Raw genomic sequence first — 49,315 nt, 5'->3', positions numbered from 1 at the left:
GAACTTCTGAAAATTTACTGTTTTTCATAGTCTTCCAAATTTAAAAACTATATTTTTAAATGTTCCTGTTTTTGGGGAAGATTACAGTAACACTTCAGAAATAATAAATATTAACGTCAAAGATTCTGTAAAGACTCAAAACTCTACTAAAGTAAATGACAATTCTAAAGAACTAAGTGATTCTTTTGTTATAAGTTGTGGTTCTGGTTGTGCAATGACCTATAATCTTAAAAATGTAAAAGATTTAGGGAATATAAAAGAAGTGAAATTTGAAATAGAAACTTATATTGACGATGTACTTTCGGAAACAAATGATGAAACCTATCTTTTCTACTACAATCGCTCCAATCAAATTGAAAAAATACAGCATAAAGGAGAAAAGGAAAATATCTTGGAAAACTTATTACCAAGTGCTGTTGAATCTTTCAAAAATTTTGCGGGTAAATTAGTTAATGATACTAAAATCAATGCTAATAAGGTATCTTAAAGTAATTAAATGAATAGAATTTGTTTTTTTACTAACTTGTCAAGATTCCATTTTATAAATTTAACTTCCATCTGATAGAATAAAAGTTTGAAAACTTATATAAAAAATTGAAACACAGAATGAATAAAATTAAACCATGTTCAGAGTCAATATTTTTTTTAGCATTATTAATCTTATTAATCATATCTTGTAAACAAGAGAAACAAATTTCCCAGGAAATAATGGTTAGTGAAAAATCTGATTCTTTAAATTCGAAAACAATTATCGAAGCCAAAACTTCCCCAAAAAGTTTTTCCTGGCTTGGAAATTATTCCTGCAATTTTTTGAGGATGAAAGAAGAATCAGGAGATCCGAGAGGTTGGGGAATGATAAGGCTAAAAATTAAAAAAGATTCTATGAAGTTTGGATTAGATACTTACATTGAGAATTTTGAAAAAGATGTAGTGATTTTAAAACAAACCGAAAATGAAATTATACTTTCTCTGAAAAATAAAAAAGATTCCACTTTTGTAATCACAAAAAACAATAACAAATATTTTTTGAAAAGTAATTTTATTAATGAAACAGTTGGGGAAACCGAAACTTACGAATTAAAAAAAGAATGACTGGCTTAAAAATAGTATTCAAAGAAAGATGAAAACCTATGATGATCCATTTTATACTTCCCGGAGATACCGTCGAAAATATTGCTAAAAAAATCAGGCTTGAAAATCCTGTTTATCTTAAAGAATTTCATAATCAACATTGTCTGAAAGAAGATCTTATTATAGATGATTTGATTCCCGGAAAAAAACTGTTGTTACCCGATCTTGCAAAGATCAAAGAATATAATGATAAAAATGATGCCCCTTTTAAAAGCCCTGAATTAAATCCGAAGATCAGTTTTAATCCGATTGGTTTTAACGAAAAATTTAAAATTACAATTAAAGAATCATCGAATGTAGAAGATAAAATTGTTGAAAACCACTTTTCTTATATCGCATCTTTACAATGGATAAAAAATGAATTGGGTGAACATCTTTTTCATTTTACCAAAGATCAGTTTTCAAATCAGAATGAGATAAAAATGGAAAGTCTGGCGATTGAAAGTATGAGATTTCTATATCCGATTGAAGTTTTTGTAAACGCTAAAGGTGAAATTTTGCGAGTTGCTTTAAAGAAAGAAATTTTAAATAATTTTAATCAGATCAAAGAAAAATTATTAGATCTTTTTCCTGACAAATATGCTAAAATATACCTTGAAGAATTTGAATATGCTGTTTTGAATGCCCATATTTTTGATGAAAAAATGAAAGAAGATTGGTTTTTGAAAAATTACTTTTCATCTTTCCGAGATCCTTTTGAAAACGGGAAGTCTTTCTTTGAATTGAATTTAGATAAAACCTTATTAAATGTTCAGCAAACTGTAAAATTAACAGATAATAAAGAAGAAATTTTATTACATCAAACTTTAAAAAGTAAAGAAGAAAACCAAGATGATTTCATTGGAAATGTAACGGTTTCTAAAAACGACGGAATGATCAGATCTTTAAATCTATCATATTCTTACAATGAATTTTCAGTTTCCTATTCCACAGAATTTTCAATTGAAAATATTTAAAATTATTGGTTTCTTTTAAAAAGATGTCTACAGTCTGTTAAATTTGAATACCTTTCTATTCTTTGCTGAGTGAAACGCCTTTGCGAACTTAAAAAAGGTTAATTATTTAAAAAAAACTTTGCGAACTTTGCGTTAAAACTAAGCGCTATAATAGATAATGGTAAATCAAAAAGACTGCTTCAAAATTGAAACAGTCTTTTTAAATATTTTATTTGAAAAACCTATTTGATTACAAATTTTAGACTCGATTCGTCAAGTTTCAAAATATAAACTCCCTGCAAAAGGCTTTTTATTTTAATTGATCTCCCGTTTTTAAAAGGATTATTGATTGTTTGCATTACTTTTCCTTGAAGATTATAGATTTCCGCTTTTTTAATATTTTGCGTATCTCCTTTTACAAAAATTTCTTGATTCGTAATAGGGTTGGGATAGATCTGTAATTCTTTAGGCTCAGCAAAGATATTTGTTGTCTGGCTTTGTCTTGAAGAAGAATTATTACAAGTCCAGCTCAGATCATCGATCGCTACTCTGTTGCTTGTAGAGTTATTCACTAAAGTCACCACTACATTACCTGAAACGTTGATGTTATTAATCGTCGTTGTCGTAGCCGTCGTGCTGTAAGGAACTGTTCCAACATTTACTCCATTTACCTGAACCGTAAAATTTCCATTACTTCCACTGAATTTAAGCTGTGTCGTAACCGTTAAAGACCCAATCCCGTTTGCAGAGCTGCTCGATTTTAATGATCCGTCTCTTACGGTAATTGCTTTGTTAGAAATAGTTTGATCACTTCTTGAATCTGTTGCCGTCCATGTAATTCCATTGCTCGTCCATGTTTTTGTTGAATACGATGATGAACTTGCTGTTGGAATTGTTTCAAAAGTTTCATTCACACAACCTGTAGGATTCGGATTGGTTGTTCCTGCATTCGTCGTAACAGAAACGGTAGAACTGTTTGCTGAAGAATTTCCTGTAGCGTCTTTAGCTTTAATATAAAAATTATAATTTGTAGAAGCATTTAATCCTGTAACAGTTGTAGAAGTTGAAGAAACATTCGTTTTTAAACTTCCATTCATATAAACATCGTAAGAACTTACAGCTACATTATCAGTTGCGGCATTCCATGTAAGAGAAACGGTGTTTGATGTTTTTCCCGAAACCGTCAAATCAGTAACCGTTGACGGAGCTTGAGTATCGGTTGTTGGAGCCTGTCCTCCCCAAATTTGGTTCACATAATTAGGATTATCGATAAATGGGTTTCTGTTTCCCTGAAAAGTATAGGAAGCATTATTTCTGTTGATTTCTGCCTGCGAAACTGGATCCTGATTATGCCAGGCTAAAAGTACATTCAGTTCCCAAGTTTGTAATCCCGGAAATGCAGAACTTCCAATCATATTTCCAGTGGAAAATGTTGAGAGTTTGCTTTGGTATCTTGTCACAAAATAGAAAACCATTCTCGCGACATCTCCTTTAAATTCATCAATAGGTTCAAAAACGGTTCCCGAAAATCCTGAAGATGACGAGCTTCCCAATTTTGAACCATTTAAAGAAGTGAAACTTGCGCTTCCTACTTTTCCGAAAGGGTAATTAGAACGCATTCCATTTACTTTTCCATCAGTAGCTCTGATGAAATGAATATCGTTTTTCATCGGAGAAGCTTCATTGAAAAGACTTTGAGGAACGATGTGTTCACGATTGTAGCAATTTCCTTCAGTAGAGTAGGTGCCACACTGATTACTTCCCGGAGTGAATTTGTAAGGGTCTGTAGAAGTTGGTCTTTCTGAATAAATATCAAGAATAGAACCATCATTTTCGTAATTCTTATCGATGTCGGTGGTTTTGTAGGCCGTCCAAAGTCCGTTATAACCTTTATCTTGATGTCCGTTTGTAATAATATTGCTTAAAGCAGTTTTTAATGAAGCTCCAGACAATCCGTTCGCCGAGTTGTAATATCCTGCAGGAGCTTGTGCATTAGCGACTTGCGAGAATACAACACATAAAAGTAGTTTTTTCATAATAATATAATTTTTGGTAAGAATAGAACAATTTGGTGAATGTAAAATTACATTATTATTAAATTTAAAAGCAATTATCTTTTCCATAAACAGGTTAAGTTTATGTGAAATTTTACACAAAAAAAGTCAACACAAATTTTGTATTGACTTTTAATATAATTTAAAATAAAAATTTTATTTCTTCATTCCCGGAGGATAGTTTGCCATAATTTCAGCAACCATCTGAGGGATCTGTTTTTGTTTGGCTTTCGGTCTGTCTACGTCAATTCCGCTACCGATTCCCTGCCACACCAATTTTTGAGTTTGAGAATCTACAAGGTCTACAATGATGGCACCTTCGTTATAATTGCTCGTCCAGGTTCTGTTCATTCCGATACCCCAGCCGAAACCGCCTCCCCAGCCCCACATTCCATATGGGTTGGTACTGTTGATCTCAGTAATCTTTTTGTGATTTGCTTTTACGTTGACGATCAAATCCGGATTTTCTCCTGGTTGAAGGCCTTTCATCTGCAGCTGCTTAGACAATTCATTCAAAACTCTTTCTTTATCGATATCATTTAATTTCAAATCGTCGATTCTGATTTTGTAGGTTTTATAAGTAGTAAAATTAGCAGTTTGAGCATAATCTGAACGTACTTTGAAGGGGCTACAAGACGACAAACCTAAACTTGCCGCAAGCAAAATAAAAATATATTTCTTCATTTTATTTATTTTTTTTATTGGTTTTTATAAATGTGTCTGTCTTTTTATCGTATCCGTAAGGACAGTGTCTACAGCCGCTTTTACAGCAATGTCCACGTTTAAGATGGAATTTTTCGGTAAAAACTTTGTAACCCTGTTCGTTGTAGTAAAAGTCTTCACCTTCTTTGATTTCAAAAAGAGCCATAAGTTAAATCAAAACTTTTATATTTGTTATCATGATAATTGTGTGCCAAAGGCTTCTCAAAAATACAAAAATAAATGGTATTACACTCTATCCTTTTATATTCATTAAAAATCCTGATGATAAGAAGAATAGAGTTTTGATTAATCATGAAAAAATTCATATCAGACAGCAATTAGAGCTATTAGTAGTTTTCTTTTACATTTTATATATTGCCGAATATTATTATCATTTTTTCAGACTAAAAAATGCACATGCAGCCTATCACGCAATTTCATTTGAAAGAGAAGCTTATGCAATGGAGCATGATTTAAATTACCTAAAAAATAGAAAATTTTGGAGCTTTAGAAAATATTTATAATAATTCTCAATTTTTAATTATTTTTCTACTAAACGTTTCAAAATTCCCATTCTCTGGAGGGTATTGGAAATTCAAAGAATTTTTGACGGGTGATTCAAAAAAACTATTTTTGTTAAAATAAATATCATTTAAACTAAGAAATGCTATTACAACTTCCGACAGAAACCATTCCGATTCAGGAAATTTTAATTAATAAAAAAGTAAAACTTTTCATCAAAAGAGAAGACCTTATTCATCCGCAAATTTCAGGAAACAAATACTGGAAACTTTTTTATAACATTAATAATTATTTAGAAACGCTGCCGGAAAATCCTTTGATCATAACATTTGGCGGAGCTTATTCTAATCATATCTCTGCTGTTTCTGCAACAGGAGATTTTTCTAAAATCAAGACATTAGGTATTATAAGAGGCGAAGAATTAGAACAAAAATGGCGGGATAATCCAACGTTAGTTTTTGCCAAAAGAAACGGAATGAATTTAAAATTTGTCTCCCGTGAAGAATACCGCCATAAAGAAAAATTAACCGAATTTTTACAGCATGAATTTCCTGAAGCCTTAATAATTCCAGAAGGCGGAACCAATAAAAACGCTGTTCAGGGCGTAAAAATGATGCTCAATGACGATACAAAAGATTTTGATTATCTTTGCACAGCAGTTGGAACCGGAGGTACTTTGGCGGGGATTTCAGAATTTTGCGAAGATAATCAGAAAGTTATAGGTTTTAAGGTAGTTGAAGACTCTTCTTTAGAAAGCAAAATTTCAGAATTAACCTCTAAGAGAAATTTTCATCTAACCGATGCTGCTTTTGGCGGTTATGGTAAAATAAATGATGAAAATATTCGTTTTATCAATGATTTTAAAGCGAAATTTAATATTCCTTTAGAACCAATGTATACAGGAAAAATGATGCAGAAAGTTTTTGAAATGATCGATGCTGATTATTTTCCTGAAGGAAGTAAAATTCTGTGTTTTCATACCGGAGGTTTGCAAGGAATAGAAGGGGCCAATTTGCTTTTAGAAAAACAAAATAGAAATTTAATAATGTAAAGCCGAAAAAGTATGATGAATTCATACGACCATTTTAAAATACAAGTAAATTACTTGTCTGGCTTTAAAAATCAAAAAAACATGAAAAGACTTTTCTTACTAATTAGCCTTTTAGTTTTATCAAAATTCTCAGCTCAGACCTGGGCTACAGAAGATCAATACATCCAGAAATTTGCCCAATATGCGGTGGAAGAAATGGAAAAATACAAAATTCCGGCTTCAATTACGCTTGCACAAGGACTTTTGGAAACCGGTGGCGGACAAAGCCGTTTGGCGCAGGAAGGAAAAAACCACTTCGGTATAAAATGTAAAGAAGAATGGACCGGAAAAACAATGAAGCACACCGATGATGCTCCAAATGAGTGCTTCCGAGTGTATGACGATCCTAAACAATCTTACGAAGACCACTCTATATTTTTGGCAACAAGAAAATATTACACCAAACTTTTTGATCTTGATATGAAAGATTATAGAGCTTGGGCACATGGTTTAAAAAAAGCAGGTTACGCTACCAATCCTCGTTATGCATCAATTCTTATCGGTAAAATTGAAAAATATAAGCTGTATGAGTTTGATGAGGTAGGTTCTAAAGAAGTTTTGTATGCCGTTTTGAAAAAATATCCTGATTTGAAAGACGACCGTACTTTCATGGCAAGAATGGAGCCTGCAAAAGCCACAAAAAAAACGACAACACCTGTTACTGTAAAAGTTCCTTACAAAGCGACTTCTTATGCACAGCAACAACAGAGAGTGGAGAGAATAAAAACCAAAGCAGAAATCCTTAATTCAATTTTAATCAAAAGCCATCCTAATGGCGGTTTAAAGTATATTGTGATTCCTGAAGATACTGATGTACAGTATATAGCTAAGAAATTTAAAATTAGCGAAAGCAAATTAACCAAGTGGAATGAGCTAGAAGGAACTGCATTAGTGAAAAATGAGGTCGTTTTCTTGGAATCTAAAAATTCTGAAGGAAATACAGCAACCTACAAAGCCGAATCTGGCGAAGATATGTATGATATCGCACAGAAATTTGGCATTAAACTCCATAAATTATACGCTAAAAACAGAATGGATGAAGGTCAGAAACCATCCGCTGGACAGCTTATTTATCTGATTGACAAAAAACCTAGAAACTAAAATCAGTTGTTAGGTTTTAGTTGATGGTTGTTAGTTTTAAGAACTGACAATTAATTGCTATCAACTAATTACCATCAACTATCAACTAAATAATAATGAAATACCAAAGAAGTTCAGCTTTATTTGAAGAGGCTTACAAATATATTCCGGGAGGTGTAAATTCTCCGGTTCGTGCGTTTAAATCGGTGGGTGGAGTTCCCGTTTTTATGAAATCTGCGAAAGGTGCTTACCTTACGGATGCCGATGACAACACGTATGTAGACTACATTAATTCTTGGGGACCTGCAATTTTGGGTCATACACATCCTGAAGTTTTAGAAGAATTAAAAATTCAGGCAGAAAAAGGCTTCTCTTTTGGTGCACCCACTGAATTGGAAACTGAGATCGCAAAATTCATCACTGAAAATGTTCCGAATATCGACCAGATCAGAATGGTCTCTTCAGGAACAGAAGCTTGCATGAGCGCAATCAGACTGGCAAGAGGTTTTACAGGAAGAGATAAATTCATCAAGTTTGAAGGCTGTTATCATGGTCATTCAGATTCATTTTTGATAAAAGCGGGAAGTGGTGCAGCAACTTTTGGAAATCCAAATTCTCCGGGCGTAACGGCTGGAACAGCAAAAGATACTTTGTTAGCAAGATATAATGATTTTGAGCAGGTAAAAGATCTGTTCAGACATAATCAGGGTGAAATTGCAGCGGTAATTATTGAGCCGGTTGCAGGAAACATGGGTTGTGTACTTCCTGAAAATGATTTCTTACAAAAATTAAGAAAGATCTGTGACGAAAACGGAGCTTTATTGATCTTCGATGAAGTAATGACAGGTTTCAGATTGGCATTTGGTGGCGCTCAGGAATTGTTTAATGTGAAAGCCGATCTGGTAACTTATGGAAAAGTGATCGGAGGTGGACTTCCGGTAGGAGCTTTTGCTGGAAGAAACGAAATTATGGACCATTTGGCTCCAAAAGGTGGCGTTTATCAGGCAGGAACACTAAGTGGAAATCCTTTGGCAATGAGAGCAGGTTTAAAAACTTTGCAAATTATTAAAAATGACCCTGAATTTTTCAACAGATTAGCTAAAACAACAGAAACGTTAGACTTTGAAATCGGAAAAATTTTAAGTGAAAAAGGAATTGAGCACAGGATCAACAGAAAAGGCTCAATGATGTCGGTTTTCTTCCACATCAATGCGGTTTCTAATTTTGATGAGGCACAGAATGCTAATCATGCATTATTCAATAATTTCTTTCATCAGATGCTAACCAACGGAATTTATCTTCCGCCAAGTGGCTATGAAACGTATTTCATCAGCGATGCGATCAAAGACAAAGAAATCGATATGACTTTAGAAGCTGTAAGAAAATTTCAGTATTCTTAAGATCATAAAACATAAATTTACAAAGGATGAGGTTTAAAACTTCATCCTTTTTTGTTTCTCTAAAATCAAAAATTCATACAAGCAATGTGATAAATGATACAATTCTAAGACCTTAGTTCTTACTAATTTTGTATCATAGAAATTGAATATGGAAAGGTCTAATAATATTTCGCGAAAAGATTTTTTGAAAAGCTCTGCTTTAGCAATGGCTGGAATTACTTTAACGCCTAAAGTGATGAGTGCAAAAACGCTTTCTGAAGATAAAGTTTTAGGAGTAAATGGTAAATTAATTCTTAAAAATGTCCGCCTTGAAACCGGTTTTGAATATGAAGAAGGCGAAGTGATTTCTACAAAGACAGATTTGTTTTTAGTGGAAACAGAAAACGGAAAAATTACAAAAATAGCTCCAAATAATCCGAAAGCGAAAGCGGTGGATGCAAAGGGATTTCTGATGCTTCCGGCTTTTAAAGATATGCACATTCACCTCGATAAAACTTTTTATGGCGACAAATGGCAGGCTGTAAGAAAAAGAAAAGGCGGAGTAAAAGGAATGATTGCTTTGGAAGAACAGATTATGCCGGAAATTCTGAAAAACTCTACCTACAAAGCAGAAAAAATGATTGAATTGATTCAGTCTAAAGGAACTGCTTTTGCAAGAAGTCATGTGAATATTGAACCAACTTCCAAGCTCGATTCTTTGAAAAATCTACAGAAAGCTTTAGATAATAAAAAGAAAAGTTTCGGAGCAGAAATTGTAGCTTTTCCGCAACACGGAGTTTTTTACAAAGATTCTGTTCCTTATTTGAAAGAAGCGGCTCAGATGAATATCGATTTTATTGGTGGAGTAGATCCTTACACGATTGACGGCGCGATTGAAAAAACAATTGATTTTACGGTACAACTCGCTTTAGACCATCAAAAAGGAATTGATATTCATTTGCATGAAACCGGAGAATCAGGTTTGAAAACGGTTGAATATCTTATCGATAAAGTGAATGAAAACCCTTCTCTGAAAGGAAAAACATTTTTTAGTCATTGTTTTGTCTTAGGAAAATTAGATAAAATAAAACAGGAAGAGATTGCAGAAAAATTAGGTAACGCTCAAGTGGGAATTGCTTCAACGATCCCTATCGGAAATCTGATCATGCCGCTTCCGACTTTACAAAAACATAATGTAACCGTTTATACCGGAAACGACAGTATCGTCGATCATTGGAATACGTACGGAACCGGAAGTGTTTTGGAGAAAGCCAATCTTTTTGCCCAGCTTTACGGTCAGTCGACTGAATTTTTGCTTTCAAGAAGTTTAAAATTAGCAACGGCAAATCTAACTCCTTTGGATGATAAAGGCGTTCAGCAATGGCCGAAAACCGGTGATAATGCCGATTTTGTTCTGCTCAATGCAAGCTGTTCTGCAGAAGCGGTATCAAGAATTTCAAACGTAGAATCTCTTATTTATAGAGGGAACGTGGTATTTTAATTAAATAAAAATCAGGCGATGAAAGTTTTGTTTTTTCTGTTGTGTTTTATCAGTGTAAATGCTTGCGAAAAAAGCTTTTCTCAACCTGTAAAAGAAATTATGAACAATGATGAAAATGTGATTGAGCTTGTAAAAAGCAATAATGCAGAAGGATTAAGAACGGCTTTGGAAAACGGAGCCGATGTGGATACGAAAGATTCGAGAGGAAGGTCTTTGCTGCTTCTTGCAGCCGTAGGAAAAAAGATAAAAATTGCGAAACTTCTTGTAGAATATAAAGCGGATGTTAACCTGCAGGATCAACAATTGGACAGTCCGTTTTTGTTTGCGGGTGCAAACGGACAGACCGAATTGGTGAAATTATTTCTGAAAAACGGAGCCCGTTTTGACGTTTTCAACAGATACAACGGAACGGCTTTAATTCCTGCCTGCGAAAGAGGCCATGTAGAAACGGTAAAAGTTTTGGCGAATACAGAAGGTTTTCCTATTGATCATGTAAACAGATTGGGATGGACAGCTTTGATGGAAGCGGTGATTTTAGGTGACGGAAGTTTAAAATATCAGCAAATCGTTCAGATCCTTAAAGATAAAGGCGCAAAAGATATTGTAGACAAAGATGGAATTACTGCATTAGAACACGCAAAATCTTTGGAATATAAAGAGATCATAAAAATTTTAGAATCTTAAAACTCTTACTATCTACATGAAACTTTGAAAGGATTTTTCCAATCAGTTTTTATATTGTTCTCGCAGATTGTATAGATCAGGCAGATAAAATAAATACATAAATCTGGTCAATCAGTAAACAAAGATTGTAAGTCTATTATCTGTCATCTAATATCTAAATCTATCTAAAAATGATTTCCTGCATAAATTTTACTAATTTTAGGCAAAAATCATTTGGAATGAGTCGTCGTTCAGATCATTTTCCGGTTTTGGGTATTCAGGATTTCAAGGATGATCATTCTTTGGAAACACACCTCTTGTTCAATAATCTTTATGATGAACGTTCTATCGATGATCCGCACAAACATGATTTTTTTATCATTAATATTTTTGAAAAGGCAAAAGGTAATCATACCATCGATTTTGTAGAGTATGAGGTGAAAGATCATCAGATTCATCTGGTTTTTCCCGATCAGGTGCATCAATGGGATATTGAAGCCGGAACAGTGGGATATCAGTTGATGATAAGCAGAGCTTGGTTTGAAAGTTTAATTCCTGCTTTGAGATTTTCACAATTATTTTACCAGGATCACCCTGTAATAGATCTTTCAGATGAACGATTTAATTTTTTGGTTTATGAATTTAAGACCATCAAAAAGCTGTTGAATGACAAAAATGTTTTTTGGGAAATGATCCAGAAGCGAAGCGAAATGATTGGATTACTCATCAGTGAAGCAGTCGAATTTATTTTTAAGAATGATGAGCAATACCATTCAAATCCTGTTTTTTCAAAATTTTTAAACCTTATTGATGAACATTTCAAGGAAGAACGTTCAGTTTCTTTTTATGCTGAAAAGCTTAATATTTCACCCAATTATTTAAATATTATTTGTAAAAAAAGCATTAATTCTTCAGCTTCATCTCTTATTCAGGATAGGATTTTACTTGAAGCCAAACGTCTTCTGAAAGTTTCAGAAAAATCGGTGAAAGATATTGTTTTTGATTTGGGATTTTATGATCAGGCAAGTTTTTCAAAATTTTTTAAGTCACACACAGGAATGACGCCTTCTCAATTCAAAGAGTAAGAAAGAATAATTCTAGCTTTTTGAAATCAACTAGTTGATTATTCTTTGCTCCTTAACTTTGAATATCGAAAATTAAATATTTGAGTAAAATTTAAACGCAAAGATTTTTTAGAAACTGTTTAGATAAGCTGCAAAGGCAAATAAATTTGCTGCGCGAAGCTTACGCACTATCTATATTATAACCTCTCATTTATTAAGGTAAATTCTAGCTGAAAATAATATAAGTTAATTGTTTAAAGAAAAAAATTCCTCAGAAATATTTCTAAGGAATTTTATATCGAATTTAAATTTAATTATGGTAATCCAGACCATCCGATTGCCCAAGATGGCGTTAAAACTCCATTCCCGGCTCCGGTTGCATCAGGTTTTTTAGTATAAGTGGTGTCTACAACAGGAACTGTCGCACCTGCAGAAGATTTTAAAGAAACTTCGCTTGTTGTATCTTTAAACAAAACATTTGTGATTCTTTTTTTACCGTTGAAACGAGCGACTGTAGAATCACTTTCAATATTAATTCCAGTTGACCAATCAGAAACGACAATATTATCTAACGTTGCGAAAGTTCCTTGTTTTAGTTTTATTCCGTTTGATTCACCGGACGCTCCACCGATAAAGGTGACATTTTTAATAGTAGGATTTGATCTTGGTGAGGCATTGTCGTTTCCTGCATTATTAATCCCTATAATCCCAGTATTTCCAGTACCATCAGCTTTTCTTTTAGTGAAAATATTGGATGCGCTACCAATCCATCCGTCTTTATAGCTAAATGCATTATTCGTATTCCCAATCGAAACAATATATGAAACGTTTACTGTTCCGCCATAAATTTCAATACCGTCATCCGCATTATTTAAAACTGCTACACTTTCTACTCGGGTTTTGTTACCAATTCCGAAAAGCGAAAGACCATTGAATTTTTTACCCGCAGCGAATTCGGCACCGGCATATTCTATTCTTACAAAGTTCAGAGATCCTGAATTATCTTCAGCTTCGGAACCTCCGTAAGTTAAATTTCCTATCTCTGATAAACCTGTACTTCCTGTATTAACCGGAGCTTTACCACAAATTACGATTCCGCCCCAATTTCCGGCTTCGGCTGTAGCAGATGTGAATAAAACTGGAGAACCCGCAGTTCCGTTCGCATAAATCTTTCCGCCCTGCTCGACAAGAACATAAGATAAAGCTCCCGCTGTAGCGGTAATTCTTGTTCCGGCAGGAATAACGAGAGTTCCGCCATTTTTTACCGTAACAATGCCCGTGAGTTTATAAGACATCATCGGATCAAGAGTCACCACTTGCCCGTTGGTAACGTCACCTTTAAAATTGTTTGGATCCTGAGCGATTCCTATCACGGCAATTTCAGAACTTATATCTTCATCTTTACTGCACGAATGAATAATAAATGATGAGCCAATTATAAAGGCTGCAACGATTATTTTTAAATGATTTTTCTTCATAATTCTCAGGTTACTCTTCTTCAACGAGATTTTTATCAATCTATTTTGAATGAGAAGACCAAATTACCATTTTTCTGTTTATTATCCCAATTCAAAATCTGATGAATTGATTTTAATTTAAATATTTAAAAGAAAATTTAAGTTTATGGTAAAAAATAACCACGCCTGGAAAATAAATTCCGGGCGTGGTTTTCAATTTGATATGAAGAAACTAATTACTTACTAATTTCCTGCATCAGTTGCAGTAAAAGTAGAAACCCCAGTCCATCCTTGTGCCCAAGTTGGAAGAGATGACCCATTACCAGCACCATTTGCTGCTGTATTAACAAGTACTGCGGCTGTTAAATCAACAGCTGTACCAGCTGTATTTTTAGCTTTAATATTAGTTCCGATACTTTCAAAACGAACATTTTTCACATATGAACCTCCTTGGAACCAAGTAAGAGTTCTGTTAGTTTCAAAATCAATTCCTGTAGAGAAATTAGCTAAAACAATATTATCGAATTTTCCTTGAGAACCTGCTCTGATTTTCATTGCCTGAGATTCAGTACCTTTTGTATTTCCTAAGAATGTTGCATTTTTAATTGTAGGATTAGAAGCTCCATTTCCGAAAGTTGTATCATGATCTGGATCTTGAGTATCAGCTTCAACGCCTCTGTTACCTGGTTCAGCATCGTTTGCATACTCTTTTTTTCTAGCAGCATAAATATATTCAGCTGTACCTTGCCATCCTTCTGTCCAGTCAATACTATCATCTCCTACACCAAGTACAACGATATGATCTGCATTTACATTACCACCGAAAAATTCTACACCATCATCAGCTCCATCGTAAATATATACATAAGAAACTTTAGTTCCGCTACCTACTCCGAAAAGAGAAAGACCGTTAAATTCTTTTGAAGGGTTATATTTAAATCCACTGTTTTTGATTTTAACATACTGAATTGATCCAGAGTTATCATCTTTGGTCGTTCCACCATAAGTTAATTCTCCAAGTTCTGAAGTAGAAGTTCCAGCAGCACTTCTGTTAGATGGTGCTTTTCCTAAAACTACAATTCCTCCCCAGCTTCCTGGCTTGTTTACTGCTCCTTCAAAAACTACTGGAGCAGCAGCTGTACCGTTGATAAAGATTTTAGCACCTCTATCTACGATTAGGTAATTTGCTCCTTCACTTGCTACAATTTTAGTTCCTGCAGGAATGATCAAAGTAGCTCCTTCTTTTACCCAAAGTTTTCCAGTTAGTTTATATGTTTTTGTAGCATCTAATGTAACGGTCTGTCCAGATTGGATGTCACCTTTGAAATCGTTCGGATCAAGAGTTGAAGATACTTCTTCCGTATCATCATTGTTACTACAAGAAACAGCTACCGATGTAAAGCTTACTGCTAATGATAAGCAAAGTGCAGCTCTTAAAAATGTTTTTTTCATTTTATTTATTGATTTATTTAGAATTTATAAGAAAGATTTAACCCAATCGTTCTACCTTTTGTATAGTTTTTATGAACGAAAGTACCTGCTCCATTCATCTGATCAATTTTATAATCAGGATTTAAAAGATTTCTCACATTAACACCTACTCCAATATTTTTTAAAGTAAAGTTTAAGTTAGCATCGAGAATATTTCTTGACAATTCGTAGAAATTACCTGTTTTATTGGTGCCCAATGCATAAAGGTTTTTCCCGACATAAGAATAAGATACTACGAAATCGAGTGTATTATCATTCCATTTATAATTGTAGCCTAAGTTTGCATTAGCAATAAAGTCTGCTACACCTTGTACATCATCTTTAGTCTGACCGCTAAACTCTGCTCTTTTTCCTTTGTTTTCTGCAGCTAACTCATCGGCAGTTTTCAATTCTTGTTGAGAATGCATATAAGTTGTATTAATGAATGTGTATAATTTAGAATTACCCCATTCGTGAATATCTTTTCTGAATTCTGCTTCTGCTCCTACAATATAACCCCAGTTTGCAATATTGAAGTAAGTCATATCACTTGAAGCTGCAGTTGAGAAAGTTGTTCTGGCAATTGGATTTTGAATGTACTTTCCGAAAGCTGTTAAAGAGATAACTTCGCCTGCTTTAGGGAAATACTCCCACTTTAAATCAGCATTATAATTGTCTGATGGAACAACATTTGAGTTACCATAAACGTTGGTTGTAATGTCATAATAAGCAATTGGAATCAATTCTTTCGGCTGAGGTAAAGTGTAAGTTTTTGATAATGATAATCTCAGATTAGATTTATCATTTACACTGTATTTTGCATTAACAGCTGGTAAAAACTTATTATAGCTTTTTTGTTTTTTATCCGTTTCCAAAGGATCTCTCCAGTTCATATCCCAATTAATATAATCGAATCTACCACCTACTTGAACCACAAATTTATCTGAGATGTTGTAATCTACGTTAACAAAACCTGAATGCAAGTGTTGTTTAATATCATAACCCCAAGGTTTGTATAAGTTTCCTGAATCACGAAATGTTTGATAACTAAACTGATAAAGTGGGCTGTTTTGTGGATTGAAAAAGCCGTCGATATTATTAGGATCTAAAACAATCTGAGTATCATAAGGATTAAATCCATATTTGATACCGATAGATGTATAATCAAAAGTTCTGTTCTTATACGATCCGTCATAACCAAAGTTAACTTTAAAATTATTGAACTTCTTACTCAGATGTAAATATCCTAGAAAAGTATCATCAATTAACTCATCAAAATAACGGTGATTATCTACTGCACTTCCAGCAACAATTATTTTGCTGTCTGCAAGCATTGTATTCTGAAGTCTGTCTGGCCTTTTACTGTTCAATTTGTTATAACCTACAGCCCAGTCTGCTTCCCAATCTTTTCCTAACTTATGATTTCCAACTAATTGATTTATCCATGTATCTGTAATTTTATTATCACCACGATTAATGATTACATTATTGTCAGTATCATAATTATATCCTTCAAAGAATCTTGCAACTTGGGATGAAGAATGGATATAATTAGAGGTAAATGTTAGTTTATTGTTATTATTTAATTTATAAGAAAGATTTACTAAAGCAGTTGTATTCGTTTCATACGAATATCTTTCAACTTGATAATCTTTATTACGAGTTCCTGTTCCTGTAAAAAAGCTTTCGTTACCAGAACTGTATTCATAATTGTTGTCAAATCCCGCATAAGCAAAGATGGAAAATTTACCCAAACGAGCCCCTGTTTCAAAATCAATATTAGTATTAAAAGGATTTTGTGCGTTTTTAAAATTCCAGCTTGTTGTAAATGGATATGTTGAACCTGGATTAGATTTATTAAATGTAGCAGTTTTATAACCGAAGAAACCTGGTCCGCCATCTTGAAGCTTGAAGTTTTCTTTTTTATAGGTCTGCATATTAATAGAACTACCAAGTCCTACTTTGAAATAAGGTTTTCCTGTATATTCTTTTGATACGATGTTGATATTAGCACCACCGAAATCTCCGTATAATTTTGGATTGTAAACTTTATCCAAAGAAATGTATTCAATCATTGATGTTTTGAAGATTTCAAGATCAATGTTTTTCATTTCCGGATCATCAGAAGGAATCGGTAAGCCGTTTAACGTTGTAGTATTATAACGATCTCCCAATCCTCTTACAAAAATTTGCCCGCTACCTTCCTGTTTTAGTGTTCCTGTTGCTTTGGTAACTGCTGCAGATGCATTTCCGATACCTTGTTTAGCTAATTGTACAGAACCCACCCTTTCAATAACTTCTACAGATTTTTTCTGCATATTAATCAGGTTAGCTTCAGTTCCTTTTTTTGTAGACCCTTTGATGATAACACCCTCAATCTTTTTTTCGTTCTTTACGGTGTCATTTTTTTCTTGAGCGTACATTAAAGTTCCAGTTGTGGTAAGGAATAATGCAGCGATACTCAGTTTTCTAAAATTCATTTCTTTTTTACTAATTACTTTCGGTGCAAAGGAAGAAAAGATTGTTCGGGTAAATGGTTTAGTAAAATTTAAATTTTTCTTAACTAAACATTACGAAACGGAAATAATTGTTAACTTTATGTGAACGATAACCATTGTGTTAATCCATCATTCAAAATTGATTAACTTTGAACCGTAAAAATTGAAAATGAACCAAAAGAAAATTCTTCTAATAGACGATGAACTCGACATTCTAGAGATTCTGTCTTACAATCTGGAAAAAGAAGGTTACGATATTTATACCGCTACAAATGGTAACGAAGGTATAGATAAAGCCAAAGAAATTATTCCCGATTTGATCTTATTAGATGTAATGATGCCCGAAAAAGATGGTATCGAAACTTGTCAGGAGCTTAGAAAAATAAAAGAGCTGCAAAAAACGCTTATCGTTTTTCTTTCCGCAAGAAGTGAAGAATTTTCTCAGTTAGCTGGATTTCAAGCTGGCGCGAATGATTATGTTGTAAAATTAATCAAACCGAAAATTCTTATTTCTAAAGTAAATGCATTGCTTCAGTTGACCTCTCAGGTTTCAGATAATGCTAAAATGATAGAAATTGGAGATTTGATAATCGATAAAGACAACTTCAGAGTTTCAAAAAGCGGTCAGCAGTTTTTGTTGCCTAAAAAGGAGTTCGATTTACTTTATCTTTTAGCTTCAAACACTGAAAAAGTATTTAAAAGAGAAGAAATTCTTGAGAAAGTTTGGGGGAATGACGTGATTGTTGGCGAAAGAACCATTGATGTACACATCCGTAGACTGAGAGAAAAATTAGGAATCAACACGATTCAGACTTTAAAAGGAATAGGATATAAATTAATCGTTTAATTAAAAATATCTAACCTTACATTTAACCTTTAAACTCTTGTAAAATTGAAATTTTACAGACTTACTTTAGTATCATCATGTCTGCTTACATTGGTGATGTTCATTTTAGTGATTATTTTTGATTCACTGAAAGATATTTATTACCATACTTCTCAGTTTAAGATTGGTCTTTTTGTGTGCATTATTTTAATGTTTATTATTAATTATGTGGTTTTAGAACTGCTTTTTAATTATTACGCAAAAAAACAGGTCAGAAAAATCTCAAAAATTCTTCCTGAAGAAATTGTTTACAGCGATCAGAACAATATTACGCTGAAAGAATTGGGCGAGAGGTTTTCAGATTTTAATCAGCAACAGGTCACTGAGATGGATATGATGAAGGAAATGGAAAGTTACCGTAAAGAATACATCGGAAATGTTTCGCATGAGCTGAAAACTCCACTTTTTTCAATTCAAGGATATGTAGAAACTTTGGTTGACGGTGGAGTCGACAATCTGACGATTCGCGATAAATACTTGGAAAGAATCGGTATTTCTGTAGAAAGACTGATTGCCATCGTTAATGATCTCGACATGATCAATAGACTGGAAGCTGGGGAAATTAATCTCACCGTTTCAAAATTTGATGTCAATATTCTAATTAAAGAAATTTTTGACCTCCTAGATCTTGAAGCCGAAAAAAATAATACCGTTTTGCAGCTTCAGACTTTACACAGTCAAATCCTTGTAGAAGCAGACAAACAGAAAGTGTCTCAGGTTTTTATTAATTTAATTTCAAATGCTATTCATTACGCCAACAGACAGGAAGCTAGAGTAGTGGTGAAAACAAGTGTTCTCAAAAATAAAGTTCTCATCGAAGTGATCGATAACGGAATGGGAATAAAAGCCGAGCTGTTACCAAGAATTTTTGAAAGATTCTACCGTGTAGAAACCAGCAGAAGTAGAAGACAAGGTGGTTCCGGATTAGGATTAGCCATTGTAAAACATATACTGGAGGCTCATAACGAAAATATTACGGTAGAAAGTGTTTACCTGGAAGGTACAAAATTCAGCTTTATGCTTGAGAAAAGTAAATGATTTTGGCGAAATGTAAGGAAAAAAAAGTTTCTAAAAAATTATTAAATATTTTTTGTAAAATCTCATTTATTATATATTTGCACAAGAATTTATCATAATAAATAAAGGCAAAAAGTAATTGAAATACTGATATGGTTTACAAGATTCGTGTAATATTAGATACAAAAGAAGACATTTTCCGCGATGTTGAAATCAAAGGAAAACAAACACTCTGGAACTTACATTTGGGAATTAAAAGTGCATTCAACCTTAGTGGAGATGAGCTGTCTACTTTTAATCTTCTCGAAGAAGATGGTACTGTTGTAAAAAGCGTTCCACTTGAAGATATGAGTGATGATGGTGATGGCGAGATTATGTCAGATGTATACATCGATGAAGCATTTGAGTCAGCAGGAGACAAAGCACAGTTCCAATACGGGCTGCTTGATCTTTGGGAATTTTTCTGCGAATTAGTAGAAGTGGTAGACGAAACTAAAGGTGTAAATTATCCTATTACAACGTATAGATTCGGAAATGCTCCTCTAAAAGCTCCAAGCAAAAGTAAAAGCGCTGCAGGATCAAAAAATAAAAAATCGGCAATGCCTTTAATGGATGATGATTTCAGTTTTGAAGATGACTTTGGAGGTGGAAGCAATAACTTTGCAGATGAAGATGATGATAGTTTTGATGACGATGAAGAAGATGACTACAACGATGATGTTTTCGATGATGAAGACGATGACAACGAAAGATAGAAACCAAAATATAGCCCTGAAGTAAAATTCAGGGTTTTTTGTTTCAAACAAATTTTAAAACTCAATTTCTTATTTTTGCAAAGAATTTCAGTCAATAACTGATTGTAAGAAACGGAATATGTTTCTTTTTACTTTAAAATGAAAACGAATATGGATTTACCTCAGGAATGGAAACACACTACTAATATATATGAAGTTAACGTAAGACAATATACTAAAGAAGGTACTTTCAGAGCATTTGAAAAAGATATGCCGCGCCTGAAAAATATGGGTGTTAAAACCTTATGGTTTATGCCGATTACTCCGATTGCTCAAAAAAATAAAAAGGGAAGTCTTGGAAGTCCTTATGCAGCGTCAGATTACATTTCAATCAATCCAGAGTTTGGAACGATGGATGATTTCAAACATTTGGTGAATGAAGCACATCGTTTAGGTTTTAAAGTAATCATTGACTGGGTTGCCAATCACACAGGTTGGGATCATGTTTGGACAAAAACGAATCCTGAATTTTATCTGAAAGAAAATGGCGATTTCAAAATGGCGTCCGGAATGGATGATATTATTGAGCTTGATCATCAGAATCAGGATATGCGAAAAGCCATGATCGATGCGATGAAATTCTGGATTGAAAAAACCGATATTGATGGCTTCAGATGTGATTTGGCTTCTTGGGTAACTGTGGATTTTTGGAAAGAAGCAAGACCGGAAGTAGAAAAAATAAAACCTCTTTTCTGGATTGGTGAGTTTGATGAATTGGAAAGCCCTGAATACGGAAAAGTTTTTGATGCAAGTTATTCTTGGAAATGGATGCACAGATCTGCCGAATTTTATAAAGACAGTCAACCGATTCATGAACTTGTAGGTTTGCTTAGAAAATATTCTCAAATAGGAGATTCTTCAATGAGAGCTTGGTTTACAAGCAATCATGACGAAAATTCATGGAACGGAACAGAATACGAAAAGTACGGCGATATTACCAAACCAATGGCAATATTTTCAGCAACCTGGAACGGAATTCCTTTATTGTATTCAGGTCAGGAACTTCCTAATTTGAAGAGATTAGAATTTTTTGAAAAAGACCCAATTGAGTGGACGAACCATTGCGAAATGGCTGATTTTTATAAAACTTTATTGAATCTAAAATCTTCAAATCCTGCTTTAAGAGGCGGTGATTCAAATGTTGTAACCTATCTTTTAAATACTTCTGCAAATGATAAAATTTTTGCTTACATCAGAAAAAATAAATGGAATGAAGTTTTAGTGGTGCTCAATTTTTCAAAAGAAAACGTAGAATTTACCATTGAGGATGAAAATGTAGCTGGAATTTTTAAAAATGTTTTTGATGGGACGAAAAGAGATTTCAACACCGGGAAAAACTTCAGTTTTAAGGTTTCTGATTACGCTGTTTTTGAAAAATAAATTGGCATAAAGTTATGAGCTAAGTTTTTCTTTTAAGATTAAATCAAAATACATAACTTTAAAAATATATTATGAATGGAAGCGGGCTTTAGCCCGTTTTTTAATGAATTAAAGAAAAGGCTTAGCCAAAATCTAATATGAACAAATCTTCACTTATCAATATTGTTAAATTAAAACTCTCCGAGAAAATCAACAACTTCGAGAAACTTATTTCTGAAACCCGAGCATCAAGTAATGATACAAAAAGTTCGATGGGCGACAAGTATGAAACAGGAAGAGAAATGCTTCAGCAGGAAATCAATAATCTTCAGGTTCAATTAAATGAAGTTTTGAAGCAACAGGATTTTCTGAAAACAATACTTCCAAAACAGTCGGAAAAAGCTGAAAAAGGAGCGATTGTAAAAACTGAAAAAGGTTTGTTTTTTATTTCGGTTTCTTTGAGTGAAATTATGTTTGAAAATCAAAAAATTATCTGTATTTCTCCGGAATCTCCATTAGCAAAAGCAATGAATGGAAAACAGAAAAACGATTCTTTCTCGCTCAATACGATGAATCAGAAAATTATTGAGATTCAGTAGTTTTTTAACTTTAAAAACTTCATTGATTCAAAAAGAATCATTTATGAATTTATTAACTTTTCAAAACCTCTCTTTGCATAATTTTTGTTGATTTAATAACATAATTAAATACATCATTTATTATGAAAATTTTAAATAATAAAGTAGCATTGGTTACTGGCGCAGGTTCAGGAATTGGACTTGCTATCGCAAAATTATACGCTCAAGAAGGAGCAAAAGTTATCGTTTCAGACATCAATGAAGAGCATGGGAAATCTGCAGTTGAACAGATAAAGTCAGAAGGTGGTGAAGCAAGTTTTGTAAAAGCCGATACTTCAAATCCTGAACAGGTTGAAGCTTTGGTAAAAGCTACGGTTGATACTTACGGAAGGTTAGATATTGCTTGTAACAATGCCGGAATTGGTGGTGAAGCAAACCAAACAGGTGATTACAGCCTTGACGGATGGAAAAAAGTGATTGATATTAATCTCGATGGTGTTTTCTACGGTTGTAAATACGAATTGACCCAAATGGAGAAAAATGGAGGTGGTGTTATCGTAAACATCGCATCAATTCACGGAACAGTTGCAGCTCCATTATCATCAGCTTATACTTCTACTAAACATGCTGTTGTTGGTTTGACAAAAAATATCGGAGCAGAATATGGTCAGAAAAATATTCGTTGTAATGCAGTTGGACCAGGTTATATTGATACTCCTCTTTTGAATCAGTTAGACGAAGAACATAAAAAAGCATTGATTGCAAAACATCCGATGGGAAGATTAGGAAAGTCTGAAGAAGTTGCAGAACTGGTTCTTTTCTTAAGTTCTGATAAATCATCTTTTATGACTGGAGGCTATTATTTGGTTGATGGAGGTTATACAGCAGTTTAATTTCGTTAAAAATAAATTTATTGAAGCATTCATTTTTTGTGAATGCTTTTTTTTGATAGAAAATTGAAATCGTATTGATATGGATAACTTTAGTTTTGAAATGAAGATTTTAAACTTAGTTTTTTCTAAATTTGAGGGATAATTTTTCGCAATGCAAAACTACCTCGATTTACTTCAGCATATTTTAGATAACGGAACCGATAAAACCGACAGAACAGGAACAGGAACACGAAGTGTTTTTGGATACCAGTTACGTTACGATTTGTCAAAAGGATTTCCTTTGGTTACGACTAAAAAGGTTCATTTGAAATCTATTATTTATGAATTGCTTTGGTTCATTAAAGGTGATACCAATATTAAATATCTTACCGATAATGGAGTTTCTATTTGGAACGAATGGGCCGATGAAAATGGAGACCTTGGTCCTGTTTACGGTGCACAATGGAGAAGTTGGAGCGGTGCCGACGGAAAAGTAGTTGACCAATTTTCTGAAGTAATCGAACAAATCAAAATAAATCCAGATTCCAGAAGGTTAATTGTTTCTGCATGGAATGCAGCTGAAATTCCGAATATGGCCTTAGCACCTTGTCATGCGTTATTTCAGTTTTATGTAGCAGACGGAAAATTGTCGCTTCAATTGTATCAGAGAAGTGCCGATGTTTTCTTAGGAGTTCCTTTCAATATTGCAAGTTATGCACTTTTATTGATGATGGTTGCGCAGGTTACGGGACTTGAAGTTGGCGATTATGTGCATACTTTTGGTGATGTACATATTTATAACAATCATTTTGAGCAGGTTAATAAACAGCTTTCCCGAGAGACACGACCTTTGCCAACAATGAAACTTAACCCTGAAATCAAAGATATTTTTGATTTTAATTTTGAGGATTTTACTTTAGAAAATTACGATCCACATCCAGGAATTAAAGCTCCTGTGGCGATATAATTTTTTAGTAATAAAATTATTAACTTTGATTAAAATCCTGAAATTATGGAAATTAAAATCAGTTTAGACGAATATGCAGATGTTCCTTTCATTAAAAAACTTTTGTCTCAGATAAAAGGAATTAATCATATTGAGATTTCAGAAAATGATAAAACTTATTCGTGGGAGGAAATTGAGAATTCTGAAGCTTTTGCTAAAGTAATTGAAAAAAGCAGAAATCAAATTAAAAATGGCGAATATGAGGAGTTTTCGGAAGAATTAATTGATTCGATTTTTAATAAGAAATGAAAATTTTTTTTTCGAAAGATGCGATTAAAAGTCTTCAAGAAATCACTGATTTTTTGAATCACCGATGGAGTGAAAGAGAATTGAAATTGTTTAAGAAAGATTTGGAGAAATTTAAACAATCATTAAATGACAAAATAATTTCTTATCCTACAGTAAATTCAGATAATAAACTAAGATTTGCTTTATTAGGAAAGAAACAAGTGAAAGTATATTTTGATATTCAAATTGATTCTGTCGAAGTTTTATTATTCCTACCATCGAAAGGTAATCCTGATAACTTAGAAAGGATGCTTAATAAATAATCAAGTGAAGTATAAAGCTTCACTTTTTTTGTAACTTTCACGCCAAAATATCTACTTATCACTTATGAAATCACTAAAAATCACCATTGAAGAAAATACGGATGTTGAAAAATTAAAAGAACTTTTGCTTCAGGTAAAAGGAATTAATAATATTGAAATTATCGACGACGAAAATCCGGAAAGTGAACTGAAAAAAGCGTTTGCAAAAACTAAAGAACAGTTGAAAAAAGGTGATTACGAAACATTGGTCAACGATATTTTTGATATTCTGATTAAAAAATAATTCAAAAAAAAAATAATAATATAGAAAAGGATGAGAAAAGCCATTTTATCTATCGCAATATTGGGAGTTTTATTCTCCACAAATGTATCTGCACAAACTGAAACTTCGGGAAGAGAAAAAGTCTACAGAGCAACACATACAAAAGTTACAGAGCTTAAACATACCAAACTTAAAGTCAATTTTGATTATCAAAAAGAGCAGATGAATGGCGAAGAATGGTTAACAGCTTCTCCGTATTTTTATGATTCTAACGAATTGACACTTGATGCAAAAGGAATGTTGATTCACGAAGTGGCTTTAGATAATAACGGTAAAAAGTCTCCTTTAAAATATGATTATAAAAATGATGTTTTAAAGATAAATTTAGATAAAACGTATACAAGAAATCAGGATTATACGGTTTATATCAAGTATACTTCCCGCCCGAATGAAGTGAAACAAGAGGGAAGTGCAGCAATTAACGATGCAAAAGGTCTTTATTTCATCAATGCTCAAGGAAAAGAAGCTGATAAACCAACGCAGATCTGGACTCAGGGTGAAACTGAATCTTCTTCAGCTTGGTTTCCAACAATCGATAAACCGAATCAGAAGACCACTCAGGAAATCTACATGACGGTTCCTGATAAATACGTTACTCTTTCTAACGGAATTTTAAAAGAATCAAAAAAAGAATCCAATGATTTAAGAACCGATCATTGGGTGATGGATAAAAGACATTCTACCTACCTTTTCTTTATGGGAGTTGGTGATTATGCTGTCGTAAAAGACAAATGGAAAAATATTCCTGTAGATTATTATATCGAAAAAGCATACGAACCGTATGCAAAACAGATTTACGGAAACACTCCGGAAATGATTGATTTTTTCTCTAAAAAATTAGGTTACGATTATCCTTGGGTAAAATATGCTCAAATTTCTGGTAGAGATTACGTTTCCGGAGCAATGGAAAATACTACAGCAACGCTTCATGGAAGTGATATTCTTCAAAAACCTGGACAATTAATTGATGAGAACAAGTGGGAAGACACCATCGCTCATGAATTATTTCACCATTGGTTTGGAGATTTAGTTACTGCAGAAAGCTGGAGTAATCTTACGGTTAATGAATCTTTCGCTAATTATTCAGAATACCTTTGGAACGAATACAAATACGGAAAAGACCAGGCAGATTATCATCAGATGGAAGATGTGAATCATTACATCCACAATCCTTCAGATTTCAAAAAAGATTTGGTAAGATTTGATTACGGTTCTCGTGAAGATGTTTTCGATTTGGTGACCTATCAAAAAGGAGGCGGAATTCTTCATATGTTGAGAAACTATCTTGGTGATGATGCATTCTTCGCAGGAGTTACAGATTATCTTAAAACCAACGAATATAAAAATGCCGAAGCACATCAGTTGAGACTATCTTTTGAAAAAGTTTCTGGTAAAGATTTAAATTGGTTCTTTAATCAGTGGTATTTTGGAAGCGGAAACCCAAAATTAAATTATACTTACACTTTCGAGCCTGTAAAAAAACAGGTTACGGTTACTTTGAATCAATCTCAGGATTTACCTTTTGAATTTCCTTTGGCTATTGATGTTTATGATAACGGCAAACCAAAAAGATATAATGTTTGGGCGAATGCGACTGCAAAAAATACTTTTACTTTCGATTCGTCTAAAAATCCGGATTTAATTAATATCAATGCAGACGGAGTTTTGTTAGCTGATGTTACTGAATCTAAAACTCCGGAACAGAATTTCCTGCAGTTTACCAATTCTAAAGAGTTTAAAAGCAAATACATCGCTTTGAACGCCATAAAAGACCAGGTGGGTAAAAATCCTGCTGCAACAAAATTATTGGCTGCAGCGATAAAAGATCCTTTCTTCAGAGTAAGAATGAAAGCTTTAGAGTTGATGGATCTAAGTAATGCTGAACAAATGAAAGCGATGGGAAGCGATGTTGAAAAACTGGCTTCAAATGATCCTAAAACTTTGGTTCAAGGTGTTGCAATTGCGGCTTTAGCAAAAACAAAAGACAAAAAATATGTTCCGATTTTTGAAAAAGGTGTAAATGCGGTTTCCAATTCTGTAAAAGTAAACTCTTTGGCAGCAATTATCGCTGTAGATCCTTCAAAAGTAAACGGTTTAGCTGATAAAATTGAACTGGATGGCGCTTCTGAAGATATGATGACCAAATTATTGCCAATTGTAGTTAAAAATAAAGTGACTTCACAGATGGCAAATATTGCTTCGATCGCAGCATTTTATCCTTTTGTGAAATTCCAGGATCCTGAATTGGGGAAAGTAGCAGAAGAAGGCTACAACTGGATCATGTCTTCAGACAACTTGAAAGCTACAGAAAGTATCACAAAAATTTTAGGTCAGGCTAAAGGACAAATGGGAGATAATCCGCAGGTAAAAATGATGATTACTCAAATGCTGAAAGACGGTCTGAATAAGAAAATGGAACTTCTTAAGCAGAATCCTCAAAAAGCATCAAGCATCAATCCACAAATTGACGCAATCAATAAAGCAATTGAAAATTATAAATAGATAAATATCTATATCATAACTAAAGCATCTCTCATGAGGTGCTTTTTTATTGCTGAAATTTTGTGTAATCGGCAAAAAAATAGACGATTCTCCAGTATTTTTTATTACATCTTTCATAAATTAGTTTAAAATTTGACGATTATGAGTTTTGGAATTGAGGCAGCAAGTTATTATGTGCCTTCTTTGTATTTGGAAATTAAAGATTTAGCAGAAAAAAGAGGAATTGAACCTGCAAAACTGGAAAAAGGATTAGGCTTACATAAAATGGGTTTCCCCGATGTACATGAAGATGCTGCTACATTCGCTGCAGAAGCTTTGTTAAAATTAATAAAAGACTACCAAATCAATCCCAAAGAAATTTCCCGTATTTATTTAGGAACCGAGAGCGCAATCGATGCCGCTAAACCAACAGTTTCCTACGCAATGCAGATGGTAGAAAAAGTTTTGGAAGCAGAGTTTGGAGAAAGATGTTTCAAAAACTGTGATGTGGTAGATATGACTTTTGCTTGCATTGGCGCGGTTGATGCGCTTCACAATTCTTTAGACTTTGTAAGAGTAAATCCTGATAAAAAAGCAGTGGTTATTGCAAGTGATTATGCCAAATATGAGCTGGCTTCTTCTGGCGAATATACTCAAGGTGGAGGTGCAGTTGCTTTATTGGTTTCCACAAAACCTGATTTAATTGAAATTGAAAATAATTGGGGAGTGGCTACAGAATCGGTTTTTGATTTTTTTAAACCAAGAAGACATTTCAAAAAAGAAGATTTAAAAAATGCTCCTGAAACTTTTCCGGATAAAATAGAAATTTTTACGGATGAACCTGTTTTTGACGGGCAATATTCCAACCAATGTTATCAGGATAGGATTAGGGAGGCTTATCAGCATTATGAGGAAGTTTCAGGCAAAAGAAAATCTTCAGAAAACTGGAAATATCTTATTTTCCATCTTCCGTATGCATTTCATGGGAAAAGAGTTTTTACAGAGATTTACAGCTTAGAAAATGGACTTCCTTATTCAAATGCTGACGAACAAAAAGCAGTTGCAAAGTCTGAAAATTATATCGAATTTATCAACAATAAAATTGAAAAAACACAACGTGCATCTTCGGAAATAGGAAATATGTACACTGCTTCGATTTTTATGGCTTTACTTTCAGGTTTACAGACTTCTTTTAATGAAAACGAAGAATTAGCAGGTGAAGAAATCGGATTTGTTGGTTACGGAAGCGGTTCTAAATCAAAAGTTTTTGCCGGAAAAGTTTCTGAAAACTGGAAAAATGTGGTTGCAAAATGGGATTTATTTGAAAATCTTAAAAATCGTTTAGCGATTGATTTTGATACTTACGAAAAGCTTCATAGAAAACAATTGGAATATTCTGTAAATCCTGATTACAACGGATTTGGTTTAGAATCTGTAGAATTGGAAAATCCCGTGTTGAAAGGAGCGAGGTATTACGGTTATAAAGGATAAATAGAAAAGCATCTCTTTTGAGGTGCTTTGTTTTTTTAATATTTATAATAATTATCTAAATACCAATAAATATATTTGTCTAATAAAGAATCTGCGGTCAAGTTTTTTCTTAAAAGTGATTTTTCTGGAAGTATTTTATTTAAGGCGGTATTGACCTCTAAATTAACAAATAATTTTTTTCCATCTATTGGTTGTCCCAAAGGATTTAAAAAATTAAGTATATATTTTTCGTTTTGATAGCTAATTATGGCTGAATTCAATCCATGTGAATAAACTGTTATAATTGAGTCAGATGGCTTAATGGATTCAATATATCTGTCAAATAGTTTAAACTCTTTAATATCTTTTATTTTCTGTTTTCCAGATTTATCAATTTTCTTTGTTTGTTCATCTCCAATTTTGTAGAAAATATTATTTACTTTAATTAGTTTAATGATATCTTGTTTTGATATTGATGACTTTATTTGTTTTTTAATTAGTTCGTAATCGAAATTGTTTTTATTTTGACCTAATTCGGAAATTAAATTATCAACGAGAGAACTCTTTAAATTTCTTTTTGTAGTATTAATTTCATTGATTGATAATCTGGTATCTTTTTTTGTGGAATCGTTGTAAATGTAGAATTTCTTTAGGTGTGTAAATTCTAACTTATAATTATTCTTTTCGGGATAAATTTTGATAATTTCTTGATTGTCATAAATTCCGTTTCCATCACTTTGATAGCGTGAATTTCGATATTCAATTTTTATATTTTGAGCTAAAAAATTTTGTGTAAGTAAGAAAACTATAAAAAGAGTGAAAAACCTCATGAAAAAATCTAAATAATAATTTTATTCTGATAACTTTTCGGCGTCACGCCAACCAATTGTTTAAAAACCCTTGTGAAATAATTGGTATCAGAAAAACCGGTTTGAAAAGCGGTTTCCTTGATGCTGTTATTTAAAGCTAAAAGTTCTTTTGCCCTGTTAATGCGTTCCTGAAGAATAAAATCATTGGGCGAAGTTCCCAGTTCATCTTTAAACATTTTAAAGAAATTTGACTTGCTTACGTAAGCCAATTTCGCAATGCTGTCAATAGAAAGTTTTTGGTGAATATTTTTCTTGATGTAATCTACCACAAACCCGATTCTTGATTTATTTTTTGCAATATTTTTTTCTACCATAGTTCTTGCCTGAGTTTGCATCAGTCTGATTAATAATTCCTTTAAAGCAAAATCTGCCATAATATCTTTCTGTGAATTATCATCCATGGCAATTCTCATAATATTGTTGGTTGCAGAAGCTAAAGACTGATTATTAAACAGAAAATATTCATCCAACTGTAAATTCCATGTTGAGGTTTCATCCACTTTTGGAAGATTATAGTTGAGATGATTCAGAGAATTTTCAATAAATTCTGGGTTTAAGCTTAAAGAAATACATTGAGAAGGAGTTTCATCCGCATCGGGAAAATCGATGACCATGGTTTCTCCGGGAGCGACCAAAACGCTTTCTCCGGGATGGTAATCAAAATAATTGGTCTTATTTTCCAGTTTCATGTGTTTTTTACCGCGAAGCATTGCTGTGAATGCGATGTTGTCAAAATGCAGTTTTACACCGTAAGCAGACTTGTGGGTTTCATAAATACTAAATTCACAATTATTTAGATTGAATAATGTCTGGTTTTCAACCAAGTTCAAAAGCTGGCTTTCCTTCTTTAATTCAGGAGTATTTAATAAAAACTTGTTATCATTCATTTCTAAACATTTTTCAAGACCTGTCTATTCAAATATAGAAATTTATTGAGGAATTATTTGTTAATGAAATGATAAAATTAGAATGATGTAGGATTTTAGTATTCTTTTGTAGGATTCTGCTATTCAATTCTCTTATCTGTGTGTAATTTGGCTTTAGATAAAATTAAACTTACTAATATGAGCACAACAACAGAACAACAATCATCTACCACTTTACAGTGGCCGGAGTTTAAAAATCAATACAATAATTATATTGACGGAAAGTTTACAGCACCGGTTAACGGGCAGTATTTTGATGTGGTTTCACCGGTTGACGGAAAAGTTTTCACTCAGGCAGCACACTCTTCTAAAGAAGATTTAGAATTGGCAGTAAATGCAGCAGAAAAAGCATTCCAAACGTGGAAAGACACTTCTTCTACAGAAAGAAGTATTATCCTGAATAAAATAGCTGATAGAATCGAGCAGAATTTAGAATATATCGCAACCGTTGAGACAATTGATAATGGTAAAGCAGTAAGAGAAACTTTAGCGGCAGATATTCCTTTGGCAGTTGACCATTTCAGATATTTTGCATCTGTAATCAGAGCAGAAGAAGGTTCTCACAACGAATTAGATAAAGATACGGTTTCATTAATCGTTCATGAGCCATTGGGAGTTATTGCACAAATTATTCCTTGGAATTTCCCAATTCTTATGGCAGTTTGGAAATTAGCTCCGGCTTTGGCAGCTGGAAATTGCGTGGTCTTGAAGCCTGCAGAAAGTACACCGGTCTCTATTTTGGTTTTAATGGAACTTATTGGCGATTTGCTTCCGGCGGGAGTTGTAAATATCGTTAATGGTTTCGGAGCAGAATTAGGACGAGCTTTGGTAACCAATCCAAAAGTAAATAAAGCAGCATTTACAGGTTCTACGGCGACAGGTCGTTTGGTGATGCAGTATGCAACAGAAAATATCATTCCGGTGACTTTAGAATTGGGAGGTAAATCTCCAAACGTATTTTTCAGTTCAGTGATGGATGCAGATGATGCATTTTTAGATAAAGCCATTGAAGGAGCAGTACTTTTCGCTTTAAATCAGGGTGAAATTTGTACTTGTCCGTCAAGATTATTGGTGCAGGAAGATATTGCAGACGCCTTCATTGCAAAAGTTATCGAAAGAGTAAAAGCAATTAAAGTAGGAAATCCTTTAGATAAAACAGTAATGATGGGAGCTCAGGCTTCAAAAATTCAGAAAGACAAGATTCTATCTTATATCAAATTGGGTAAAGAAGAAGGTGCAGAAGTTTTAGTGGGTGGTGATGTAAATCATGTTGGAGAAGGTTTAGATGAAGGATATTACATTCAGCCGACCATTTTCAAAGGAAACAACAGAATGAGAATCTTCCAGGAAGAAATTTTCGGACCGGTTCTGGCTTTCACAACCTTCAAAGACGAAGAAGAAGGAATCAAAATTGCCAATGACACGATTTACGGATTGGGAGCAGGCGTTTGGACGAGAGATGCGCACCAGTTGTACAATGTGCCGCGCCAGATTCAGGCGGGTAGAGTTTGGGTCAATCAATATCACTCATATCCTGCAGGAGCTCCATTTGGAGGCTACAAACAGTCGGGTATAGGTAGAGAAAACCACAAAATGATGTTAGACCATTATCGTCAAACCAAAAACATGTTGATTTCATACAACAAAAACAAATTAGGATTCTTTTAATTTTTAAATATTAGGGCGTGCCCGTTTGCCTTGGCTTTAGCCGAGGCAAAACGGTCGGGCTATTCAGGGCTGCACTTCGTTTCGGTACTCCGCTTCGCTTCGCACTTTCGCTTTCAGCGAGACCCTTACTATCCCTCACGCAAAAGCAGACCTATTTCTCACTTATCTTACCCAAATTAGATGAGCCGGAATTTTTATGAACCTTATTTTCCTGAGCCTTGTCAAGGTTCAAAACCTTGACAAGGCTTTTTAATAAAGATAGTTGAATAACAAGAATAGAATCAGCTTAAAAAAAGTAGATAGAAAGAATCTCAGACAAGCAAAGCTTCATCAGAATCAATTCATTGATTCCATTCTTTGCTCCTTTAAATATGCAGTTCCAAAATAAATCTTTGCGTTAAAAAGAACAATGATTAACAAATTAAAATAACGATTAAACAAACCTAAATGGTTAAGAAATAAAAATCAATCTAATAAAAAATAAAACTATGATTCCAAAAACAATGAAAGCCGCCGTAGTTCAAGGCTACGGACAACCGTTAAAAATTATGGAAGTTCCGGTAAGAGAACCCGGAAGATATGAAGTATTGGTAAAAGTAATCGCTTGTGGTGTTTGCCATACCGATTTGCATGCAGTAGACGGAGACTGGCCTGCAAAACCAAAAATGCCATTAATTCCCGGTCATGAAGGAGTAGGAATTGTAGTAGCTTGCGGACCGGAATCTCAAGTAAAAGAAGGAGATGCAGTGGGAGTTCCTTGGCTGTATTCAGCTTGTGGATGTTGTGATTACTGCATTACAGGATGGGAAACATTGTGTGAGGCTCAGAAAAATGGTGGGTACAGTGTAGATGGAGGTTTTGCAGAATATGTAATTGCCGATTCAAGATATGTAGGGCATTTAAAATCAAATGTCAACTTCTTGGAAATTGCACCGATTCTTTGCGCTGGAGTGACTGTTTATAAAGGCTTAAAAGAAACTGAAACAAAACCTGGAGAATGGGTTGCTATCTCTGGAATTGGTGGTTTAGGACACGTTGCAGTTCAGTATGCAAAAGCAATGGGAATGCATGTTGCAGCGATTGATGTTGCAGATGATAAATTAGAATTAGCAAAAAAATTAGGAGCAGATTTAGTGGTCAATGCAAAAAACACAGATCCTGGAGAGTATTTACATAAGGAAGTCGGCGGAATGCACGGCGCATTGATCACGGCTGTTTCGCCTATAGCTTTTAAACAGGGGATTGACGTTCTCAGAAGAAAAGGAACCATTGCTTTGAATGGTCTTCCTCCTGGTTCATTTGAGCTTCCGATCTTTGAGACCGTTCTTAAAAGAATTACCGTAAGAGGTTCGATAGTAGGAACGAGAAAAGATATGCAGGAAGCATTAGATTTTGCCAACGAAGGCTTAGTAAAAGCAACTGTCACAGCAGCAAAATTAGAAGATATTAATGAAGTATTTGATAAAATGAAGGCCGGACAAATTGATGGCAGAATAGTCTTAGATATTGCTGGCTCAGCAAATTAGAGTATATTGAATTTTAGTGGAACCTGACAAATTATGTTGTCAGGTTTTTTTAACTTTATAAATTGTCATTGCGAGGAGTGAAGCGACGAAGCAATCTCAAAAAATAATAGATTGAAACAATTACTTAAAAATTAAAAGAAGCTATTTTGAACGATTGTTTAATTTAATTAAGATTAGAGTCCTACGGAACGACAAAAACTATGTTATACTTGATTGAAAAAAACAATCAATAAAAAGAAAATCAAATGGAAACAAAAAAAATATCAAGACTTTCAGTAACAGAAAAAGCTTTAGAACTGATTTGGGAATTAGAAAAAAAACATGGTGATTTGATGTTTTATCAAGCAGGAGGTTGCTGTGAAGGAACACAGCCGCAATGTTTTGAAAAAGGCGGCTACTTCCCAAGAATGAATGACGCGATGATAGGAACCATCAACGGACATGAATTTTGGATCGACCGTGATCTTTTCGAATATTGGAAATATTCTCATTTTACATTAGATATTTTAGAAGGTTTCGGACCGGGCGGATTTTCCCTTGAAACTCCTTTAGGCAAAACGTTTAAAGTTCATTACAGATTGTTCACGCTTGAAGAACTTGGAAATCTTGAGGATGTAAGACGAAGTGAATAAAATCTGCTGATTCAGCATAATTTGCGAGATAGAAATTAAAAAAAACACCCAGATTATTAAACTATAAAATCATTAGTGAAAATTCGTGTTTAAAATAAAATCAGACCTTCACAAACCGATTGACAAACATCGCCGCTACAATATCTCCAACAGCATTTAAAACTGTTGCCAATGGATCTACCAAAGTCCCGATAATAATAACTGCAGGAATGGCTTCCTGTGGTAAACTGTATACAGAAATCATCAGCATTTCGCCAATATAACCGCCATTCGGAATTCCTCCGGCAACGATACTTACAAAAACGGTGATTCCTAATGCCAATAAGAGGTTTGAAGGTTCAAAAAAATCTCTCCCGATAATCTGAAAAGCCACATATATTTTAATAATCGAAGACATCGACGAACCGTTTTTATGCAATGTCGTTCCAATCGGAATAACCAAATTGGCAATCGAACTTGGGATTCCTATTTTTGATGCGGCTACCAAATTCGTGGGCATTGTTGCGAAACTGCTGCATGTACTCAATGCAGTTAAGGTCGGAAGAATGGCGTTTTTCCAGAAACTTTTTATTCCGTTTTGTCCGTTTGCCATAAAAGCATAAAGTGTGAAAAATACAAAGAAGTAGATAATTCCTGCAACGTAATATAAACCAAGCGGTTTAGCATAAAAACCAAAAAGCTGAGGTCCCAATGTGGCAACCTGATACGCAAAGTACGCTCCCAAACCGATGGGTGCAATTTTCATGATCATTAAAAGAAGTTCTTTCATTACTTCATAGCCTGAAGCAATAAAAACTCTGAAAGGTTTTCCGCTTTCACCTGATTTTCTGGCTGCAAAACCTGTGAGGAAGGCAAAAATAAGAAGCGCTAACATATTTTTTCGTGAAAATAATTCGGTAAACTCACCTACGGTAAAAAAACTAACAATTCTATCACCCCAGTTTTCTTCTTTGGTGGCTTCTGCAATTAATTCTGTACTTCCCGATATCGATGAAACGGGAAAAAGGTAGACTGCACCAATGGTAAAAACTGCAGCAGTTAATATAAAAAACAAGAATGTAAAAGACATTATTAAAAGAATTTTACCAAACTTAGATTCTTGCTCAAGAGAAGCAATAGAATTGGAAACGGCAAAAAACACAAGCGGAACAACACTTACAAAAAGAAGATTAAGAAAAATATCGCCCAAAGGTTTTATATATTCCACGATTTGAGGTGCAAGAATACCGATTATACTTCCTACGGTGATTCCCACAAGTAAAAGTAAAATTCCGGAATAGTTTTTTAAAACTTCTTTCATAGGTGGATGTTTATTATTTTTAAGCAATATGTAATCGTCTAACTTAATTGGTATTTGATATTCAAATAAATAATTGCGATTTTATGCCTGATTTTTATCAAAGATAGATTTATTTTTAACAATTTCTAAGAGGTATGTTCGCCTTAATTTTTCTAAATTTGAGTAAACATTCGTTTCTATGGCTTATATAGATTATTACAAAATTTTAGGCGTAGACAAAAGCGCAACGCAGGACGATATTAAAAAAGCGTACCGAAAGCAGGCAAGAAAACTGCATCCAGACCTTAATCCGAACGATAAAGAAGCAGAAAAACAGTTCAAGGAACTGAATGAAGCTAACGAAGTACTCAGCAATCCTGAGAACCGTGCCAAATACGATAAATACGGTGAAAACTGGAAACATGGTGAAGAATACGAAAAAGCACAGCAACAGCAAAGACAGCAATATCAAGGCGGAAACTACGGAGGTGGATTTTCCGGTGCTGATTTTGGGGAAGGCGAAGATTTTTCAGATTTTTTCCAAAGTATGTTTGGCGGAGCTGGAGGTGGCTCAAGAAGAAGTTCGCGCGGAAGTGCATCCGGAAAGTTTAAAGGTTCGGATATTCATGCAGAATTAAATTTAAACTTAAAAGACGCTGCAACAACGCATCAGCAGACTTTCGATATCAACGGTAAAAAGGTGAGAATAACAATCCCTGCCGGAGTTTATGATGGACAACAAATAAAATTAAAAGGTCATGGAGAACCGGGAATTAATGGCGGACCAAGCGGAGATTTATATATTACTTTTAATATCGTTCCAGATTCCAATTTCGAAAGGGTAGGAGATGATTTGAAAACCAAAGTGACAATCGATCTTTATACCGCAGTTTTAGGTGGAGAAGTTAATATAAACACTTTGGAAGGAATTGTAATTCTGAAAGTAAAACCCGGAACCCAAAACGGAACCACAGTAAGACTAAAAGGAAAAGGTTTCCCTGTTTATAAAAAAGAAGGACAATTTGGTGATTTATTTGTGACCTACGATGTAAAATTACCGACCAACCTGACCGACAAGCAGAAAGAACTTTTTGAACAACTTAAAAATTCCTAAGCCATGAGTGAAAGAATATCACGCGAAGAACTCGTACAGATTTATAATATTGAAATTACTTTTTTTGATGAATTGGTAGATTCGGGCTTGCTGAATATAGAAACGGATAATGAAATTCGATATCTGATGTACGAAGACCTTCCTACATTTGAAAGATTTACCAATTGGCATTATGATTTAGAAATAAACCTTCCCGGTTTGGAGGTAATCAATACAATGCTGCAGAAAATGAAAAATTTAAATGAAATCAACCGTGAATTAATGCAAAAACTTTCGGCAATAAATGGGAAATATGAAGATATTTAATTTAGTTTTGTAAACTATAAAACTCATTCTATGGCCAGACTCAATGACGATAAGATCATTAATTTAAACATTATTAAAAAAGATTTCGAAGAGATTTACCTTCATGGAGATCAGGGAAGTCTTTTTTTCTCACCTACCGTGAAAGGGAAATTGATCACCACAATCGTAGTTGCTGTGATTTTGTTGGTTTTATTTTACTTTAAAGATGATTTAAGTAAAGAGAAATTCGGGATTTTATACTTTGTGAGTTTCCTTTTTCTGCTTTGTGCAGTCTACTTGTCTTTAGCGATCAATAAAGTATCAAAATGGAAAAAAGAAGTGGTTAAATACCTTAAAACTCTTGAAAATACAGAAATTTATCAAATTCAGTTTAATGCTAAAGTTTTTAAAGTAAACCTTAACGACAATAAAGAAACCAGTCTTTGGACGGAATTTACGGCTGCAGAGATTAGCGAAAAATTTATCGGTTTAGAAGGGAAATTCAATTATATGTTTCCCAAAAAATCAATGCAGGAAGCAGATTTTGAACTGTTAAAGCAAGCGGTGCAGAACAATGTTCAGAAGTAAAAAATGACGATAATCAAAATCTTATTTACGATCGATTTAGGAATAAATAAAAAACTCAGAGCAGACACTCTGAGTTTTGTTTTATCATGAAAAGCTGATTAATCTAACCAACCCATTTCTTTCATCCATTCGTCATTGTAGATTTTTCCAACGTATCTTGAACCGTGATCGTGAAGAAGTACCACAACGATATCATCTTTTGTAAACTGATCTTTCATCTGAACCAAAGCTGCCATTGCGCTTCCTGCAGAATATCCACAGAAAATACCTTCTTCTTTAGCCAGTTTTCTTGCGTAGATAGCTCCATCTTTATCGGTCACTTTTTCGAAATGATCAATCACAGACATATCGTAGTTTTCAGGAAGAATATCTTCACCAATACCTTCTGTAATGTAGCTGTAAGCATTTCCTAGATTGATCTCTCCCGTTTCGTGGATTTCTTTTAAAATAGAACCATACGTATCGATACCGATTACTTTAATGTCAGAATTTCTCTCTTTAAAGAAAGTTCCACAACCGGTAACGGTACCTCCTGTTCCTGCTCCAGCCACAAAGTGAGTCAGTTTTCCTTCCGTTTGTTCCCAGATTTCAGGAGCGGTAGACTCGTAGTGAGCTGCTCTGTTTGATAAATTATCATATTGGTTAACGTACCATCCGTTTTCCGTTTCTTTTGCCAATCTCTTTGAAACTGAATAATAAGAACGCGGATCTGTAGGTTTTACGTCTGTAGGACAAACGATCACTTCAGCTCCAACGGCACGAAGAATATCACATTTTTCTTTTGACTGTTTTGCGTTGGTTACAAAAATACATTTGTACCCTTTGATGATGGCTGCCAAAGCCAATCCCATTCCTGTGTTTCCTGAAGTTCCTTCAATAATGGTTCCTCCAGGTTTTAGTCTTCCGTCTTTTTCGGCATCTTCAATCATTTTCAGAGCCATTCTGTCTTTTACCGAATTTCCGGGGTTGAAAGTTTCTACTTTTGCCAAAACCAATGCCGGGAAATCTTCACCCAAAACTTTATTAAGCTTTACAAGAGGGGTATTTCCAATGGTTTCGAGTATATTTTCTGCGTATTTCATAAATGTTTTTTTATGCGTGGCAAAGATACAGTTTTCAATATTATTAAAAATGAATAACAGAGAATTAAAGAGATCTTAACAATGACTTGGTATAATCTTCAAAAATTTCTTAAATGTTTTTTAGAGCTTTTTCCCGCTTTTCATTGCAATCTTTTTTTTCAAAAAAGGATTTTCATTGCAATCGGGGCTAAGGTATTTGTAGCCAATTTTAGCAACACGCTTTTTTTTATTTATAGAGTATTTTTGTATTATAATTTAAAAGAATAAAAAAATTATGAGTAAAATCTTTAAGGAAGGACATTACGTCCTTAGCAATGGAAAGTTATCACAAATAGAATATTTAGATGATAACGTTGTTACTTTATTTCCAAAATGTAGAAGATTAAGCGATTCTCCTACATTTGGTTGGGATCGTATTTCTCCTGCTATAATTGACCAGCAAATTTTAATAAAATTGGGGTTTGAGAAAAGTAGAGAGTTAGATGGGTATGTATTCTATCTCGATGACAATGATGTTAAGATACTGATTGACAAAAGTAGTGTAATTTGTAATGTGTCAAAGGGAACTTTTTCACATAACTTAATTTATTTACATGAATTACAAGATGTTTTTGAAAATCTAACAACAAAAAAACTAAATTTTACAGACATAAAATGTCAATGTTGTAAATAATGTTCAATTAACGATTAGCACTCGAGATGGCGCTTTTTATTCATCCTTTAAACCTCATTAAACACTGTTTAAATGAGGCTTAATTTTGGTTTTTTTTCAATGAAAGTTGGCGTGCATAGCGGTTGTTTTTTATACATTTGGTTTCGCCGATTATGAATGACAAACTTTATGCAAAACAATATTTGTAATTAATAACTCGCAATTCACTAGCGAAGCTAAATTGACAATTCACTAATTATACTTAATCGCTTTTACAGGAGAAATTTTACTGATCAGATAACTTGGGATTACCAAAGCCATTCCGGAAATAATTAAAATTCCTACCGAGATAGAAATAATAATCCACGGATTCAAATCCACAGGAACTACGCTTACATAGTAATTAGCAGGATTTAGCTTAATAATTCCAGTGTATTTTTGGGTAATTAAAAGTCCAAGACCGATTAAGTTTCCACATAAAAGTCCGGGAACCATGATAATTAAAGTGTAATTGATAAAGGTTGCTCTAATTTGTCCGTTGGTTGCACCTAAAGTTTTAAGCAAGCCAATAGAATTGGTTCTTTCGATGATAAGAATCAACAATACCATGATGATATTAATGATAACGACCAAAAGCATAATTGAAATGATAATCCCGATATTGGTATCGAAAAGCCCGATCCAGTCATTGATTTGCGGATATTTATCGGTTGCTTTTTCTGCATAGTTTTTATATCCTATAAATTTTTCAACCTGCGGAAAATCTTCATCGATATTGTTGATATTTTTAAAAAATACATCCAAACCGCCAATTTCCTCAGGCTTCATATCCAAAATTCTTCTTACATGGTTGATGTCACCCACTACGAACTGATCGTCGATCATTTTGATGTCGGTTTTGTAGATTCCCACTACTTCAAAGTTTCTGTAAATAGGTTTTTGATCAGCTTTTGAAAAAACAGTAACGATGCTGTCGTTTACTTTCAGATGGAGGTCTTTAGCGATTTTTTCTGAAATGACAACGCCGTTATTGTAACCTTCGCCATTCAGAAAAGGAGTTTTTCCGGCGGTCAGAAATTTTTTAAACCTTAAACTGTCAAAATCTTTACCTACCCCTTTGAAAATAATTCCTGCAAAACTATTTTCATTACGCATAATTCCGGTTACCATTGCATATCCCTGAACTGTAGCAACATCGGGAAATGCCTTAAGGCTTTTAATATCTAATCCTTGATTATCAAGAACCGAAGTATTGTAAGATGAATTTGATTTGGTAGATCTTACCGTAATATGCCCGCTGAAATCCCCCAATCTTTCTTTTATCGCTTTTTTTGAGCCCAATCCTGTAGAAACAGTGATGAGCGAAACGATGATTCCCAAAGCCACAGACAGTCTGCCGATGAAGATGATAACCCGAGAAAGGTTATTTTTGTTATCTTTGGAAAACGCTATTTTTCGGGAGAAATATAATGGAAATTTCAAGCTTATGAATTTAAATTTCAAAATTAAAACATTAGTTCTTATTTGCCTAATTTTTTTAGGAGTATTCAGTCAATATTATTCTCAGACATCAAATAAAGAGGGTTTTAAAACCGGTGCAGACCAACCGGAAAAATACCTTGCACTTCTGAAAAATAAAAGAGTTGCTGTGGTAACCAACCAGACAGGGCTTGTAACAAGAGTAAGATATTATAATGCAGCAAAAGATCCTTCGACAGGTTGTGCAAAAGCAATGAAGATAGATACTTTAAGCATTGTTGATTTTTTAGTTGAAAATAAAATCAATATCAAATCGATTTTTGCCCCCGAACATGGTTTCAGAGGTGATGCTGATGCAGGAGAAAAGGTGAAAAATGGAGTAGATGTGAAGACGGGAATTCCTATCGTTTCTCTTTACGGAAATAATAAAAAACCAAAACCGGATCAGCTAAAAGGTATTGATGTAGTTGTTTTCGACATTCAGGATGTTGGAGTAAGATTCTATACTTACATCTCAACTTTAACGTATTTAATGGAAGCCGCAGCTGAAAATAATGTGGAAATCATGGTTCTGGATCGACCAAATCCGCATGATGGATATATTGACGGACCTGTTTTAAAGAAAAAATGGGAAAGCTTTGTAGGAATGCACGAAGTTCCTGTGGTGTATGGGTTAACCATCGGTGAATACGGAAAAATGGTAAACGGTGAAAAATGGTTAAAAAACGGAGTTCAGGCAAAATATACTTTGATTGAAATGAAGAATTACCATAAGAAAAAGCGCTATGCAATTTTAGATAAACCGTCTCCCAATTTGCCGAACGATAAATCGATTAACTTATATCCAAGCTTATGTTTTTTTGAAGGAACTCAGGTTTCGGTAGGGCGAGGAACTAATCTTCCGTTTCAGGTGTATGGTTCTCCTTGGACAAAAGATTTACCTTACCAGTTTACTCCAAAGCCAAATTTCGGAGCTAAAGATCCTTTTCTGAATGGTAAATTATGCTATGGTGAAAATCTTTCTGATTATTCTAAAAACTTACGGGAAATCAATTTAGAATGGTTGATCAAAGCATATAAAAACTATAAAAACCCTCAACAGGATTTCTTCCTTAAAAATCTTTTCTTTGATACTTTAGCCGGAAGCGATGAGCTGAGAAAACAAATTGTCTCTGGTAAATCTGAAAAAGAAATAAAGTCATCTTGGAAAGCAGATCTTGAGAAGTTTTCAAAAATCAGAAGTAAATATATTGTTTATGAAGATTAGTTATTAAAGTAAAGATGTTTTAATCATACATTAGGTTATCTCTGAGGTGTCTAAATGTCATTTCTTAAAATATATTTTCTACAAATAGTTTGTATATATTTGCATTGTACAGAATGAAAAAATCACTTGTTATATTTCTTTCATTATTTTATTTGGTATTGGCTTCGGGCTTTACCCAATATTCGCATTTATGCAAAGAAATGACGAGTAAAGTTTATAGTTTTACAAATACTCAGTTTCAAAACCAAGACAAACCTTGTCCTATTTGTTCTAAAAAGGATAAAAATTTAAAAGATAAAAAGAAAGGTTGCTGCCAACACCAAGCTGAATTTGTAAAAGTAGATGACAGCGTAAAAAAGCAAAATAATTTTGATTTTTCGGTAAAGTTTTTGGGCGATGCTATTCCAAACAAAATGTTGGGGGCAGTTTTCGATGTAAAAACCATCCTTTTAAAAACTGAAAAAAACACAAATTATCCTTCTTCAAAAGTCCCTATTCAGGGCAATCCTCTTTATATTTTACATTGCGTTTATAGAATTTGATTTTAGACTAAAAATCTCATAAAGCAGTTTCGATTTCTCGATTCTGCCCTACATTTTTATGTCTAATTTTTTAGTACATGATATTTTTTACCGCAAAAGCGACAAAAGATTCTATAATGGAATAAGCTATTCAAAAGCTAGCAAAATAAGAATAATTGAAAATTTTACATTTTGAGAACTTTTGATTTTCTCTTTTTTCAATCATTTCTTTTGATTCTTTTGCGGTGAAAAAAAATGTTTTAAGTTTTTTGTCATGTACTAAGGTATAATTTCTAAATTTTATATACAATGAAATTAAAATTCATTGCATCTGTGATTTTAGTATCGCTTTGCTATTTAAATAGCTATGGTCAGATATTGAAACTGGAAGATGCTCTTTATCGTACCCAAGATCAATACGATAAAATAAAAGTAAAACAACAATTAGTCGATGCTTCGGCTCAAAATACAGCTTTTCAAAAGCAACAATATTTACCCGATTTTACGCTTTCTGCCCAACAAAGTTTCGGAACTATCAATGTGCAGCACGGTCCCATGTATGCTTATGGCGGATTAGCTTCTGCCGCTACATCAATGCCTTTGGCAGAACAGAACTGGAACGCCGCTTTTGGCTCTCTCTATTTTGCAAATATCAACTGGAATGTATTTTCATTCGGAAGAATTAAAAATCAGGTAGAATTGGGAAGCAAAAAAGAATTAACCGCCAAAGCCGATTTGCAACAGGAAGTTTTTCAACAACAAATAAAAGTAAGTGCGGCTTATCTCAATTTATTAGCAAGTCAGAGAATAAAATTCGTTCAGGAAAAAAATACAGAACGGGCGCAGGTTTTTTATGAAATGACCAATGCGCGAGCTAAAAGCGGATTGATTCCCGAAGTTGATGCGCAATTGGCAAAAGCTGAATGGTCTAATGCTAAGTCCTTGCAAATAAAAGCTTATGATAAAGAATTGGAATGGTCTAAACAGCTCGCGGTGTTAATTAATGATGATTTTAAACTCTATCAATTGGATAGTTTGTACAGCACTTCACTTCCAAATAATTTAGTACAAATAGCAGAAGACAATATTGAAAAGCATCCGTATTTGCAATGGCAACAAACCAAAATCAATGAAAGTGAACAAAGCATTGAAGTTTTGAAAGCTCATAAAAAACCAAATGTATCGGCGTTTGGTGTTGTTCAGGGTCGAGGTTCTGGTTTTGAAGCTAATTATGCCCAAGATAACTCAGCTTATTCTCTAAGCTATTTAAAAGGGGTGGGAATTGACCGAGGTAATTATCTTTTGGGGATTTCTCTTAGTTGGAATATCACTAATATTTTCCGTTTTAATACAAAAATAAAAGAGCAGCAATTCTTAACAAAATCGCTGCAATATACTTTTGATGCGCAACAAAAAGAGCTGAAGACCTTGTCACATCAAGCTAATGAACAGCTCAATAATGCTTATCTCAATTTTGATGAAACCGAAATTCAGTTAGAAGCTGCTGCTTTAGCACACAAGCAACAAACCGCTTTGTATGAAAACGGATTAACAACTTTGGTTGATTTTACGCAAGCATTGTATGGTTTAAACAGAGCCGAAATTGATTACGAAATTGCTCAGAATAATGTGTGGCAAGCCTTATTGTTATTGGCTTCTGCGCAAGGTGATATTCAAATATTAATACCATAACCTATTAAGAAATTTCAATGTGAATATGATAAAATTCGCACTGCGAAAACCCATAGCGATTATGGTTTTGGTGCTTGGATTGCTGTTTTTTGGTTTAAAAGCAATCAAGGAAATCAAGGTAGATATTTTACCAGAAATGGATTTGCCGGTGGTGTATGTTGCCCACTCTTTCAATGGATATACGCCACAACAAATGGAGGGTTATTTTACCAAAATGTATGTCAATATGATGCTTTTTACAAATGGTATCAAGACTATAGAATCTAAAAATACACAAGGACTTACCCTCATGAAAGTTACCTTTTATGAAGGAACAGAAATGGGTGAAGCCATTGCCACAATCAATGCTTTGTCAAACCGTTCTCAGGTGTTTTTACCTCCGGGAACGCCGCCACCGTTTATTATTCGTTTTGATGCATCATCTCAGCCGGTTGGTCAGTTGGTTTTCAGAAGTAATACCAAAACCAACAATCAGTTACAGGATATTGCTAATTTCAATGCCCGTCCGTTTTTGATCAAAATTCCCGGATTGACGACTGCGCCACCTTTTGGAGGAAGCCCGCGTACAATTGAGGTGAATATTGATCCGTATAAACTTCGGTCACATAATTTATCTCCTGAGCAAATTGTTGAAGCCATCAGCCGCAACAACATCACATCGCCTTCGGGAAATGTATATATCGGGAATAAAAATTATTTAACACCAACCAATAATACGGTAAAAGAAGTGGCTGAGTTGGGCGATATTCCCATCTTTAAAGGTTCTGTAGACAATGTATATATCCGTGATGTGGCGACTATAAAAGACGGAGCCGACATTGCAACGGGTTATGCTTTGGTCGATGGAAAACGGTCTGTATATATCAATATTGCCAAAGCCGGAAATGCTTCAACTTTGGATGTTGTGAATACTTTGAAAAAAGAATTACCGAATATTCAACGAAATATGCCTGATGATGTAACGATTTCTTATGAATTTGACCAGTCGGTTTACATTACCAATGCATTGAAAAGTTTGGTTGTGGAAGGTGTTTTGGGTGCTTTGCTTACGGGGCTGATGGTGCTTTTATTCTTAAATGACCGTCGTGCTGCATTGATTGTGATTATGACGATTCCTATTTCTATTATTTCGGGAGTTTTGTTTTTAAAACTATTCGGGCAAACCATCAATATCATGTCGCTTTCTGGCTTGGCATTGGCAATCGGGATTTTGGTGGATGAAAGTACGGTGACGATTGAAAATATTCATCAACATTTTGCGATGAAAAAATCTAAAGCTCAGGCTATTTGGGATGCGTGTAAAGAAATTGCGTTTCCAAAATTATTGATTATGCTGTGTATTTTGGCGGTATTTGCTCCGGCTTTTATGATGACAGGAATTCCGGGTTCTTTGTTTATGCCTTTGGCGATGGCTATTGGTTTTTCTATGATTGTTTCGTTTTTGTTATCCCAAACTTTTGTACCGGTAATGGCAAATTGGTTAATGAAACATACTAATGGCCATTGTGAAAATCCAGCACACAAAGAAGATTGGTTTTCAAAATTCAGAAATAGTTTTGTGAATTTTTTGACAAAGCTTACCAAGCAAACGAAAATGATTGTCAGCTTAAGTTTAGTTGTTGTTTTGGCTGGAGGTTTTGCGTTGTATCAAATCACAGGGAAAGATGTGTTGCCCACTTCCAATTCACGACAGTTTCAGGTTCGTATAAAAGCAGCTGAAGGTACACGAATTGAAGTGACAGAAATGAAAGTGAAAACATTTTTATCACATCTTAAAAAGAATGTTGGGGAAGATAATATTGCTATCTCATCGGTATTTATTGGTCAACATCCATCGACTTTTGCGGTGAGCCCAATTTATTTGTACAATGCAGGTCCGCACGAAGCTTTAATGCAAGTGGCTTTGAAAGATTTTAAAGGTAATTCGGATGAGTTGAAAGATAAACTGAGAGCATATTATAAAGAAAAAATGCCCGAACTGTCTATTTCTTTTGAACCGATAGAATTAACGGAGAAAATTTTGAGCCAAGGTACCAATACGCCTATTGAAATTAGGGTGTCGGGAATGATGAAAAAGATGAATAGGATGTATGCAAACAAGCTTTTGGCGAAATTAAAAGAGATCGAGTATTTGCGGGATCAGCAAATTCCTCAATCAATGGATTATCCTGCGATGCAAATTAATATCGATCGTACACGTGCTGCACAATTGGGATTAGATGTTCAGGATATTTCCAAATCATTAGTTGCGGCAACCGCTTCTACACGGTATACCAACAAAAACTTTTGGGTAGGCGGAATGATGGGGATTGCTTACGATGTACAGGTGCAAACGCCACAAAATATTTTGAATAGTAAAGATGAACTGGCAAATTTACCGCTGAGCAAAAATTCAGACCGACCAGTTTTAGGAGATGTAGCAACTATTACTCCTACAAAAGAATTCGGCGAAAGTTATAATTTAGGAACAATGGGCTATACCACAGTCACCGTTAATTTGTATAAAAAAGATTTAGAACAAGCTTCTAAAGATGTACATGCAGCCATCGCTTCTTTGGGTGAATTACCTAAAGGTGTCAATATCGAACTTGCAGGAATGGTTCCTGTTTTAGAAGAAACATTATCTAGTTTGGCTATAGGATTGCTGATTGCTGTTTTCGTTATCTTTTTAATGCTCGCAGCCACTTTTCAATCGTTCCGAGTGTCCATTGTTATTTTATCAACGATACCATTTGTTGTAGTTGGGGCTTTATTGATGTTAAATATTACGGGATCAACTTTAAATCTTCAATCTTACATGGGTTTAATTATGTCTGTAGGAGTGTCGATTGCGAACGCTGTATTGCTCATCAGTAATGCTGAAACATTAAGGAGATCAAACAATGATGCTGTTAATTCAGGAGTGGAAGCTGCTAAATTGCGTATCCGCCCAATTATCATGACCACTTTAGCGATGATTGCAGGAATGTTACCTATGGCGATTGGTTTTGGTGAAGGTGGAGATCAGATCGCACCTTTGGGAAGAGCCGTGATTGGCGGATTGTTATTCTCTACCTTCTCGGTATTAATTATCCTTCCATTGGTATTTGGCTGGATGCAGAAAAAAGCAAGCATCATCTCTCTTTCCTTAGATCCTGAAGACGAAAACAGTATTCATTTTATCAAATCAAATTTATAAAACTATGCAATTAAAAAATATAATTCCGTTTGCAGCTTTAATGATTTTAGCAGCTTGCAACACCAATGAAAATAAAGATAATGATCAACCCAAACCAGCGATGGAAGGAATGGGAATGATGAATATGATGGAAACGATTGAGATCTCGAGATCTAATCCGTTGGTTCCTTTAAAATTAGCAGGTGAATTAAAACCTTACGAACAAACCGAATTGTTTGCAAAAGTAAACAGTTATGTGAAAAATATTAAAGTAGATATTGGCGATAAGGTTTCGAAAGGGCAAATCTTAATGATATTAGAAGCGCCCGAAATTGTTTCACAAATTGCGAATGTAAAAGCAAAGGTACAGGCTCAGGAAGCCATTTATATTTCTACAAAATCAACTTACGACAGAATGTTGAAAGCTGATGAAACCAAAGGAGCAATGGCAAAAGACGCAATAGATCAAATCAAAGCGCGTAAACTTTCAGACGAGTCACAATTGGCTGCGGCTCTCTCAGCCTACAATGAAATTAGAAACATTAATGATTATTTGGTCATAAGAGCGCCTTTTAGTGGGATCATTACCGATAGAAGTGTAGATTTGGGAGCTTATGTAAGCCCGATGAGTAAAGAGCCACTTTTGGTGATTGAAAATAATCAAAAATTACGACTGAATCTTTCGGTTCCGGAGGCCAATACGCCTTACATTAAAATAGGGGATACCATTCGGTTTTATGTGCGTTCACAACCGCAGATAAAGCACATGGCATTAGTCAGCAGAAAATCTGGAAGTTTGGATGCCAAACTGCGTTCCGAGAAAATAGAAGCTGATTTTATCAATGTAAAAAATGTCTTGAAACCTTATATGGTTGCAGAAACCAATATTCCGCTACAAAATACAGAAGCTACCTTTTTTGTTCCAAAAATAGCTGTGGTAGAAAGTGGAATTGGCATTTATATAATTAGGGTAGAAAATGGGAAGACCAAAAATATTCCCGTGAGTAAAGGCAGAATAATGGATGATAAAGTAGAAGTTTTTGGGGATTTATCCGAAGGTGACAAAATTTTAAAAATGGCTTCGGAAGAAATTGCAGAAGGAACAATGGTTCCCAATTCAACTAAAAAGAATCAGTCTAAAAAATAAGTCATAATGAATTTAATTATTAAAACACTAAGTATCGCAGCATTGGCTGCGATACTTGTCACAAGTTGTGAAAACAAAAAGACAGAGATGAAAACTGAAAGAGCAGAAAGTAAATTAGCTATTAAAAAAGTGATTCAAAACAATAATCCTGAAAAAGGAAAAAATGTCCCCAACAATTTGGTCTGTATGGTCAATGATGTCTACATGGGAAAAGAGCAAATTGAAGTTCCGTTTGAAGGAAAAATGTACTACGGCTGCTGTAATATGTGCAAAGAGAAAATCCCGAAAGATGAAAGCGCTCGTTACGCAACCGATCCGCATTCGTTGAAAAAAATCAGCAAAGCCGACGCTTATATTGTGGTCATCGGCAATAATAACGAAGTTGCTTATTTTGAAAACGAAGAGAATTATCGGAAGTTTTTGGAAGGAAATTCATAATAACTGAAACGATTAGCTGCAAGAAATGGCTCAGTCTCAAAAGTTGGGGAGCAAAATAATAAATGATATTTTTGTAGTATGTTAAATGATTCGGAACTACTTAAATTATTT

46 protein-coding genes are annotated in these 49,315 nt (G+C 34.1%); 35 read left to right on the top strand and 11 right to left on the bottom strand.

Going from position 1 to position 49,315, the window contains the following annotated elements; genetic code table 11:
- Window positions 1–214 precede the first annotated feature (214 nt).
- The 3 genes from AB671_RS03680 to AB671_RS03670 all read left to right on the top strand — a co-directional run bounded on the left by AB671_RS03680 (window position 215) and on the right by AB671_RS03670 (window position 2,087).
- On the top strand, window positions 215–487 hold the full coding sequence (locus AB671_RS03680; RefSeq protein WP_066680040.1) for a hypothetical protein: 273 nt from the start codon (window positions 215–217) through the stop codon (window positions 485–487).
- Between the two features lie 329 nt (window positions 488–816).
- On the top strand, window positions 817–1,092 hold the full coding sequence (locus tag AB671_RS22165; RefSeq protein ID WP_157444112.1) for a hypothetical protein: 276 nt from the start codon (window positions 817–819) through the stop codon (window positions 1,090–1,092).
- A gap of 38 nt (window positions 1,093–1,130) precedes the next feature.
- Window positions 1,131–2,087 (top strand): hypothetical protein, encoded by a 957-nt coding sequence (locus tag AB671_RS03670; RefSeq protein WP_066764724.1) that lies wholly within the window; start codon window positions 1,131–1,133, stop codon window positions 2,085–2,087.
- 221 nt (window positions 2,088–2,308) lie between these two features.
- On the opposite strand, the gene AB671_RS03665 is transcribed toward AB671_RS03670, so the two are convergent.
- The 3 genes from AB671_RS03665 to AB671_RS03655 form a co-directional block, all read right to left on the bottom strand.
- Window positions 2,309–4,102: an endonuclease gene (locus AB671_RS03665; protein ID WP_066680110.1), complete on the bottom strand. Its 1,794-nt coding sequence runs from the start codon at window positions 4,100–4,102 to the stop codon at window positions 2,309–2,311.
- A 174-nt stretch (window positions 4,103–4,276) separates the two neighbouring features.
- A complete protein-coding gene (locus AB671_RS03660) occupies window positions 4,277–4,804 on the bottom strand; it encodes a DUF4136 domain-containing protein (RefSeq protein ID WP_066680045.1) in 528 nt (175 codons plus the stop codon).
- Between the two features lies 1 nt (window position 4,805).
- Window positions 4,806–4,988, bottom strand: coding sequence for a DUF5522 domain-containing protein (locus AB671_RS03655; protein ID WP_047480711.1), 183 nt, complete (start codon window positions 4,986–4,988; stop codon window positions 4,806–4,808).
- 31 nt (window positions 4,989–5,019) lie between these two features.
- Here AB671_RS03655 and AB671_RS22700 point away from each other — a divergent pair, with 31 nt between their 5' ends.
- The 7 genes from AB671_RS22700 (at window position 5,020) to AB671_RS03620 (ending at window position 12,142) form a co-directional block, all read left to right on the top strand.
- On the top strand, window positions 5,020–5,346 hold the full coding sequence (locus AB671_RS22700) for a hypothetical protein (RefSeq protein ID WP_066680046.1): 327 nt from the start codon (window positions 5,020–5,022) through the stop codon (window positions 5,344–5,346).
- Window positions 5,347–5,486: 140 nt separating this feature from the next.
- On the top strand, window positions 5,487–6,395 hold the full coding sequence (locus AB671_RS03645) for a 1-aminocyclopropane-1-carboxylate deaminase/D-cysteine desulfhydrase (protein ID WP_066680047.1): 909 nt from the start codon (window positions 5,487–5,489) through the stop codon (window positions 6,393–6,395).
- Between the two features lie 81 nt (window positions 6,396–6,476).
- Window positions 6,477–7,535, top strand: a complete 1,059-nt coding sequence (locus AB671_RS03640) for a glucosaminidase domain-containing protein (RefSeq protein WP_066680112.1) — start codon at window positions 6,477–6,479, stop codon at window positions 7,533–7,535.
- A gap of 95 nt (window positions 7,536–7,630) precedes the next feature.
- Window positions 7,631–8,914, top strand: a complete 1,284-nt coding sequence (gene hemL, locus AB671_RS03635) for a glutamate-1-semialdehyde 2,1-aminomutase (protein ID WP_066680048.1) — start codon at window positions 7,631–7,633, stop codon at window positions 8,912–8,914.
- A 148-nt stretch (window positions 8,915–9,062) separates the two neighbouring features.
- A complete protein-coding gene (locus AB671_RS03630) occupies window positions 9,063–10,394 on the top strand; it encodes an amidohydrolase (protein ID WP_066680050.1) in 1,332 nt (443 codons plus the stop codon).
- A gap of 18 nt (window positions 10,395–10,412) precedes the next feature.
- Window positions 10,413–11,078: an ankyrin repeat domain-containing protein gene (locus AB671_RS03625; protein ID WP_066680053.1), complete on the top strand. Its 666-nt coding sequence runs from the start codon at window positions 10,413–10,415 to the stop codon at window positions 11,076–11,078.
- Between the two features lie 218 nt (window positions 11,079–11,296).
- Window positions 11,297–12,142, top strand: coding sequence for a helix-turn-helix domain-containing protein (locus AB671_RS03620; protein WP_066680055.1), 846 nt, complete (start codon window positions 11,297–11,299; stop codon window positions 12,140–12,142).
- A 293-nt stretch (window positions 12,143–12,435) separates the two neighbouring features.
- Here the strand turns inward: AB671_RS03620 and AB671_RS03615 are convergent, their stop codons facing one another.
- The 3 genes from AB671_RS03615 to AB671_RS03605 form a co-directional block, all read right to left on the bottom strand.
- Window positions 12,436–13,599, bottom strand: coding sequence for a hypothetical protein (locus tag AB671_RS03615; RefSeq protein WP_066680057.1), 1,164 nt, complete (start codon window positions 13,597–13,599; stop codon window positions 12,436–12,438).
- Between the two features lie 222 nt (window positions 13,600–13,821).
- Entirely contained in the window at window positions 13,822–15,030 is a 1,209-nt protein-coding gene (locus AB671_RS03610) for a hypothetical protein (protein ID WP_066680059.1), read from the bottom strand.
- Between the two features lie 17 nt (window positions 15,031–15,047).
- Complete coding sequence (locus AB671_RS03605) at window positions 15,048–17,528, bottom strand: TonB-dependent receptor plug domain-containing protein (protein ID WP_066680060.1); 2,481 nt, start codon at window positions 17,526–17,528, stop codon at window positions 15,048–15,050.
- 187 nt (window positions 17,529–17,715) lie between these two features.
- Here AB671_RS03605 and AB671_RS03600 point away from each other — a divergent pair, with 187 nt between their 5' ends.
- The 12 genes from AB671_RS03600 to AB671_RS03545 all read left to right on the top strand — a co-directional run bounded on the left by AB671_RS03600 (window position 17,716) and on the right by AB671_RS03545 (window position 28,903).
- The gene (locus tag AB671_RS03600; RefSeq protein ID WP_066680062.1) at window positions 17,716–18,393 is read left to right on the top strand and encodes a response regulator; all 678 of its coding nucleotides are present in this window, start codon (window positions 17,716–17,718) and stop codon (window positions 18,391–18,393) included.
- A 45-nt stretch (window positions 18,394–18,438) separates the two neighbouring features.
- Complete coding sequence (locus AB671_RS03595) at window positions 18,439–19,470, top strand: sensor histidine kinase (protein WP_066680063.1); 1,032 nt, start codon at window positions 18,439–18,441, stop codon at window positions 19,468–19,470.
- 131 nt (window positions 19,471–19,601) lie between these two features.
- Window positions 19,602–20,204, top strand: coding sequence for an IS1096 element passenger TnpR family protein (locus AB671_RS03590; protein WP_066680064.1), 603 nt, complete (start codon window positions 19,602–19,604; stop codon window positions 20,202–20,204).
- A gap of 150 nt (window positions 20,205–20,354) precedes the next feature.
- On the top strand, window positions 20,355–21,623 hold the full coding sequence (locus AB671_RS03585; RefSeq protein ID WP_066680066.1) for an alpha-amylase family glycosyl hydrolase: 1,269 nt from the start codon (window positions 20,355–20,357) through the stop codon (window positions 21,621–21,623).
- Between the two features lie 137 nt (window positions 21,624–21,760).
- The gene (locus tag AB671_RS03580; RefSeq protein ID WP_066680070.1) at window positions 21,761–22,201 is read left to right on the top strand and encodes a GreA/GreB family elongation factor; all 441 of its coding nucleotides are present in this window, start codon (window positions 21,761–21,763) and stop codon (window positions 22,199–22,201) included.
- 122 nt (window positions 22,202–22,323) lie between these two features.
- Window positions 22,324–23,073 (top strand): SDR family NAD(P)-dependent oxidoreductase, encoded by a 750-nt coding sequence (locus tag AB671_RS03575; RefSeq protein ID WP_066680072.1) that lies wholly within the window; start codon window positions 22,324–22,326, stop codon window positions 23,071–23,073.
- A 151-nt stretch (window positions 23,074–23,224) separates the two neighbouring features.
- On the top strand, window positions 23,225–24,019 hold the full coding sequence (locus AB671_RS03570) for a thymidylate synthase (protein ID WP_066680073.1): 795 nt from the start codon (window positions 23,225–23,227) through the stop codon (window positions 24,017–24,019).
- Between the two features lie 45 nt (window positions 24,020–24,064).
- Entirely contained in the window at window positions 24,065–24,307 is a 243-nt protein-coding gene (locus AB671_RS03565; protein ID WP_066680074.1) for a hypothetical protein, read from the top strand.
- A complete protein-coding gene (locus tag AB671_RS03560) occupies window positions 24,304–24,609 on the top strand; it encodes a hypothetical protein (protein ID WP_066680075.1) in 306 nt (101 codons plus the stop codon). Before AB671_RS03565 ends, AB671_RS03560 begins: the two co-directional genes overlap by 4 nt.
- 64 nt (window positions 24,610–24,673) lie before the next feature.
- Window positions 24,674–24,892, top strand: a complete 219-nt coding sequence (locus tag AB671_RS03555; RefSeq protein ID WP_066680076.1) for a hypothetical protein — start codon at window positions 24,674–24,676, stop codon at window positions 24,890–24,892.
- Between the two features lie 30 nt (window positions 24,893–24,922).
- The gene (locus AB671_RS03550) at window positions 24,923–27,433 is read left to right on the top strand and encodes a M1 family metallopeptidase (protein WP_066680080.1); all 2,511 of its coding nucleotides are present in this window, start codon (window positions 24,923–24,925) and stop codon (window positions 27,431–27,433) included.
- A 141-nt stretch (window positions 27,434–27,574) separates the two neighbouring features.
- Window positions 27,575–28,903: a hydroxymethylglutaryl-CoA synthase family protein gene (locus tag AB671_RS03545; protein WP_066680081.1), complete on the top strand. Its 1,329-nt coding sequence runs from the start codon at window positions 27,575–27,577 to the stop codon at window positions 28,901–28,903.
- Between the two features lie 35 nt (window positions 28,904–28,938).
- On the opposite strand, the gene AB671_RS03540 is transcribed toward AB671_RS03545, so the two are convergent.
- Together AB671_RS03540 and AB671_RS03535 are read right to left on the bottom strand one after the other, a co-directional pair.
- Window positions 28,939–29,712, bottom strand: a complete 774-nt coding sequence (locus AB671_RS03540; protein ID WP_066680083.1) for a hypothetical protein — start codon at window positions 29,710–29,712, stop codon at window positions 28,939–28,941.
- 8 nt (window positions 29,713–29,720) lie between these two features.
- Window positions 29,721–30,638, bottom strand: coding sequence for a helix-turn-helix domain-containing protein (locus AB671_RS03535; RefSeq protein WP_066680085.1), 918 nt, complete (start codon window positions 30,636–30,638; stop codon window positions 29,721–29,723).
- Window positions 30,639–30,815: 177 nt separating this feature from the next.
- Here AB671_RS03535 and AB671_RS03530 point away from each other — a divergent pair, with 177 nt between their 5' ends.
- The 3 genes from AB671_RS03530 (at window position 30,816) to AB671_RS03520 (ending at window position 34,503) form a co-directional block, all read left to right on the top strand.
- Window positions 30,816–32,345: an aldehyde dehydrogenase family protein gene (locus AB671_RS03530; RefSeq protein WP_066680114.1), complete on the top strand. Its 1,530-nt coding sequence runs from the start codon at window positions 30,816–30,818 to the stop codon at window positions 32,343–32,345.
- Between the two features lie 488 nt (window positions 32,346–32,833).
- Window positions 32,834–33,871 (top strand): alcohol dehydrogenase AdhP, encoded by a 1,038-nt coding sequence (gene adhP, locus AB671_RS03525; RefSeq protein WP_066680086.1) that lies wholly within the window; start codon window positions 32,834–32,836, stop codon window positions 33,869–33,871.
- Between the two features lie 245 nt (window positions 33,872–34,116).
- Window positions 34,117–34,503: a DUF779 domain-containing protein gene (locus AB671_RS03520; RefSeq protein WP_066680087.1), complete on the top strand. Its 387-nt coding sequence runs from the start codon at window positions 34,117–34,119 to the stop codon at window positions 34,501–34,503.
- 100 nt (window positions 34,504–34,603) lie between these two features.
- On the opposite strand, the gene AB671_RS03515 is transcribed toward AB671_RS03520, so the two are convergent.
- Window positions 34,604–35,803 (bottom strand): dicarboxylate/amino acid:cation symporter, encoded by a 1,200-nt coding sequence (locus tag AB671_RS03515; protein ID WP_066680116.1) that lies wholly within the window; start codon window positions 35,801–35,803, stop codon window positions 34,604–34,606.
- Between the two features lie 178 nt (window positions 35,804–35,981).
- Here AB671_RS03515 and AB671_RS03510 point away from each other — a divergent pair, with 178 nt between their 5' ends.
- From AB671_RS03510 to AB671_RS03500, 3 genes are read left to right on the top strand one after another with little or no spacing between them, the layout of a single operon-like run.
- Window positions 35,982–36,896: a DnaJ C-terminal domain-containing protein gene (locus AB671_RS03510; RefSeq protein WP_066680088.1), complete on the top strand. Its 915-nt coding sequence runs from the start codon at window positions 35,982–35,984 to the stop codon at window positions 36,894–36,896.
- Window positions 36,897–36,899: 3 nt separating this feature from the next.
- Window positions 36,900–37,202 (top strand): chaperone modulator CbpM, encoded by a 303-nt coding sequence (locus AB671_RS03505; RefSeq protein WP_066680090.1) that lies wholly within the window; start codon window positions 36,900–36,902, stop codon window positions 37,200–37,202.
- A gap of 30 nt (window positions 37,203–37,232) precedes the next feature.
- Window positions 37,233–37,769, top strand: a complete 537-nt coding sequence (locus AB671_RS03500) for a hypothetical protein (RefSeq protein WP_066680091.1) — start codon at window positions 37,233–37,235, stop codon at window positions 37,767–37,769.
- A 98-nt stretch (window positions 37,770–37,867) separates the two neighbouring features.
- Here AB671_RS03500 and AB671_RS03495 read toward each other — a convergent pair whose 3' ends face one another.
- Complete coding sequence (locus tag AB671_RS03495) at window positions 37,868–38,851, bottom strand: PLP-dependent cysteine synthase family protein (RefSeq protein ID WP_066680093.1); 984 nt, start codon at window positions 38,849–38,851, stop codon at window positions 37,868–37,870.
- A 274-nt stretch (window positions 38,852–39,125) separates the two neighbouring features.
- Here AB671_RS03495 and AB671_RS03485 point away from each other — a divergent pair, with 274 nt between their 5' ends.
- Window positions 39,126–39,524, top strand: a complete 399-nt coding sequence (locus AB671_RS03485; RefSeq protein ID WP_066680096.1) for a hypothetical protein — start codon at window positions 39,126–39,128, stop codon at window positions 39,522–39,524.
- 231 nt (window positions 39,525–39,755) lie between these two features.
- Here AB671_RS03485 and AB671_RS03480 read toward each other — a convergent pair whose 3' ends face one another.
- A complete protein-coding gene (locus AB671_RS03480) occupies window positions 39,756–40,985 on the bottom strand; it encodes an ABC transporter permease (protein WP_066680118.1) in 1,230 nt (409 codons plus the stop codon).
- 4 nt (window positions 40,986–40,989) lie between these two features.
- Between AB671_RS03480 and AB671_RS03475 the strand changes: the two genes are divergently transcribed.
- The 6 genes from AB671_RS03475 to AB671_RS03450 all read left to right on the top strand — a co-directional run bounded on the left by AB671_RS03475 (window position 40,990) and on the right by AB671_RS03450 (window position 49,204).
- A complete protein-coding gene (locus AB671_RS03475) occupies window positions 40,990–42,249 on the top strand; it encodes an exo-beta-N-acetylmuramidase NamZ domain-containing protein (RefSeq protein WP_066680098.1) in 1,260 nt (419 codons plus the stop codon).
- A gap of 113 nt (window positions 42,250–42,362) precedes the next feature.
- Window positions 42,363–42,791 (top strand): HYC_CC_PP family protein, encoded by a 429-nt coding sequence (locus AB671_RS03470; protein ID WP_066680100.1) that lies wholly within the window; start codon window positions 42,363–42,365, stop codon window positions 42,789–42,791.
- A gap of 288 nt (window positions 42,792–43,079) precedes the next feature.
- The gene (locus tag AB671_RS03465) at window positions 43,080–44,462 is read left to right on the top strand and encodes a TolC family protein (protein ID WP_066680102.1); all 1,383 of its coding nucleotides are present in this window, start codon (window positions 43,080–43,082) and stop codon (window positions 44,460–44,462) included.
- 19 nt (window positions 44,463–44,481) lie between these two features.
- On the top strand, window positions 44,482–47,640 hold the full coding sequence (locus AB671_RS03460) for an efflux RND transporter permease subunit (RefSeq protein ID WP_066680104.1): 3,159 nt from the start codon (window positions 44,482–44,484) through the stop codon (window positions 47,638–47,640).
- A 4-nt stretch (window positions 47,641–47,644) separates the two neighbouring features.
- Window positions 47,645–48,766: an efflux RND transporter periplasmic adaptor subunit gene (locus AB671_RS03455; protein WP_066680106.1), complete on the top strand. Its 1,122-nt coding sequence runs from the start codon at window positions 47,645–47,647 to the stop codon at window positions 48,764–48,766.
- A gap of 6 nt (window positions 48,767–48,772) precedes the next feature.
- A complete protein-coding gene (locus AB671_RS03450; protein WP_066680108.1) occupies window positions 48,773–49,204 on the top strand; it encodes a hypothetical protein in 432 nt (143 codons plus the stop codon).
- Window positions 49,205–49,315 lie beyond the last annotated feature (111 nt).

Source organism: Chryseobacterium sp. BGARF1 (assembly GCF_001677955.1).
Taxonomy (GTDB): Bacteria; Bacteroidota; Bacteroidia; order Flavobacteriales; family Weeksellaceae; genus Chryseobacterium.
Note: the sequence above shows the minus strand (reverse complement) of the source record. Positions and strands in the feature narration are given on the sequence as shown.

Bases quoted from the DNA above. Each gene is read 5' to 3' on its own strand.
- AB671_RS03565 (WP_066680074.1), top strand. From the start codon at position 24,065: ATGGAAATTAAAATCAGTTTAGACGAATATGCAGATGTTCCTTTCATT.
- AB671_RS03500 (WP_066680091.1), top strand. From the start codon at position 37,233: ATGGCCAGACTCAATGACGATAAGATCATTAATTTAAACATTATTAAA.
- AB671_RS03520 (WP_066680087.1), top strand. From the start codon at position 34,117: ATGGAAACAAAAAAAATATCAAGACTTTCAGTAACAGAAAAAGCTTTA.
- AB671_RS03545 (WP_066680081.1), top strand. From the start codon at position 27,575: ATGAGTTTTGGAATTGAGGCAGCAAGTTATTATGTGCCTTCTTTGTAT.
- AB671_RS03620 (WP_066680055.1), top strand. From the start codon at position 11,297: ATGAGTCGTCGTTCAGATCATTTTCCGGTTTTGGGTATTCAGGATTTC.
- AB671_RS03605 (WP_066680060.1), bottom strand. From the start codon at position 17,528: ATGAATTTTAGAAAACTGAGTATCGCTGCATTATTCCTTACCACAACT.
- AB671_RS03585 (WP_066680066.1), top strand. From the start codon at position 20,355: ATGGATTTACCTCAGGAATGGAAACACACTACTAATATATATGAAGTT.
- AB671_RS22700 (WP_066680046.1), top strand. From the start codon at position 5,020: ATGATAATTGTGTGCCAAAGGCTTCTCAAAAATACAAAAATAAATGGT.
- AB671_RS03535 (WP_066680085.1), bottom strand. From the start codon at position 30,638: ATGAATGATAACAAGTTTTTATTAAATACTCCTGAATTAAAGAAGGAA.
- AB671_RS03580 (WP_066680070.1), top strand. From the start codon at position 21,761: ATGAACAAATCTTCACTTATCAATATTGTTAAATTAAAACTCTCCGAG.
- AB671_RS03510 (WP_066680088.1), top strand. From the start codon at position 35,982: ATGGCTTATATAGATTATTACAAAATTTTAGGCGTAGACAAAAGCGCA.
- AB671_RS03660 (WP_066680045.1), bottom strand. From the start codon at position 4,804: ATGAAGAAATATATTTTTATTTTGCTTGCGGCAAGTTTAGGTTTGTCG.
- AB671_RS03455 (WP_066680106.1), top strand. From the start codon at position 47,645: ATGCAATTAAAAAATATAATTCCGTTTGCAGCTTTAATGATTTTAGCA.
- AB671_RS03485 (WP_066680096.1), top strand. From the start codon at position 39,126: ATGAGTAAAATCTTTAAGGAAGGACATTACGTCCTTAGCAATGGAAAG.
- AB671_RS22165 (WP_157444112.1), top strand. From the start codon at position 817: ATGAAAGAAGAATCAGGAGATCCGAGAGGTTGGGGAATGATAAGGCTA.
- AB671_RS03505 (WP_066680090.1), top strand. From the start codon at position 36,900: ATGAGTGAAAGAATATCACGCGAAGAACTCGTACAGATTTATAATATT.
- AB671_RS03470 (WP_066680100.1), top strand. From the start codon at position 42,363: ATGAAAAAATCACTTGTTATATTTCTTTCATTATTTTATTTGGTATTG.
- AB671_RS03495 (WP_066680093.1), bottom strand. From the start codon at position 38,851: ATGAAATACGCAGAAAATATACTCGAAACCATTGGAAATACCCCTCTT.
- AB671_RS03570 (WP_066680073.1), top strand. From the start codon at position 23,225: ATGCAAAACTACCTCGATTTACTTCAGCATATTTTAGATAACGGAACC.
- AB671_RS03465 (WP_066680102.1), top strand. From the start codon at position 43,080: ATGAAATTAAAATTCATTGCATCTGTGATTTTAGTATCGCTTTGCTAT.
- hemL (WP_066680048.1), top strand. From the start codon at position 7,631: ATGAAATACCAAAGAAGTTCAGCTTTATTTGAAGAGGCTTACAAATAT.
- AB671_RS03450 (WP_066680108.1), top strand. From the start codon at position 48,773: ATGAATTTAATTATTAAAACACTAAGTATCGCAGCATTGGCTGCGATA.
- AB671_RS03670 (WP_066764724.1), top strand. From the start codon at position 1,131: ATGATGATCCATTTTATACTTCCCGGAGATACCGTCGAAAATATTGCT.
- AB671_RS03655 (WP_047480711.1), bottom strand. From the start codon at position 4,988: ATGGCTCTTTTTGAAATCAAAGAAGGTGAAGACTTTTACTACAACGAA.
- AB671_RS03610 (WP_066680059.1), bottom strand. From the start codon at position 15,030: ATGAAAAAAACATTTTTAAGAGCTGCACTTTGCTTATCATTAGCAGTA.
- AB671_RS03680 (WP_066680040.1), top strand. From the start codon at position 215: ATGACCTATAATCTTAAAAATGTAAAAGATTTAGGGAATATAAAAGAA.
- AB671_RS03615 (WP_066680057.1), bottom strand. From the start codon at position 13,599: ATGAAGAAAAATCATTTAAAAATAATCGTTGCAGCCTTTATAATTGGC.
- AB671_RS03560 (WP_066680075.1), top strand. From the start codon at position 24,304: ATGAAAATTTTTTTTTCGAAAGATGCGATTAAAAGTCTTCAAGAAATC.
- AB671_RS03640 (WP_066680112.1), top strand. From the start codon at position 6,477: ATGAAAAGACTTTTCTTACTAATTAGCCTTTTAGTTTTATCAAAATTC.
- AB671_RS03550 (WP_066680080.1), top strand. From the start codon at position 24,923: ATGAGAAAAGCCATTTTATCTATCGCAATATTGGGAGTTTTATTCTCC.
- AB671_RS03590 (WP_066680064.1), top strand. From the start codon at position 19,602: ATGGTTTACAAGATTCGTGTAATATTAGATACAAAAGAAGACATTTTC.
- AB671_RS03645 (WP_066680047.1), top strand. From the start codon at position 5,487: ATGCTATTACAACTTCCGACAGAAACCATTCCGATTCAGGAAATTTTA.
- AB671_RS03600 (WP_066680062.1), top strand. From the start codon at position 17,716: ATGAACCAAAAGAAAATTCTTCTAATAGACGATGAACTCGACATTCTA.
- AB671_RS03630 (WP_066680050.1), top strand. From the start codon at position 9,063: ATGGAAAGGTCTAATAATATTTCGCGAAAAGATTTTTTGAAAAGCTCT.
- AB671_RS03530 (WP_066680114.1), top strand. From the start codon at position 30,816: ATGAGCACAACAACAGAACAACAATCATCTACCACTTTACAGTGGCCG.
- AB671_RS03555 (WP_066680076.1), top strand. From the start codon at position 24,674: ATGAAATCACTAAAAATCACCATTGAAGAAAATACGGATGTTGAAAAA.
- AB671_RS03575 (WP_066680072.1), top strand. From the start codon at position 22,324: ATGAAAATTTTAAATAATAAAGTAGCATTGGTTACTGGCGCAGGTTCA.
- AB671_RS03540 (WP_066680083.1), bottom strand. From the start codon at position 29,712: ATGAGGTTTTTCACTCTTTTTATAGTTTTCTTACTTACACAAAATTTT.
- adhP (WP_066680086.1), top strand. From the start codon at position 32,834: ATGATTCCAAAAACAATGAAAGCCGCCGTAGTTCAAGGCTACGGACAA.
- AB671_RS03515 (WP_066680116.1), bottom strand. From the start codon at position 35,803: ATGAAAGAAGTTTTAAAAAACTATTCCGGAATTTTACTTTTACTTGTG.
- AB671_RS03475 (WP_066680098.1), top strand. From the start codon at position 40,990: ATGAATTTAAATTTCAAAATTAAAACATTAGTTCTTATTTGCCTAATT.
- AB671_RS03625 (WP_066680053.1), top strand. From the start codon at position 10,413: ATGAAAGTTTTGTTTTTTCTGTTGTGTTTTATCAGTGTAAATGCTTGC.
- AB671_RS03665 (WP_066680110.1), bottom strand. From the start codon at position 4,102: ATGAAAAAACTACTTTTATGTGTTGTATTCTCGCAAGTCGCTAATGCA.